Genomic DNA, 56,645 nt, shown 5'->3' on the forward strand with positions numbered 1-56,645 from the left:
GTTCAGCCCTTGTCACGATAAATTTTCTCCTTTGCGAAAAACTTTTTTTTATTTTATCATGCATCGGCTAAATCTTCAGTGCTTATCAGTAATTTTTGTGCGAGAAATTTTCGCCTTTCAGAGCTGGGCGGCGTCATGTTGGGCAGGCGGCGTCAGCAGGTTTTGGCAGGCAGGCGGCGTGAGCAGATAGAGAAAGTTTTCAAAGCAGACGCCCTGGGGCTGCGGAATATGCAGCTCAGAGGATGCCTTGGTGCAGGTGCGGACAAAGGCGGCTGCCTTTTCCACAGAAGCGGGGAAAGGTACGCCGTTTACAGCGTCGGCAGCTATGATGGAAGCAAAAATGTCCCCGGTTCCCGGCCGGGATTCCCCTGCGGCGTGCATCCGGCAGCAGCTGTGAAGGCGGCCGGCCTTTGCGGCATTTTCATCAGCTGTGGCTGAACCGCTGTTGCAGGAGATAAAATTAATGAAATCTTCCTGCTCCTGCATGCCGGTAATCACAATCCGATCCGGTCCCATGGCATGCAGCCTGTCCGCGAGCGCTGTCAGTTCTTCCGCCGTCCAGCCGGATTCCCGGTAAGGGATGTCCGCCAGAAGGCAGGCCTCCGTAATATTGGGGGTGATGATATCCGCCAGGGAAAGAAGCTCCTTCATCTGTGCGCAGTGCTCAGGGGTGACGGTGCGGTAGGCTTTTCCGTGATCACCCATGACGGGATCGAGAATTACTGCGGGCCGGGCCGACAAGGCTTTCGACTCCTGTATTTCTATCTGGGAAACAAGAAAATCCCTGACGATTCCGATTTGCTCCACGCTGCCAAGAAAACCGCAGTAGATCCCGTCAAAGGTCAGCTCCAGCTCCTGCCATTTTTCCAGGTACTGCGGCAGGATAGGGGTGCAGTCGTGCATAAAATGAACCGGAAAGCCGGTATGATTGGAAAAAACTGAGGTGGGAACCGGGCAGACCTGGACTCCCATGGCGCTGATAATGGGCAGGGAGACGGTGGTGGAGCAGCGGCCGTAGCCTGCAATATCGTTGATCATGGCTATTTTTTTCGGAATTCCGCAGCTGATTCGTGCTTGCTCCGTCATGTTTTGAATTGTCATGGAATCATACTTCCTTTTCTGAAAATATTGTTATTATAATGCAGGCAGTGCGGAGGAGAGATATCTTCCGTAAGCTGCCTGCGGCATTACAACTGATCCGCAGGCGGGTGGATTATTGCCTGAACCAGTCTATTATAACAAAAACAACGGCACTCCGGCTACCGGAATGTCGTTGTTTTAAGAAATTATTTTTTAGTTGCAGAAGATTATTTCGCTTCATCTGTTTTCCCGATTTTGAAGAAAAGGCCAGCCTTCTGAAGCGCCGGGCGCAGGGCCATATAAACGGCAACAGCTACGATTGTGGAAAGTACGGCATTGATGGAGGTGGAAGCGATGTTCCAGGCCAGGGTAATGTCCGCCGCGGGTTTTCCAAGGATCAGCAGCTTATAGAAATAGCCCACCAGGGGATCTGCTACCATATTAAAGGCGAGGCCGCCGATTGCGGCAAACAGCGTCCACTGGAAGATTTTCTTTTTATCGCTGATATGTGTGATTTTGCCGCATTTATGTGCGATAAGGCCGGTTATCAGGCCGATGCACAGCTTCAGCAGGAAGGTTTTCGGCGCATATACCACATATACCGGGTCAAAAATATCGCCGATGGTCATTCCCAGAGCGCCGCCGATGCCTCCGTAAAGCCCGCCCAGAATCAGGGCGCCAAGGACGCATACCGCGTTACCAAGATGGATGGATGTGGCATCTGCGCCGGGCAGGGTGATTTTAATCTGCAGAAAGGTGAATACCACATAGGACAAGGCGGCAAATACGCCTGTCATTACCAGCTTCTGTACTTTTTCATTTCTCATAACTGTCTCCTCCTCAAATTAACGGTTTTGGTACTTTTTTATCATATCCAGGAAAAAAGCATGGACGGCAGGGTTGTCCGTAAGCTCCGGGTGAAAGGACATGGCCAGCTGGCTGCCAAAGCGTACGGCGGCGATCTGTTCACCCTCCGGCCTTTGTATGGCGGCCAGAATTTCCGTTTCCGGCGAAGCGCGCAGGATGAGCGGGGCGCGGATAAAGGTCATGGGGACGGGGCCGATTCCTTTAAAGTCCCCTTCGGTACGAAAGCTTCCCAGCTGTCTTCCGTAGGCATTTCTGCGGACAGTGACGGGGAGTGTGCCAAAGCAGACGGGGCCGCCATCCTCTTTTTTGCGGGCAAGAAGAATCAGCCCGGCGCAGGTTGCGAGGACGGGCAGGCCGTTCTCCAGCATTTCCTTAAGCGGTTCATAAAGCTCCAGCTCCAGAAGAAGCTTATGCATAACAGTGCTTTCGCCTCCGGGAAGCACAAGGCCATCCGGCGGTCCGTCCGCCAGGTCTTTTTTCTGCCTGATTTGAAAGCATTGGGCGCCCAGGCTTTTCAGTATGGCCTCATGCTCCAGGAAAGCGCCCTGTACGGAAAGAATTCCTATTCTCATGGCATAAGGCTCCTTTACTTTCCTCTTTCTGCCATCAGGAGCTGAATTTCAGACTCGTTGATGCCGACCATGGCTTCGCCCAAATCCTCGGAAAGGGAGGCAAGAAGCGCCGCATCCTGGTAATTGGTGACGGCTTTGACGATGGCCGCCGCGCGTTTGGCAGGATTGCCGGATTTGAAAATGCCGGAGCCCACGAAAACGCCTTCTGCGCCCAGCTGCATTATCAGGGCCGCGTCGGCAGGGGTGGCGATGCCGCCGGCTGCAAAATTCACCACCGGAAGCCTGCGGTTTTCATGGACATACTGAAGCAGCGTGAAGGGAACCTGAAGCTCCTTTGCGGCTTCAAACAGTTCGTCTGGCCTGAGTGAGGCGATGCGGGCGATCTCACTGTTCATTTTACGCATATGGCGCACTGCCTGAACGATATCGCCGGTGCCGGGCTCTCCCTTGGTGCGGATCATGGATGCGCCCTCGCTGATACGGCGCAGCGCTTCTCCCAAATCCCTGGCGCCGCAGACAAAAGGGACGCGAAACGCCGTTTTATCAATATGATAGACGTCATCTGCCGGGGAGAGGACTTCGCTTTCATCAATATAATCTATTTCTATGGCTTCCAGAATCTGCGCCTCCGCGAAATGGCCGATGCGGCATTTCGCCATGACGGGGATGGATACGGCCTCCTGTATGCCGCGGATCATTTTGGGATCGCTCATACGGGATACGCCGCCGGCAGCCCGGATATCGGCGGGGATACGCTCCAGGGCCATGACGGCGCAGGCGCCTGCCGCTTCTGCGATCCTGGCCTGCTCCGGCGTGGTGACATCCATGATAACGCCGCCTTTGAGCATCTGTGCGAGCTCTTTATTCAGTTCATATCTGTTTTCAGTCATGCGGTTACCTCCTGTTGCAATTGCTTGTATTTTATTATACATAAAAGTGGCATGATAGAAAGTGCCATTTTGCAACTTTTTAACCATGCCAGTTTTGAAAAAGGGAAGGCGTTTAATATTTTTTTTAAGATAAAGTGATTCTTATTGTTCCAAAATGCAGAAAGAGGTATGATGAAAAAAGAATTGACGGAAGGATGTCAGAATTATGCGGAGCAGGTCCTCATGGACAGGGGCGGCCTGCAGAAAGCGGAAAATGAGAACTATGAATTTCACAGGGAATACCGGGGGCTGGTACATGCTTGAAAACTGCCCCGGATCGATGGTGGGAAGGCAGGTGGCAGGAAATGCGGGTTGCGGTGATAGCGGATACTCATGGGCTGCTCAGGCAGGAGACGGTTGATTTGATTGAGGGCTGTGATGCGGTGATCCATGCGGGAGATGTGGATACGCCGGACATTTATGAGAAGCTGAAGGGGCAAAAACCCCTTTATCTGGTACGGGGGAACAATGACGGCGGCTGGGCCGGGCAACTGCCGGAATTGCTGCGGTTTGAACTGGAGGGCGTTCCCATTTTTTTGATCCATAACAGAAAAGATATCCGGGAAACAGGGGAGAATGTGAAGCTTGTGATTTTCGGCCATTCCCATAAATACAGTGAGGAATGGGCGGAAGGAAGATGCTGGCTGAATCCGGGCAGCTGCGGGAAAAGAAGATTCAGGCTTCCGCTTACCATGGCGGCCGTTACCCTGCTGGACGGAAAAATAGGTGCGGTGGAACGGATAGATCTGGAAACCGCAGAATACGGAAAAAACATAAGCCCTGCAGCCGGCTGCAGGGAAAGCATGCCGCCGGAAGCGGATCGCAGAAAAGCGGTCGGCAGGATTCTCAGGGGAATGGACAAAGGGGAAACAATTGCAGAAATGTCCTTAAAATGGAAGCTGCCGCAGGATTTTGTGGAGCAGGTATGCCGGATAAGGGTGACGCATCCGGGTGTGACTGCGGAAGGAATTGTGAATAAAATGGAGGGGAATGAGCTGCGGGGGCGGTGAAGGACGAGGAGTGAAGCGGGGCCCGGGTTACATTAATTACATTGGAAGAAATATACGGCCCGGGTAATCCGCAGGTGATAAACCTGCGGCAATAGTAATGAAACATAAAAAATAACAAGAGCCTTCTCAGCGCGGCCGGCAGGGATGTACACTGCTGGCTGCGCTGAGAAGGCTCTGTTCATTTCCATTTTCTTTTTTGCCGGAATCCCGGCCTCTGATTCCCTGAAAGCTTAGCTCCGGGAACATGATTTCTGAAAGCGAAGTCTGCTATTTAAGCTTTTTCTGAATATCCAGCAGCTGGAAAATCATATTATCAATCATTTTTTTATAGTCATCCCTCAGCAGTGTGTAGCTTTCCAGAATTCCATTGGTAACCTGCGCTGTCGGGGGCATTTCATTGAAAGCACTGTAAATATCGCTGACGCCATACAGCCTGCACAGCTTTAAAAATGTGTATCCGTCAGGCTCAGACTTGCCGACCTCCCAGGAAGCCAGGGTACTTTTATTCTTCAGGCCGAGCAGATCGGCGGCTTGCTGCTGTGTATATCCTCTGGCCTTGCGTAAAGTACGAAGAGTATTGCCAAACTGTTTATTCGCCATATTGTCACCTCACAACTGCATAATACAGGATTGACTGTTACAAGTCAATTTATTAGTTGAAAAATTCGAATTAAATATGTTGACAAGGCGAATAATTCGATTATATAATGGTAAAAGAGCGAAAAAATCGATTTTGAGGGGAGGAAATATGAACAAAAAGCTGATACGGTTTTTAACGGACTGTATGACTATCCACCGTCTCGACAGAAATATGTCTGTTTACATTGAAACATGGCCGGATTTGCCGGATGGCGGGGAAGCCGTGGTAAATACCCTGACGGCGGAGAAGGAATACAGAATTCCGCTGCAGCTTGCTTAAAAGCATTATTGAAATGAGAATAAAACAGGGCGGAGGTTCCGGGAAGGAACCTCTGCCCGCATGTACATTTCTATCCATATTATACATTTAGATATTCATTTCCTGTAGCAGAGGACCGGGAAGGCGAATGCTTCCCGGCTCTCTTTGCTAACCTTTTTGTGTTCTTACCATTATCTGATGTGCTGACTCCAGTTTACAGATCATCCACCAAAGCCGTACTTTTCGCGTAGGCCGTGCTTTTTGCCTCAAAGAAATCGGTCTTGACCATGTTGGCATTGGAATATTGGCTGACCCAGGCCATACTTTCCGGTTCGGCAGTATGCCCGGGGTAGAGCGGTTCATAACCGAGACTGGTCCATCGCAGATTGCCCAGATAATGGATATAGTCTGTTATCATATCCTTTGTCAGTCCGGGTATGGCGTTGCCGATACAATAATGGCCCCAGTCAATTTCCTGACGGACGCCTTCTTGCAGCATTTCTTTCAGGACAGCGATATTTTCCGGCGTAAAAAGTTCAGGCTCTTCCTTCTGCAGTTCCAGAATGATATTGCGGAAAAGCCACAGATGGGTATTCTCGTCCCGGTTAATATAGCGGATTTCCTGGGCGGAACCGGGCATTTTGCCATTGCGGCTCAAATTATAGAAGAACATGAAGCCGCTGTAGAAATAGATGCCCTCCAGAATGAAATTGGCCATCATAACCTTCAGGAGAGTAAAGGAATCCCTGTGCTCCTGGAACTCATTATAGCAGTTCCCGATAAAGGTGTTTCTGCGAAGAAGGTGTTCATCATCCTTCCACTGATAGAGGATGGCATCGCGCTCCGTGGGGTTGCAGATGGTGTCGAGCATATAGCTGTAGCTCTGGCTGTGCACGCATTCCTGGAAGGTCTGGATGGACAGGCAGAGATTCACCTCATTGGCGGTGATATACTCGCCGATATGAGGCAGGTTGGCGGTCTGGATGGAGTCCAGGAAGACGAGGAAGCTCAGGATTTTATCATAGGCTGTCCGTTCCGCAGGGGACAGGCGGGGATAGTCCTTTACATCTGTGGAAAGGTTGATTTCCTCGGGGATCCAGAAATTATTCATGGCCTGGCGGTACCAGTCGCTGACCCAGGGATAACGCATATTATTGAAATCGTTCAGGTTTGTGGTATTGCCGTTAATCATCCGGCGGAGACGCACATCCGTATCTCCTTCCGGGTTAAAAAGGGGTTTTTTCCTTAATTCGTTCATGCTTCTGTCCTTTCTGTCCGGCAGGGATATGGCCGGTTCTGTTTATTTCAGCCGCTTATCAGCCGTCTTGGCCGCCGGGGCCTTTTACTTAGGAGGAGCAGCTTTCACACTCCTCTACCTCCAGAGATTTGCTGCGTACGTAATAAATGGTTTTTACTCCGCATTCCCAGGCCTGCACATAGAGGGAGAGTACCTGGCGGAGGGTATAATCATTGGTGATATATAGGTTCATGCTCTGCGCCTGGTCGATATGGCGCTGCCGCACGCCGCAGGCGCGGACACTCATGCTCTGGTCAATGAAATGGGCATTTTTATAATACCAGTAGGTTTTCATGGACAGCTCGGGAGCGACACGGGGCAGCATAAAGCCTTTTTTCTCTTCCAGGAAAAACCGTTTCATCACCGGATCCAGACCTGCAGTGGTACCTGAAAGGATGCTGGTGCTGCTGGTGGGAGCCACCGCCAGCAGATAGGCGTTCCGTATGCCATGGGCAGCCACGTTTTGCCGTACCTGTTCCCATTCGGGGGAGGTATAGCCTCTCTTATCAAAATAGGCGCCGGTCTGCCAGTCACTTCCTTCAAAGTATTCATAGCTGCCTTTTTCTGCGGCAATGGCAGAGCTGGCAGCGATTGCAGCGCGGTTGATACGTTCAAAGACATCATCCACAAAGGATAGGTGCTGTTCACTTTCCCAGGGAATCTGACGCTTGGCCAGCATATGGTGATAGCCGCTGACGCCCAGGCCAATGCTGCGGTAACGGCGGTTGGTCAGTTTGGCATAGGGCAGAGCATAAAAATTCAGATCGATCACATTGTCCAGGGCGCGCACTGCGGTGGCTACCACATCAGAAAGGCAGGCGTCGTTTTCCACAGGAAGATTACCCAGGGAGAGGCTTGCCAGGTTGCAGACAACAAAATCCCCGGGGCGGGTTGTGGTGACGATGACGGTATCCCCGTTTTCTGATTTGATTTCCGTACTGACAGTCTCGATGGGAGACATGTTCTGCGCTATTTCCGTACACAGATTGGAGCAGTAAATCATGCCCCGGTGGCTGTTGGGGTTGGCGCGGTTTACGATATCCCGGTTGAACGTAAAAGGAGTTCCGGTTTCTACCGCTGATTTCAGAATCAGGCGGACGATTTCCTTCAGGGAAATGACGCGTTTGGAAATACGGGAGTCCTGAATGCATTCCAGATAGCGTTTTTCCCATTCCCCGCCATAATAGTCTTCCAGGGAGTAGCCCCTTACGGTGAGTATCTCATGGGGACACATGAGATACCAGTCCTGATTCAGATCCTCCTTCGCCATTTTCCAGAACAGGTCGGGATAGCAGACCGCGGGAAAAATATCATGGGCTTTCATTCGGTCATCCCCATTATTGGTGCGCAGCTGCAGGAATTCAGGCAGATCCCGGTGCCAGGCGTCCAGATAGACCGCAGCCGCTCCCTGTCTCATGCCCAGCTGATCCACAGCCACAGCGGTGTCGTTTACCAGCTTAATCCAGCGGATGACGCCGCCTGCCGCACCTTCAAAGCCGCGGATGGAGCTTCCGGTGGCGCGCACCTTTCCAAAGTACAGCCCCATACCGCCCCCGAATTTGCTGACCTGGGCAAAATTATCCACACTGCGGTAAATTCCATCCAGGCTGTCAGGCACCGTGTCAATGAAGCAGCTGGAAAGCTGATGGTAAGGCTTACGCGCATTGGAGAGGGTGGGAGTTGCCATAGTCACCTCCATACGGCTGAGGCAGTCATAGAATTTCCTGACCCAGATAAGCCGGTTCTGTTTTTCCTTCATGGCCAGATGGAGCGCGATGCCAAGGAACATTTCCTGGGGCGTTTCCAGAAGAATATGGTGCTTCGTGCGGATGCAGTACCGCTTGAGGAGCAGATCCAGACCTGCGTAGGTGAACAGCTCATCCCGGCTGTCATCCAGAAACAGCGCCGCTTCCTCAATTTCCTCCCGGCTGTACTGTTCTAAAATATAGCTTCCATACAAGCCCTGATCGGTGAGATAGCGCAGCTTTTCATAAAAGCAGGTAATGCGCGCCTCTTCCATGCGTGCATCGATGGCCTGGCGGCTCTGGTAATTGAGAAGCCTGGCGGCAATGAACTCCCAGCGCGGGGCTTCCTGGGTAGTCAGCTCCACGGCAGCTTTTATGAGCGCGGACAGCTTTTCCTCCGGCTTCATGTCAGGTTTGGAAAAAGCGGTGTACTTGGCGGAAAGATGCAGGAGGGAATACTCCTCCTGGGGAAAATCCTTCTGTATTTTTCTGAAAACCTGTTCCAGCTTCCTGTCGGAGGCGGACTGGCTGAGGGCGGCCCTGGCATCCCGGAGAAGGGAACGCTTCTGGCGGTAGAGAATATAATTTTTCGCTTCTGCAAAAAAGCCCTGTTCCATCAGAGTACGCTCCACCTGATCCTGGATGCCTTCCACGCTGGTGATATTCTGTTCGGAAAGCCCTTCCTCTACGGCATGAAGCAGATCCGCCATAACAGAGGGGGCGGGATTACTTCCGGTACTTTCAAATGCCTTTTTCATGGCGGTAATGATTTTATGGCCGTCATAGGTTTCGCTGCGGCCGTTGCGCTTTGTGATTTCCATTTCTGTCTCCTTTAAACGGGACCGCCTGGTAAAAAAATTCCGGCGGCCGGCGGTTTTTTTATGTATGATTGCTTAAAATCATATCTGGTGCGGCAGGCTCCGGCCGCTGATGCAGATAGCGGAATGAGATAGCTGCAGCACTAAAAGTAGTGTTTTCTTTGCCGAATTGAGTCCATTATATACTATATCTAGTTCAAATACAAGAACGATTCCTGATATTGTTTATCACAGGCTGCAGCTATCTGATCTTTCCATGTTATTATTGGAGATATGCTTGACTTTTATTATAGTTATAATTAAAATTATTAACTAGATAACTATTAATTAGTTTAAGGGTTAACACATTAACTTTAACCTTTGCCAGGAGAAACTGGCAGACTAATGGAGAAAAGGAGGGGCCGTGCAGGAGCGGCGGCCGGAAAAAGATGGAAAGAAAGGAATTGGCGCACAATTCAATCAGGATGTTCCGCAGGGTGGATACCATGCTGCGGCGTTATCTGGACAGGAAGGTCTGCCATACGGGGGTGTACCCCACGCAGCACAGGCTTTTAATGGAGCTGTACAGGAATCCCAACTGCTCCCAGGTGGGTTTGGCGGAGAAGTTTGATGTTTCGGCGGCCGCTATAGCAGTGTCTTTGAAGAAGCTGGAAAAGGGAGGCTATATTACCCGGCTGGCGGATGAAGCCGACAATCGGATTAACCAGGTAAGCGTGACGGAAAAGGGGAAGGAGGTCATCCATAAAAGCTTTCTTATTTTCGAGGAGACGGACCGGTGCTTTTTTGATGGCTTTACGGATGAAGAAATGGCGCAGTTTTTGGATTTTATGGAACGGGCTTATAAAAATATGGCAGATGAGAACAGCCGCCTGGACGGGGAGGACAGTAAATGAAACGGTATCTGAAGTACGTGAAGCCCTACTGGTATGCGTTTATTTTAGGGCCGATTCTTATGATTACAGAGGTGGCCGGTGAGGTTATCCTGCCTGCCTATATGGCCAGGATTATCAATGTGGGCGCGGCCAACCGGGATGTGCCCTATATTATCGGAACGGGGCTGACGATGATCGCCATTGCTTTCATTATGATGGGCGGGGGGATCGGCGGGGCCTGGTTTGCTTCCAAGGCATCCATCAGCTTCGGCGCCGATCTGCGGAATGACTGTTTTAAAAAGGTGCAGAAGTTTTCCTTTGCAAATATTGATGCTTTTTCCACCGGTTCCCTTGTGACCAGGCTGACCAATGATATCACGCAGGTACAGAACCTGATTATGATGGGGTTAAGGATGATGCTGCGCGCCCCGGGAATGCTCATAGGAGCCATTATCATGGCTTTTTCCATGAACGCAAGGCTGGCCAGAGTATTTCTGATTATCATGCCGGTCATGATCATTGCCATTACAATCATTATGAGGACGGCTTTCCCAAGGTTTACCATCATGCAGAAGAAGCTGGATAAGGTTAACTCCAATATCCAGGAAACGCTGCAGAATGTGCGGGTTATTAAATCCTTTGTCAGAGGGGAGTATGAAGAAAAGCGTTTTTCCGATTCCAATGAGGATTTAAAGGATTCCAGCCTGCGGGCCTTCAAGGTGGTTATCCTGCAGATGCCCCTCATGGCTTTTTTTATGAACGCAACCACGCTGGCAGTGGTATGGATGGGCGGAAAGCAGGTGCTTGTGGGGGATATGCAGGTAGGAAACCTGACGGCCTTTACTACCTATATCGTGCAGGTCCTCATGTCACTGATGATGCTGGCCATGGTTTTTTTGCAAAGCTCCAGGGCGGTTGCCAGCGCCAGGAGAATCAACGAAATCCTTGATACGGAAATCGATTTGACGGACGAGAATGCAAAACAGACATCAAAAACGGTGCAGGAGGGGCGGATTGAGTTTCAGCAGGTTTCCTTCCGGTATTATAAGGACAGCCAGGAGAAGGTGCTTGACGATGTCAGCCTGACCATAGAGCCTGGCCAGACGGTGGGGATCATCGGTTCCACCGGCTGCGGCAAGACAACGCTTGTTTCCATGATCCTCCGGCTTTATGATGCGGATGAAGGAAGGATATTGGTGGACGGCGTGGATGTGAGAGATTATTCCCTGAAAAACCTGAGAAATGGCGTGGGCATGGTTTTGCAGAAAAATGTGCTTTTTTCAGGAACGATTGAGGAGAATCTGATGTGGGGCGACGAGGAAGCTTCGCAGGAGGCGGTACGTGCGGCTTCGGAAGCGGCGCAGGCGGATGTCTTCCTGCAAACCTTCCCCGATGGCTATCAGACCCAGCTGGGCCAGGGCGGCATCAATGTGTCCGGCGGCCAGAAGCAGCGGTTATGTATCGCAAGGGCTCTTTTAAAGCAGCCGAAAATCCTGATTCTCGACGACAGCACCAGCGCGGTGGACACGGCAACGGAGGCAAAAATCAGGGAAAGCTTTACCGGGACGCTGAAGGATACCACCAAGCTGATCATTGCGCAGCGCATCACCTCCGTTATGAATGCGGATCAGATCGTGGTTATGGATGAAGGAAGGATTGTAGGGCTTGGCAGGCATGAGGAGCTGCTGGCCGGCTGTGAGGCTTATCAGGAAATTTACTATTCCCAGATGGACAGGGAGGTGAGCGCATCATGAACGAGGCCAGAAAAGAAGCGTTGATCAGAAAATATTCCTATGCGGCGCAGCAGGCCGGCGCACAGGGAAGAGGTCCCGGCGGACCCAGGACTGGGGGCCCCGGGCCGGGAAGAGGCCGTGGGCGGATGTCCGGAGGCAAGCCGAAGAATGCGGGAGAAACCATAAAAAGGCTGCTTTCCTATATCCAGGAGGAAAAATACAAGCTTGCGCTGGTTTTTACATGTGTCATAATTAATACCATTGCCATGCTGGCCGGTTCCTATATGCTGCGTCCCATCATAAACAGCCTGACTTCCGAAAATGGGAGCGCGGATAAGCTGCTGCATTCCCTGGTGATTATGGCGTGTATTTATGCGGTGGGAATCGTTGCCCAGTATTTGCAGTCCCGCGTGATGATTGGGATATCCCAGCATGCTATTTTTAAAATAAGAAATGAGCTGTTTGCAAAAATTCAAAAGCTGCCGGTCCGGTTTTATGATACGAACAATCACGGTGATATTATGAGCCGTTTTACCAACGACGTGGATGCAGTGGGGGAAATGCTGAACAATACCGTGGTCCAGATCATTTCCAGTATGATCAATGTTATCGGCACCTTCTGTCTGATGGTGTATACCAATGTCTGGCTGACGCTGATTACCGTGGTTACGGTGCCGCTGATGATGCAGGCGGCGCGTTTTGTCACCATGCGCAGCCGCAGGTTTTACAAGGCGCAGCAGGCGGCGCTGGGAACTCTGAACGGTTATATTGAGGAAACGGTAACGGGACAGAAGGTGGTCAAGGTATTCTGCCATGAAGAGATTGCGGAGGAGGAATTTTCTTATTTAAATTATGATCTGCGGGATAAGCAGATCATGGCGCAGTTTTTCGGAGGTATCATGGGGCCTGTCATGGGAAACCTGGGGCAGGTAGGCTATTCACTGACAGCCTGTATCGGCGGCATCCTCTGTGTGCTCAGGGGCTTTGATATCGGCGGGCTTACCGTTTTTGTGAATTATTCCAGGCAGTTCAGCAGACCTATTAATGAGCTTTCCATGCAGATGAATACCATTTTTTCCGCGCTGGCCGGTGCGGAACGGGTTTTCTCCGTTATGGATGAGAAGCCGGAGCCGGAGGACGGACCGGAGGCGGTGCAGCTGACGAACTGCAGAGGCTATGTGCGGCTGGAGGATGTGACCTTTGGCTACAATCCGGATAAAACGATTCTGAAGGATATTTCCCTGTATGCAAAGCCAGGCCAGAAAATTGCCTTCGTAGGCTCTACGGGGGCCGGAAAAACAACGATTACCAACCTTATCAACCGTTTTTATGACATTGATAAGGGCAAAATCACCATTGACGATGTGGATATCAAAGATATTGCAAGGGATGACCTCCGCCGCAACATTGCCATGGTGCTTCAGGACACCCATCTTTTTACAGGGACGGTCCGTGAAAATATCCGTTACGGCAGGCTGGATGCCACGGATGAGGAGGTGGAGCAGGCGGCCAGGACGGCCAGCGCCCATTCCTTTATCATGAGGCTGGATAAGGGGTACGATACCATGATTGAGGGTGACGGGGCGAATTTAAGCCAGGGCCAGAGGCAGCTTCTGAACATTGCCAGGGCGGCGATTTCCAGGGCTCCCATTCTCATCCTGGATGAAGCGACCAGCTCCGTGGATACCAGGACGGAAAAACATATTGAAAAGGGGATGGACCGTCTGATGGCGGAGCGTACCACCCTGGTCATTGCCCATCGTCTTTCCACGGTCCGCAATGCCGATGCCATTATGGTGCTGGAGCACGGCGAGATCATCGAAAGAGGAAGCCATGACGACCTGCTTACCATGAAGGGCAGATATTACGAGCTGTATACAGGAAAGAGCGAACTGGAATAATGGGAAAAGATGTGATATAATTGCGCCATACGGCAGACCGTGCCGGACAGCGCAGGAAGCGGAAACAAAACCGGCAGCTATCCGGGGCGTAAAGGAGGCTGCCGGTTTTTTTGTCCATACTGTAAAAAGAAACAATGCGGCCGGGGGAAGCGGTACGGCTGCAGAATAAAATGATTGGGTGATTGGAAATGAAGAATAAAAAGAATACCAAGGCCGCAAATGCTTCCAAGGCTGCAACGGCTTCCGAGGATGACGGAAAACGTGGCCCTGCGGGATTTTTCAGGGAGAATGCCCTGTTCTGCCTGCTTTTTTGCGGGATGGGGATTTATTATCTATGGCGTATGTTCTCAATTCCACCCTGGTACGATGAACTTTATACCTATGAAAACTTTATTGACAGAGGGGTAATCTATTCCATGATTCATTGGCCGCTGCCGAATAACCATGTGTTTTTCTCTGCGTTGTCGGCGGTCCTGAACAAGCTGGGAAGCCCTTATATCGGGCTCAGGGGAATTTCCTTCCTGGCCTCTATGGGCAGCTTGCTGCTTTTGTACCGTATTCTGCGCAAGGCTGTTCCAGCCAATCTGGCTGCGGCGGGCGCCGCGCTGTTTGCGGCAATGTATAATGTGGTGCAGCAGGCGGCCCAGGGGAGAGGCTATGCGCTTTCCGGTTTTTTCCTGCTGGCAGCGGTGAATTGCCTTTATGAAATCTGTGTACCTGATGCAGGCGGGAACAGTGGTGCTTTTGCAGGAACAGGGCAGGAATATGAAAAAGGCGGGCAGAAGGATGAAGGCGGGATAAAGGAACTGCAGAAAATAAGCGGTAGGGAAATAAAAGGCAGGAAAATAAAAGGGCGGAAAATAGACCGACGCTTCTGGTATTATGTAGGATTTGCGGCATGCTTAACGGGCGGGCTTTATACTATTGCCAGCAATCTGTACTGGGTGGTTCCAGTGTGCATGGCAGGAGGGCTGTATCTCCTTTTTTCAGGGAAATACAAGACGTTGTTCCGGCTGATAGGGGCTTCTTTGGCAGCGGCATTTGCCACCTTTGGGCTGTATACGATTATCTGGCTTGCTATTGGCTCCAATTTCCTTGTAAAGGAGGAAGCGGGACCATTTTTCGGGAAGGGGCATTTTTATGTGCTGCTTCACGATCCGTTTGCCGCTTTTTCCAGGGGCATGCAGGCGATGCTTTCTGATCCGAATATTCAGAGCATTGACAGAAGCCGTTTTAACAGTGAATTTATCCAATACCTGGAGCGGGTTGCGAATCAGGTGTATCCAAACGGCGGGCGTATTTTACTTGTGCTGACAGCGGCAGGGCTGGTTCTTGCGCTTCTGTTGGGTGTCAGAGCATTTTGGAGGAAGGATATGCCTGTGTTTTTCCTGGCTCTTTATACGGTGGTTCTGACCGTTATGGTGCCGGTTTTTCTGACGGTGCAGTGTGTGTTCCCGTATCTGCGGGTTTTTACCTATATGGGAAGCGTTCTGGCAATGCTGTTTGTGCTGATGGTGTATGCCGCGGCTGATATCGTGCGCAGCCTTGCGGTAAAGGGAAAGGGGACGCAAGTCCCAGCGCGTGTGGGCAAATGGGCGGCCTTTGTGTTTGCGGCGGCTGGTATTTTATTTTCGGTATACAGCTGCAGGCTGCCTGAATATAATGCGGGCTATGACAGCAGGGATAATCATATTTATGCGGCTCTGAAACAGCTTGATGAGCAGGAGGCGGATACGGTTCTTGTAGGCGACGTATACGCCAGGCTGAATCTGTATTTCCATATTCAGAGGTGCAGAGGGAAGGAACTGGTTATGGATTATGAGCAGCCGGATTATGTGCTCATGGATAAGGTGCAGACCGGGCCGGAAGGGGAGGCGCTGGTGTGGCCGTATGAGTTGAATACTCAGGATTTTCCGTGGGAGTGGATAGAGGAGCATATGGAGGTTGTCTTTGAGGACGATTCTTATATTGCATATCAGGTGGTGAAATAGGAATAGCCTGGATCTTCTTGACGGAATCACACATTGAGCAGGTTCAGAAGCAATGTAAATAAATGCGCTTCATTTATCAGGAAGCCGTTGTCTTTATAATGGCGGCTTAAATATGTTTGTTTTTCAAATGCTCATCAAATAAAACCACCTGAATTCAGGTGGTTTTATTTGATGACATGAAAAAAGCCCGTAATCTACGGGCTTTTCATAAGCTGCTGACGGGAATCGGACCCGTGACCTCCGCACTACCAATGCGACGCTCTACCGACTGAGCCACAGCAGCATTCCGGTGTCCTGCGAGGTGTTTCTCGCTGTCACCGAAAGCTAGTATAGCATGACAAAATCTGTTTTGTCAACAATAAATTTCATTTTTTTTTATTTTTTGTTTTTGGAGAGTTATCAAAGGAAAAAGCATATAGTAATCAGAATGAACCCGGGCAAACAGAAAAAATATATATGGCATAAAATTTTGTCAAGTAACATGACATACTGTTGTCGTGTTACTTGTGTTATTCTGTGTGCAGATAGGAGGTATAAAATTATGATTGAATCAAGATGCGGCCTGCTGTGCAGTGAGTGCAAGTACCAGGAACAGATGGGATGTAAAGGATGTGTAAATATAGACAAGCCTTTCTGGGGCGATGCCTGTCCTTTAAAATCATGCTGTGAAGGGAGAAAACAGGAGCATTGCGGCAGCTGCCCGGAGTTCCCCTGCGAAGTGCTTAATCAGTTTGCATATGCCAAGGAAGAGGGAGACAATGGAAAAAGAATTGAGCAGTGCAGGCAATGGCAGATACAACAGCAAGTCGTCAAAGGTTGATGCACCGGTTATAGAAGAGTGCTTCATGAATTTGGAGTGTAAATATTTATGGGAACGGGAAATAACTGAAAACAGCCCCCATGTACATTTGTCGGATATAAGCGATTCCATGTTGACAAGCCCTATCCATTAATGATACCATACAACTAAATATGAATCGTTTCATAACTATTTCAACCACATAAGCAGGCAGTTCGATTTGCCTGCTTTTTTAAGGAGGGAAAGCGTATGTTTTATGGGAGCCTCAGCGGCCTGCCCCTGCTGAAAAAGGGAAAAAGCAGAAGCATTAACTGGGAGAACCGGACGGGAGAAAAAGGAAAGGGCGGGATGGCGGCCAGTGATTTGGGGCCTTCCAGGAAAGGATCGCCCTGTATTCCAGGACTTGAGCCGGGAGAAACCGTGACGCTGGCCGAAATAGACGGTCCCAGCGTGATACAGCATATCTGGATTACGGTGACTGACAGGACAAGCGACAGAAACCGCTATATTCTCCGGGATCTTGTGCTGCGTATGTATTGGGACGGGGAAGAAAGCCCTTCTGTGGAAAGCCCGCTGGGAGATTTTTTCTGCTGCGGCTTCGGCGTGTCCTATCCGGTAAATTCCATGCCCATAGCGGTGAATCCCACCAGAGGCTTTAACAGTTATTTTCCCATGCCTTTCAGGAAAAAGGCTAAAATCACCATTGAAAACCAGTGTGATGAGACAGTAAATGCTTTCTTTTATCAGGTGGATTATTGCCTTCTGGATGAACTTCCGGAAGATACCGGGTATTTTCATGCCAGCTGGAGAAGAGCGCGTCTGACGGAAAAAGGAAAGGATTATGTGATTCTGGACGGCGTTAAGGGACGCGGGCAGTACGTGGGCACCTATATGGCTCTGACAACGCTGGAACGCTACTGGTATGGGGAAGGCGAGGTGAAGTTTTATATCGACGGGGATGAAGAGTATCCCACGATATGCGGAACCGGGACGGAGGATTATTTCGGCGGGGCATGGAGCTTTGCCACGCAGGAGAACGGACGTACGGTGGAGAACACCTATTGTACGCCGTTCCTGGGCTATCCGTACTATTCCCACCATGACACTTTTCTACATAATGATTACCACAACGACGACCAGATGCCCCAGAGAAGCTTTTACCGTTGGCACATCATGGATCCTGTCCTGTTTGAGGAGGACTTGAAGGTGACTGTCCAGCAGATTGGGGTGTATCACGGAGGCCTGTTTGAGAGACAGGACGATGTGGCTTCCGTAGCCTACTGGTATCAGGCCGAGCCTCATCAGCCCTTCGGAAAGCTGATGGAAAGAAAAGAACGGTGGCCAAGATAGCGTAGCAGCCAGAGTACAGGCAGCGGCCAAAATAAAGAACGGTTATCAAGTATTAAGGAGAACGCAGATGAGCAGAGAATTGGATAAAGCAAGAGAATATGAAGCCGGGAAGAAGGAGCAGATACCGTCGGAACAGAAATGTGTATTCCACCTGACACCGCCGGTGGGCTGGATCAACGATCCCAATGGATTTTCCAGGTATCAGGGCGAATATCATTTGTTTTACCAGTACTATCCCTATGGCACTTCCTGGGGCCCCATGCACTGGGGGCATCAGAAAACAAAGGATTTTATCAAATGGGAGCTGGTTCCCTGCGCCCTGGCGCCTGACACGGAATATGACGGGCAGGGCTGTTTTTCAGGGAGCGCGGTGGAGCACGACGGAAAACATATCCTGATGTATACCAGCGTCTATGACAGGCTGCAGGAGGACGGAACACATAAAATAAGGCAGACCCAGAGTATTGCCATAGGCGACGGCGTCAACTACGAAAAGCTGTCCTGCAATCCGGTTATCAAAAGTGACGCCCTGCCTGAGGGAAGCTCTGTGGTGGATTTCCGCGATCCGAGAATCTGGAAGGAAAAAGATACCTTTTATTCCGTAATTGGAAGCCTGGACGCGGATGGAAGCGGGCAGCTGGCCCTGTTTTCTTCGGCGGATGCCGTGAAATGGCAGTTTAAAAGCATTCTTGACGCCAACGGCGGCAGATATGGAAAGATGTGGGAGTGCCCGGATTTCTTCCCGCTGGACGGCAGCCATGTGCTCATTGTGTCGCCGCAGTTTATGAGAGCGGAGGGGCTGGAATTCCATAACGGGCATAATTCCATATATTTTGTGGGAAGCTTTGATGAGGAAAACGGTAAATTCCATAGAGGCAAGGCAAAAAGCCTGGATTTCGGGATGGATTTTTATGCGCCGCAGACGGTGGAAACTGCAGACGGCAGAAGGGTGATGGTCGGCTGGCTGCAAAGCTGGGATAATTATCTTACCCCGGAGGAGTTTGAGTGGTCCGGAATGATGACTGTTCCCAGAGAACTGAAGCTTAAGAGTGGGAAACTGATACAGAATCCTGTCAGGGAACTGGAAAATTACCGCAGGAATGAGGTTGCCTGCAGGGATGTGAGGCTGTGTGAGGCAGACGGCCAGCGCAGGCTTCCCGGAATCAGTGGAAGAGTCCTGGATATGACGCTGGATGTGGACGGGCGCAGGGCCTCGTCCTTTACAGTTCATCTGGCTTCAGACGGAGATTATGTGACTACAGTAAGCTATGATGTGAATCAGGGGACGCTGACCACGGACAGAACCTACAGCGGGCAGCGTAAGGACATGATCTGCAGCCGGACCATGTATGTGGATCAGAAGGATGGCTGTATCCGGCTGAGAGTGCTTCTTGATAAATATGCGCTGGAGCTTTTCGTGAATGATGGGGAACAAGCGATGACCTCTTTGCTGTATACGCCTCTTGAAGCGGATGGAATCGCCTTTTCCTGTACGGGAGAAGCCGTGTTTGACATAACAAAATACGATATTATTGTATAAATCAGGCAGCGGTTTGCATGTGCAGCTGCCGGACAGCAGGATGACAGAGATAAAAAAAGTCCCGGGAGATTGGCGATGGCCGCCATGGAGCTCCCGGGACTTTTTATTTTTCCATACTGTATTTACTGATTTACTGGCCGGGTGTTCCGGCCTGCTGGTCCTGTTGCTGCTGAAGCGCATGGGCATTCTGCAGGGCCATAATCTGAGAATTCAGGTTGTCGATTTCCTGCTGCGCCTGGGTGATTGCGTTCTGCGCCGCCGCCTGGCTGTCAGGATCGGTTGCCGCCGCTGCCTGCTGCTGGGCATTGAGAAGCACTGCCTGCGCGTTCTGCAGGGCTGCCTGCAGGTTTGCCATCTGTGCATCGTAATTGGCCAGCATATGCCTTGCATCCAGCTCCAGCTGCTGCTGGGCGATTATCGCATTGGCATTGGGATCAGCGAAGAATGCGGCATTATGAGGACACTGGTTAGCTGCCGTACCGTCCGCGTTCTGGTTAACATTGCCGCTGAGCGCCGCATCCAGTGCAGGGGTCATGGTTACCGTACCGGGCACGCCGAAAGGACAGAATTCCGTGGCGGGCAGGCCGGAATATTCACATACCATTCCCTGATAGTGTACATCGCAGGTTTCCGTGGGCACCGTTCCCTTGGCAAAATACTCCGTTTTCAGAGTCTCATCACACATACCCGGAATCGGCAGCTTGCCGGACTGGGAACATACGGTGGCGGTAACGATATCCGCAGGTACATTAAAGGCCTTGTTTTCCAGATTCTCATGTATCTTGCTCATAGTGGCGCGCCATAAGGTTTTCGCCAGGTTCCTTTCACCGTTCTTGCCGGAAAGCTTGGCGTTATTGTCATAGCCTGTCCAGGTGGTGCAGGTGTAGTAAGGCGTGTAGCCTGCAAACCATACATCGTTGTAATCGGAGGTCGTACCTGTTTTTCCTGCAATGGACATGCCGCCGAAGTTGACGCTTGTGCCGGTACCGGAGGTAACAACATCCACCATGGCGTCCGTCAGAAGGAAGGCAGTGCTTTCCTTGATAACCTGACGGCTTTCCCCTGCGGTGTTGTCAATCAGGATATTTCCGTCGTGATCCACGATTTTGGTATAAAGCTTGGGCTTAATATAGGTGCCGCCGTTTGCGATAGTAGCATAGGAAGCATTCAGCTCCATGTTGGTAACGCCATGGGTGATGCCGCCCAGGGCAAGTGACTGCTGAATATCGGAAAAAATCTGTCCGTTACGTTCTTCGCTTTCCACCAGGGTGGTAAAGCCGAAATTCTGAAGGTAATCATATCCCAGCTGCGGCTTGATGGAGGTCAGCGTCTTAACCGCTATAATGTTCAGGGAGTCGCGGATACCATCCCGGAGAGAACAGATTCCGCGGTAGCCGGAGCTGTACCAGTTGGATACCGGCTTGCCGTTGGCATAGTTAAACGGCGCGTCCACAAATACATCCGCCAGGGTCAGCCCCGCGCTGTCAAGAGCCGGCGCGTAGGTGGATACGATCTTAAAGGTGGAACCGGGCTGTCTGGTGGTGGAGGTGGCGCGGTTTAACGTACGGTTGGCTTCCTTTGCGCCGCGGCCTCCTACAAGGGCAACAACATTTCCGGTGGACTGATCCTCAATGGTCATGGAAATCTGCGGCTGGGGCGTCATGGAAATTTTCTCCGCAAGCACCTCGTCCCCATCCTGAAGAAGGGATGCTTTATAGTTCTCGGCTGCCGCATAGGCATCGTCCTGGGAGGAGAAAAGCAGAGGATATTTTTTATCGCTTCCGTTCTGCTTCAGATAATCCTCCAGCATTTCCTTGCTGTAGTTATTGGTTTCCCCGTTGGCGTGCTGGATGGTCAGCTGGTAATTCAGATACCAGGTAGTGCCGTCGGGATAGTTCTCCTCATTGGAGCATACTTCGTCGCAGATAGCCTGGATGGTGGGATCCTGCGTGCTGTAAATCTTCAGGCCGCCGCTGTAAAGCAGGGAAAAAGCCTGGGTTTCCGAATAGCCTGCAGCTTCCAGATCCTCCATGACCATTTCCGTTAATGCATCCACAAAATAGGAGTTGATGGCTGTTTCGCCAGTTTCCTCATTTACAATCTGTATGCGGGAATAAACGTCGTCACCCAGCGCTTCGTCGAATTCAGACTGGCTGATGTAGCCCTGCTCCAGCATGTCGCCCAGCACTTTTTCCCGGCGTTCCGCATTTTTCTCAGGATGGGTGATGGGATTATATCTGGAAGGATTCTGGGTAATGGCGGCAATTACAGCGCACTCGGAGAGATTCAGCTCCCATACATTTTTACCGAAATAACGCTTGGAAGCCGCCTGCACACCCAGGGTGTTCTGCCCCAGGTTGATGGTGTTCATGTAGTTTTCCAGGATTTTATCCTTATCCATCTGCTTTTCCAGCATGATGGCAAGGTACTGCTCCTGGATTTTACGCTTTACCTTGACCGCAAAGCCTTTTTCACTTTCACTTGTCCAGCTTGTAAGAACGTTGTTCTTAATCAGCTGCTGGGTGATGGTACTGGCGCCCTCGGAAAAATGTCCCGAAGTCAGGCCGATGAAACCGGCACGGATAATACCTTTGATATCAATTCCGTTATGTTCGTAAAAACGTGCGTCCTCGATTGCCACGAAAGCATGCGCCAGATTCTCAGGAATCTTGTCCATGCTTACAGGAACACGGTTGGAGCCTTCCGCATCCAGCTTGGCAATCTGATTGCCCTCCGCATCATAAACAAAGGTGGAAAAGCCGCTGGGCGACACATCGATATCCGTATCCGGCGCTGACGCCAGAATGCCCTTTACAACTCCCAGACCGCCGCAGATACCGATAATTCCCACGGCCAGAATGAGCAGAAGAATGGCTTTAAAAAAGGTAAGAGCAAATCGCTTGCTCCATTTTTTTGATTTGGAACGCAGTGCCTTTTTTTTCTTTGCGGCACCTCTTTTGCCATAATTCATGAAATTATGCCTCCTTAAGTTAAAACAGGAAGTTTTATGGAACCAGTATCCACAAAAAAACACCTGTAATGTCCCATTTCAGGGCTTTTTTCGACAGATCCAAAATGGCATTACTTATCTGATTATAGCAAATATAGGCAGGTAAATAAAGGTTTTTCTTCCATTTTAAGAATTGTTCACAATAATATACATTTTTAAACATAGGGGTGAGCTGAATCGCTTGCTGATAACAGATGCAGGCGGATGCTTGTTAATATATCCCATGATCTGAAAACGCCCCTCACCGTGGTGTACGGATATGCGGAGATGCTGCTGGCTCCGGAGCAAAACCTTGCGCCTGCCGTCAGGACAAAGGTGGAAAAAATATATGCCAAAACCAGGGATGTGCTGGATATGCTGCTGCTCTTTTTTGATTTGGCAAAATGGAGTCAGGCGAGCTGCAGATGGAGAAGGCGAAAATCGATGTGTGCGAAATCTGCCGAAGCGAGCTGGCGGGGCTCCGTATTTATCAGGACCTGCCCTTTGATGAAATCAGCAGGCTGCTGCTGGTTTCCCTGATTACCTTCGTGGGGTATACGGTGTCTAATCTTGTTTATATTGTATCGGTAACCCTGATTAACAACTGGAAAAACATGGTCCCCCAGCATATTTCCCTGCAGATGGCTGCGGAAGCGGTGCCGGGGATCCTTCTGGAGGGCGTTCTGCTCTGCGGCATCAGCCTTCTTGCCCTGCCCTTCGGTATGCGGAAAAAATCAGTATCCCAGACGATTGTGGCGGCGTCCATAATCAGCATGGTGCTTAACGGAGGCTTTGGGGACAACGTAATTGGAAATTTATCCCTCAGGCGGGGGCGGACTGCTGTCTGCGGAGCGATAGAAGAATGAAAAAATGTCAAGTATCATTACCAATTCTCACCACAGTATGCTATAATTCCAGTAAGAATGTTTAAAGTGAAGGGGCTGGAGTATACATAAGAGGAGAGGGTACGAATTTTGAATAATAAAAACAAGGGACATAAGATTCGGTTCAACCGGGTGGATGTGCAGGTTTTCCTCATGACGGCTGTCATTGTGGTGTTTGCCTGCGGGCTGATTTTCCTGGTTAATTACAGTCTTTCCTACGGCAGTATGATTACCGCGCTGAAGGAACGGGCTGAAAATATACATAAATACCTGGAAAATTATCTGGATGTGAGCATGTTTTATGACCTGAATGTAAAAGAGGACGGGGAGCAGCCGGTTTACGACAGTTCCCACACAATTCTGGAAGCTGCGCGAAAGGCCACGGGGGTACGTTATCTTTATACTGCCAAAGTGACAAAGGACGGTGATTTTATTTATCTGGTGGATGGTCTTTCTGAAGACAGCCCTGATTTCCGTTATGTGGGGGATGCCATAGAGCCTGAGTGCATTGCGGACATGAAACGGGCGATGGCGGGAGAGACCGTGTTCCCCGGCCAGATTAACAAGACGACATGGGGGCCTGTTTTTATTTCCTATTTTCCGATGCATGACGGGGAGCAGGTTATCGGTGTGCTGGGAATCGAATTCGATGCCGGGACGGAATATCAGGCTTTCCGGTTTATGAAAATAGCCACGCCTGTGGTGATTTTGATGTCCTGTATTGTGGCCGCTGTGATTGCGGTGCTTCTGTTCCGGAGGATTTCCAATCCTTCTTACAGGGATATATTCAATTCGGACATGCTTACCGGACTGAAAAACAGGAATGCCTTTGAGGTGGATCTGCACAACCGGGAACAGCAGGGGAAAAAAGAGGGGCTGGTCATACTTTCCTTCGATTTGGACCGGCTGAAGGATGTGAATGATACCTTCGGGCATGGATGCGGGGATGATTATCTGAGAGTCAGCAGCGGTATCATACAGGATGCTATCTATGGCAAATGTGTGCTGTACCGGATCGGCGGAGATGAGTTTATCGCAATGATCCAGGACGTAACGCAGGAAGAGGTAGAGGATATGCTGCGGGAAATCCGCGTTATGGCAGAGCAGGAGAGCCAGAGCAGAAGGTTTGATATCAGTATTTCGGCCGGCTACGCTTTTTATGATGCGGCGCAGGATAAGACGCTTAATGATACCCTTAAACGTTCCGACGCATGTATGTACAGGAATAAAAAGGAGAATGAGGGCATCATTGATCACGAACAGATGCAAAGTTAGGATAAAGGATTCCGGGTCCCGGAGTATGCGGGAGCCGGGATTTGTTCTGTTCATATTGTTTGCCGCACTTAAGTTTTTCTGGAAAAACAGGCAGAGAATATTGTCTTTAAGCCTGGTTGCAGAAGTGGAGCAGCAGGTGGTTGGGCACATTATATGCAGCAAAGCGGTGGTCCGAAAAGAAGAAATAACGCTGCCGGTCCTGAATTTCGGCCCTCTCAGCGTTTTGCCCGAATATCAGCGGAAGGGTGTAGGGAAGGCGCTTATAAACGGGATGCTGGAAAAAGCAAAAGCAGAGGGTCATGGAGCCATTCTATTTTTCGGCCGGCCGGAGTATTATCCGCAGTTTGGATTTAAGGAAGCTTCTGTGTATGGGATTTCGGATTGTGAGGGATATAATTTTTCCGCCTTTATGGCAATGGAGCTGATTCCGGGTTATTTACTTCCGGCAAAGGGCGGGTGATATTATGAATCCGATATCTACAATGATGATCTGCACCGTGAAGAGGTGAAGGAGTTTGACAAGACTTTTTAGGCGGGAAGAGTATTTATAATAGGAAGAAAAGGGGAGCAGCATGTATTATTCAACAACATATCCTTCTCCTGTGGGCTTATTGACCCTGGCCTGTGATTTGACCGGCAGCAAGCTTGTGGGGGTATGGCTGGAGGTGCAGAAATATCATGGGAATACCATTATGGACGGCATGACGGAAAAAAGCGGCATGCCTGTATTCGACAGGACGAAGGATTGGCTGGACCGCTATTTTGATGGGGAAAAGCCCGTGGCAGACGAACTGCCGCTAGCGCCTGTGGGCAGCAAATTCCGTCAGGAGGTATGGCGTATTTTATGTGAAATTCCATATAGTGAGGTGATTACCTATGGGGATATCGCAAAGAAAATGGCTGCAAAGATGGGAAGAACAAGCATGTCGGGCCAGGCAATCGGCGGTGCGGTGGGGCATAACCCTGTTTCCATTATTATTCCATGCCACCGGGTAGTAGGGGCAAATGGCAGCCTGACCGGGTATGCGGGAGGTATTCCTGCCAAAATAAAGCTGCTTGAACTGGAAGGCGTGGATATGTCCCGGTTATTTGTGCCGAAGAGGGGCACGGCGTTATAAGGGCTGTGTCCGTTGAAATAAAAAAGAAAGGAAATTAAAAAATGAAGAAGAAAGCAATTATCAGCAGTATTATCACTGTACTGTGTATCGTAGCAGCAGTGGTTCTGCGGATTGCCAAGAGCAGGTTAGCTTAGGTTTACTGCCTTTATAAGTTCGTTATAAAGCAATAAATACATAGGGAGGAATTAAAAATGGGAGAAGAAAAAAGAACCAATCCCGGAGATTCCAACAGAATCACGAGGGAATATATGGACTCACTGCTGTTGGAAATGCGTCATCTGGACGGAAAGCTGCCGGTGACGGAAATGGAGCTTTACGGGGAAACGTTTGCCACGCCGGTAATGACAGCCGCCCTGTCCCACCTGAATAATGTACATGAGACAGGGATGGCCGGACTGGCGGAAGGCGCGCATCTGGCCGGAACCGTAAACTGGGCCGGCATGGGTGATGAAGAGGAGCTGGAAAGAATCACGGCCACAGGGGCGCGGACAATTAAGATTATCAAGCCCTATGAAGACAACGATTATATTATCAGCCGGATCAGACATGCAGAAAAATGCGGTGTCCTGGCGGTGGGGATGGACATGGATCATGCTTTTTCCTGGAAGGGAACCTATGATAACGTCTGCGGCATGCAGATGAAGGCGAAATCCCTGGAGGAGCTGAAGGAATTCGTAAAGGCGACGAAGCTGCCGTTTATTGTAAAAGGCGTATTGAGTGAGCGGGACGCATATAAATGCCTGGAGGCGGGAGTGCAGGGAATCGTGGTTTCCCATCACCATGGAATTATGGATTACGCAGTGCCTCCGTTTAAAATCCTGCCTTCTATTGCAAAAGTAATACAGAAGCAGATTCCTGTTTTCGTGGACTGCTGCATTGAGAGCGGCGCGGATGTCCTGAAAGCGCTGGCGCTGGGCGCGGATGCGGTCTGTGTGGGAAGAGCGCTCATGGGGCCCCTGGGAGAGAAAGGTCCTGAGGGAGTGCGGGAAAAGATCTAATCCATTACGGAAGAGCTTGCAGGGATGATGGCACATACGGGCTGTGAGGATCTGGCGCATATTGACCCTGAGATCATCTGGAACAGATAAAGAGCATGCATTAAGATCCTGAAAAAGGACAGTATTTGTCGGGATAATCGAAATGTGCAATTCATAATTTGTTCATAAAACAGACATAAAAAATTCATTTGTATTGGAGCCTGCTCCAGGTGATAAAATGAATTACATGTAACAGTTCAGACAGGGCTGTATATCTTTCAATTACATCAGGCCGGGCAGGAAAATATTGACTGCCGGAGGATGCGGATCTATACTTAATAACTGTAGCTGGCAGGAGGGCGGCATTCCAAGAATGCATATAATGTACCGAAGTACAGTTCCCTCATTTCTGCATATACAGGTACAATTCGCTGAACATCTGGGAAGCAGCGGTGCTTCCTGCATTTTTATAATAATTTTAATGATGGAACTATGGATGCCATGAAGGCGTTGGATTCCTTAAGGGAAGCATACTTCACGGCATCCGTTTTTGTTTGGCGCCCGAACGGATGTGTGGATGAAATAGCATGTATAAAATCCGGCGTATGTTTTTCCGGGAAGCTCTTCCGGGAAGAAATATCTGACACAAATGGGAGGACAACGACAAATGAAAAAGAAAACAATAGTAGCATTTATTTTGACTGTGAGCCTTGCTGCAGCCGCGCTGTCCGGCTGCGGCAGCAGTGCGGAAAACGGCAACATGGGAAACGGCAGCAGTGCGGAAAACGGCAGCAGTGTGCAGCAGGACCCGGTACAGTCAGGACAGGCAGCAGAAGCGCAGGGAACGGCGGCTGAGAGCGCCCAGGGGGAATCCGGGCAGGCAAAGGATTCCGTAATTGTAACCATGCCGTCCACCTCGGAGCCGGAGGCGGGCTTTGATCCTGTTTATGGCTGGGGTGCGGGTGAGCATGTGCATGAGCCGCTGATCCAGAGCACATTGACGACTACCACGGCAGATTTAAAAATAGGGAAAGATCTGGCCACGGATTACTCTGTCAGCGAGGATGGGCTTACCTGGACGGTAACAATACGGAACGATGTGAAATTTACGGACGGAGAGCCGCTGACAGCCTCCGATGTGGCTTTTACCTACAACCTTTGTGTACAGAACAGCAGCGTTAATGATTTTACCATGCTGAAGGAAGCTGTGGCTTTGGATGATACTACGGTGGAATTCCACATGAATACGCCTTTTTCCATCTGGCCTTATACCATGGCTATTGTGGGAATTGTGCCGGAGCATGCTTATGATGAGAATTACGGGCAGAACCCTATTGGCTCGGGCCGTTACCTTATGAAGCAGTGGGATAAGGGGCAGCAGGTGATTTTTGAAGCGAACCCGGATTATTATGGCGAGGAAATCAAAATCAAAAAGCTTACCGTTTTGTTCATGGATGAGGATGCGGCGCTGGCAGCAGCTATGGCCGGCCAGGCAGATGTGGCGCATACGGCGGCGTCCTATGCGGATCAGGTGATTGACGGTTATCAGCTGCTCCGGGTGGCCAGCGTGGATAACAGGGGGATTAACCTTCCCACAGTATCACCGCAGGAGCGGGACGGTAAACCCATTGGCAATGCGGTAACCTCCGATGCGGCGGTGCGCCGTGCCATTAATATAGGAATTGACCGTGAAGAAATGATTGACAATGTGCTCAATGGCTATGGTACGCCGGCCTACAGCGTATGTGACAAGATGCCCTGGTATAATCCATCGGCGCAGGTGGCATATGATCCGGACGGTGCGAAGCAGCTGCTTGAGGAAGCCGGCTGGACGCAAGGCAGTGACGGCATCCGGGAAAAAGACGGGGTGAGGGCGGCCTTTTCGGTGATGTATACCCCCGGGGATTCGGTGCGCCAGGCCCTGGCCGAGGATCTGGCAAACCAGTTAAGGGAGCTTGGCATTGAGGTGACAACGGAGGGCGCAGGCTGGGATGTGGCTTATGATAAGGCGCAGGCGCAGCCCCTGGTATGGGGATGGGGGGCGCATACCCCCATGGAGCTTTATAATATTTACCATACCCTTCCGGCCACAGGAAGTGCGGAATATTCTCCTTATTCCAATAAAGCAGTGGATAATTACATGGATGGTGCATTGAAGGCAGGGGATCTGGAATCCACCTATGAGCTGTGGCAGAAGGCACAGTGGGACGGGAAAACCGGAGTTACCCAGGAGGGGGATATCCCCTGGGTATGGCTCTGTAATGTGGATCATCTTTATTATGTAAGGGACGGCCTGCAGGTGGCCGGACAGAAAATCCATCCTCATGGGCATGGATGGTCAATCGTCAATAATGTGGATCAGTGGGAGTGGAAATAAACGTGAAAGAGAACCGTCTTATAAGACGAATCGGGAAAAAATTCATAAGAATGCTTCTGCTTCTGGTCACGGTGAGCATTGTAACCTTTACCCTGGTAAGCATGTCGCCCATTGACCCGCTGCAGGCCAATGTGGGACAGGCGGCGCTGGGCGCCATGAGCCAGGAGCAGAAGGCCCGGCTGGAGGAGTACTGGGGGGTGAACACCCCTCCGGTACGCCGCTATCTGAACTGGGCAAAGGCTTTCCTTTCCGGGGATATGGGAACCTCCCTGCTTTACAGACAGCCGGTTTCCCGGGTGATCGGCGTGAAGCTGGCCAATTCCCTGTTCCTTATGGTGATTGCCTGGCTGATTTCCGGTATCCTGGGACTGCTTTTGGGGATGCTTGCCGGTATCTTCCGGGGAACCTGGATCGACAGGGTGATCAGAGGCTATTCCCTGTTGATTTCCAGTACGCCTGTGTTCTGGCTGGCGCTTCTTCTGCTTCTTGTCTTTGCCGTGTGGCTGAAGGTGCTTCCCATCGGCTTAAGCGTGCCAATCGGCGTGGAGGCGTCGGGGGTGACCTTTTTTGACAGGGTACGCCATGCCGTGCTCCCTGCAATTACCTTAAGCATTACAGGCGTTGCGGGAATTACGCTGCATACCCGGGAAAAAATGATAGATGTCATGGAAAGCGACTATATGCTTTTTGCCCGGGCAAGGGGGGAAAGTACCTGGACCATGGTAAAAAGGCATGGCCTGCGCAACATCCTGCTTCCGGCAATGACGCTCCAGTTCGCTTCCGTCAGTGAAATCATCGGCGGCTCCGTCCTGGTGGAGCAGGTTTTTTCCTATCCGGGCCTGGGGCAGGCGGCGGTTACGGCGGGTATGGGGAGCGACGTGCCGCTGCTGATGGGAATTACGCTGGTGACGGCGGGCATCGTTTTTCTTGGTAATTTTATTGCCGATGTGCTTTACGGTGTGATCGATCCCCGTATGAGGAAGGGAGGGGAGCCTTCATGAACCGGAGAAAAAGAACCCTGCTGGTTTTCGGCCTGGCACTTCTTTTCCTGGCGGCGGTGACGTTGTCCGGAATGCTTTGCCATGATGCAGCGCGAAAGACGGATTTCAGCGTAAAAAACCTGCGTCCCTGCGGATTGTATCTGTTCGGTACGGATTGGCTGGGGCGGGATATGCTGGCCCGCACTCTGACAGGGCTTTCCATGAGCATCCGCATCGGACTGTGCACCGCGGGAATCAGCGCCTGCATCGCTCTGGCGCTGGGTATCATGTCCACCGTGCTGGGGAGCCGGGTGGACGCTGTGATTTCCTTCCTGATTGACACCATTATGGGAATTCCCCATATCCTTCTGCTGATTCTGGTTTCCTTTGCCTTTGGAAAGGGCTTTAAGGGCGTGGTGTTAGGTGTGGCGCTGACGCACTGGCCGTCCCTGGCCAGAGTTATCCGAAGCGAGGTCATGCAGCTTAAGGACAGCGAATACATTCAGGCGGCGGCCCGGCTGGGACAGGGAAAGCTTACCATTGCCGTAAGGCATATGCTGCCCCATCTTTTTCCCCAGTTCGCGGTGGGGCTGATACTGATGTTTCCCCATGCCATCCTGCATGAGGCCAGCATCACCTTCCTTGGCTTCGGCCTTACCTCCGAGCAGCCTGCCATCGGCGTCATTTTGTCGGAAAGCATGAGGTACCTGATTACGGGGAAATGGTGGCTTGCCGTGCTTCCCGGCGTCATGCTGGTATTGACGGTAGAGCTGTTTGACGTGGCGGGGAATGCGCTCAGGAGGCTGCTGGATCCGTCCAGCGTGCAGGAATAGGGAGGCTTAGGCGGTAACTGTGAGGGTAAGCTGCATTTCCAAAAATAACATTTTTAGAAATAACATTTTCAGAAATAAGCGAGGCGGAACATGAGCTGTTCGGAGAAATTTCATATATTGGAAATCAGGGATCTGTCCGTTTCCTTCCGGCAGTATGACAAGGGGACGAGACAGGTGGATCTTCCGGTCATATCAAGGCTGAACGTGGCGGTGCATGAAGGGGAAATCGTAGCGGTGGTAGGCTCCAGCGGCTCAGGGAAAAGCCTTCTTGCCCACGCGGTCATGGGGCTGCTTCCCTCCAATGCACGGTGCGGCGGGGATATTTATTTCCTTCAGGAGCCGCTGACGCCAAAGAGGCTTGCGCATATCAGGGGAAAAGAGATTGCGCTGGTGCCCCAGAGCGTCACTTACCTGGACCCTTTGATGAAGGTGGGAAAGCAGGTGCGTGGAGGAAGGAAGGATCGGGAAGCCGGGAAGCGGCAGCAGGCGCTTTTTTCACAGTATGGCCTGCCGGAGGATACGGCGGAAAAATACCCCTTTGCCTGTTCCGGCGGAATGAGCCGGCGGATTCTCCTGGCAACGGCCCTGATGGAAAATCCAAGGCTGATCATAGCGGACGAGCCGACCCCGGGCATGGAACTGGCGCTGGCAAAAAAAGCGATGGAGGATTTCCGGCGGTTTGCGGATGCGGGAAACGGCGTGCTGCTGATTACCCATGATATCGAACTGGCGCTGGAGGTGGCGGACAGAATCGCCGTTTTTTATGCGGGGACAACGGTGGAGGAAGCGTTGGTGGGAGATTTTGCCTCCCAGGAGCTGCTGCGCCACCCTTATACCAGGGCTTTATGGAGGGCCATGCCCCGGAACGGCTTTACTCCCATTGACGGTGTGCAGCCTTATGTCAAGGATCTGCCGGAAGGCTGTGTATTCGGGCCGAGGTGTCCGGATTTCTCTCCGGAATGTCTGGGGGAGATTCCGGAACGGGTGGTGCGCTGCGGTACGGTGCGCTGCATCAAATGCAGGGAGGATGATTCCCATCACCACCATGGAAAGGGATTGGAATCGGCGGTAAAGGAGGCCAATGGACATGCTGGAAGCTGAAAATATTTTTTTCTCCTATCAAAAGGGAGAACCGCCGGTGCTCAAGGGCGTCAGCCTCAGCGTGGGCCCCGGGGAGCGGGTGGGCGTGCTTGCGCCCAGCGGTTATGGAAAAACGACGCTGATGAAAATACTGGCAGGATATCTGCAGCCGGATGCAGGCCGTGTACTTGTGGATGGGAAACCGCTTCCTGCAAAAGGCTACTGTCCGGTGCAGATGGTCTGGCAGCACCCGGAAAGGGCGGTGAACCCCCGCCTTACACTGCGCAAAACGCTGGCGGAGGGCGACGGCATTGACCGCAGGCTGGAAGAAGGGCTGGGGATTGAAGAAGACTGGAAGGGCCGCTTTCCCCAGGAACTGTCCGGCGGGGAGCTGCAGCGTTTCTGCATTGCCAGGGCGCTGGGAAGGCGTACCAGGTATCTGATTGCGGACGAAATCAGCACCATGCTGGATCTGATTACCCAGGGGCAGATATGGAATTTCCTCATGGAGGAGACGGCACGGCGGCAGATTGGCATGCTGGTGGTCAGCCACAGCCGGGAGCTTCTGGATTACGTATGCACCAGGCAGGTGGAACTGAAAGGGCTGCAGGGAACGGAGTTGTTGAAAACAGGCAGACAGGAGAAGACGAATGGATACACAGGAAATTTTAATGCAGTTTAAAAACGGGGAAATGTCACTGGAGGAAGCGGAGGCTTATCTGAAGCGTCAGCCTTTTGAGGATATGGGATATGCCAAGTTGGATTCCCACAGAAAGCTGCGTTCCGGTTTCGCGGAGGTTATTTTCTGCAGCGGCAAGGCGGATGCCCATCTGAAGGAGATTTTCAGACATTTGTATGAGGAAGAAGGGGAGGTGCTGGGAACGAGGGCGTCGCTTTCTCAGTACGAATTGATTAAGAAGGAATTTCCCCAGGTACAGTATGATGAGATTTCCCACATCCTCAAGATTGAAAAAGAAGGGAAGAAGAGGATTGGCAGGATTGCCGTGTGCACGGCAGGTACGGCGGATATTCCCGTGGCGGAGGAAGCGGCGCAGACGGCGGAATATTTCGGCTCAAATGTAGACCGTATTTATGATGTGGGAGTGAGCGGTATTCACAGGCTGATGTCCCGGCTGGATGTGATACAGAGCGCCAACTGCGTGGTTGCGGTGGCGGGGATGGAAGGGGCGCTGGCCAGCGTCATCGGCGGGCTGGTGAGCAATCCGGTGCTGGCCGTGCCCACCTCGGTAGGCTACGGCGCCAATATGCACGGGCTGTCCGCGCTTCTGACAATGATTAATTCCTGTGCCAACGGGATTGCGGTGCTCAACATCGACAACGGCTACGGCGCAGGTTATATGGCGACGCAGATCAACAGGCTGGCGGTACGGCAGGGTGATGGTGTATAATATACGGCAGAGGACAGAAAAACGGAGCCTGCGGGTGCAGGCGGACAGGAGCATAAATGGACGAAATTTTATATTTGGAATGCCTTTCCGGCATCAGCGGTGATATGACGGTGGCGGCCCTGCTGGATTTGGGGGCTGACGAGGAGGTGCTGCGCAGGGCGCTTTCCAGCCTGCCGCTTAGCGGCTTTTCCGTTGAAATCAAAAGGGTTGTGAAATCAGGGCTGGATGTATGTGATTTTAATGTGGTGCTGGATGAGGCGCATGAGAACCATGATCATGATATGGAGTATCTTTACGGCAACGGAGAACATCACGGACATCACCATCATCATCATGAGCACCGCGGCCTGAAGGAAATCCTTCATATCATAGATCATGCTGAAATTTCAGACCGGGCAAAGGAAACTGCCTGCCGCATTTTCCGGATACTGGCGGAAGCGGAATCAGCCGCCCATGGCGTTCCGGCGGAGGAGGTCCATTTTCATGAGGTGGGCGCGGTGGACTCCATTGTCGATATCGTAGCGGCGGCGGTGTGCCTGGATAATCTGAATATCACCAGGGCTGTGGTGCCCTTGCTCTGCGAAGGCAGCGGCTTTGTCAGATGCCAGCACGGCATGATTCCCGTACCGGTACCCGCGGTTGCAAACATTGCCGGGGCCAACGGGCTGAAGCTGAAGCTGACGGAAATTCAGGGAGAGCTGGTCACACCCACCGGAGCGGCCATTGTGGCTGCGGTGAAGACGGATGATAAGCTTCCGGAAGCCTTTACCATAGTGAAAACAGGAATGGGAGCGGGCAAACGCAGCTACGAACGCCCAAGCATACTGCGGGCGATGTTGATCCACGGTGAGGAGAGCAGAAAGGATACCATCTGCAAGCTGGAAACAAATATCGATGACTGCACCGGCGAGATGCTGGGATATGTCATGGACAGGCTGTTTGAAGAAGGAGCGAGGGATGTGCATTACATTCCCGTGTTCATGAAGAAGAACCGCCCTGCCTACCAGCTGAATGTTATCTGCTCCGAAGAGGATGCGGACAGGCTGGAACGGGTTATTTTTGCGGAAACCACTACCATCGGCATCCGCAGGCTATGTATGGAAAGGACTGTGCTGCCAAGAGAGGTAATACAGGTCGGCACACCTCTGGGCCAGGCATCCGTAAAGGTATGCAGGCTGGAGGGGGAAAACAGATACTATCCGGAATATGCGGATGCCGCCAGGCTGAGCAGGGAACATAAACGCCCCTTTATGGAGGTTTATGAAATGATAAAGTCGGCCTGTCCGGAAAAACAGGACGTGCAGCCTGCGGAATAAATGTCCGGACACGCTCCGTACAGGGGATGCGCAGACATGCCGGCGTATTTGCTGCACGGTTAAAAGGAAGTCTTTTAAAAGGAGTATTCATGGAAGGGACAGAGGAAAAGAGACAGAAACTGACGGAAATGATGGATAAGCTTGCCGGAGAGGATATCATGGTGGCGTTTTCAGGAGGCGTGGACAGCAGCCTCCTGCTGAAGGCCGCCTGTGACAGCGCAGGCCAGACCGGGAAAAAAGTATATGCGGTTACCATACAGACCGCCCTTCACCCGACGGAGGATATTGAGGTGGCAGGACGTGTGGCAAAGGAAATGGGGGCCGTCCATGTGATTCTGTCCGTAGACGAGCTGGCGGAGGCCGGAATTGAAGACAATCCGGTTGACCGCTGCTACCGCTGCAAAAAACTTCTTTTTCAGAAAATGAAGAAGAAGGCGCAGGAGCTGGGCGTCCCGGTGATTGTGGAGGGAACCAATGCAGACGACCTGACGATGTACCGTCCCGGCATCCGGGCGATCCGGGAGCTGGGCATTACCAGCCCGCTGGCCCTTCTTGGCATCGCCAAGGAGGAGGTGCGTAAGTTTGCCGGGGAATATGGGATTTCCGTTTCCAACCGGCCTTCAGCCCCCTGTCTGGCCACCCGTTTCCCCTATGGAACCAGGCTGAATATGGATAAAATGAAACAGGTGGATCAGGGGGAAGCTTATCTGCGCAGCCTGGGACTTTATAACGTGCGCATCCGTGTGCATGGGGAGGTTGCCAGAATCGAAGTTGACGAAAAGGATATGCCGGCGGTACTGGCACACAGAAAAGATCTGGTTTCCAGACTGGAAGCGCTGGGCTTTCTGTATGTTACACTTGACTTGAAGGGATTCCGTTCGGGCAGCATGGATACGGGCCTGGATGCGGAAACGGATGAATACTGATTGTAACAGCCCGGTCCCTGTTTGAACTGTTACGGCTGATTAAGTAAAAAGCAGGATGATAAAATGGACAGAAGTGAAAAAGCGATTTTTACCAATATGTGCATGGTGTACGATGACAACGATTCATTCTACCAGTTTTCCGATACGGTGCTGTTTGATTATGATATCCGGCGTGATATTATCCGGTTTACTCCCAATGCGGACAGGCTTTTCAGAATTCATGGCCTGGTGCAGAAGGATTTCCTGAAAAATATGGGGAACAGATATATTTACGGCGGTGATATTGAGGAAGTCAGCCAGCTGTTTTCCGGTCGGCTGAAGAAGGATAAAAATGAAGTCCGCGTCAGGCTGATGTATCCTGACAGGGATAATTATTTCTGGACGCTGATCCAGTACCGCTATGATTACAAAAAGGGAACCATTTCTTCCGTAGTTGGTAAGATTACGGACATTGAGGAACAAAAAAGGCATGAGGAGTATCTTCTGGAAATGTCGGAGACAGACGGCCTGACCGGTCTGCGCAACAAGCTGGCCACAGAGGTTGAAATCCACTGGCAGGAAAGAAGGCAGAGCTTTTGATGCAGCATCTGAAGCTGGGCATGGAGCAGGGGATACCGCCATTATCCGTGAGCATAGGGATTTCCAGGCGCCCGGAGGACGGAAGACAGTTTGTGGATCTGTTTAATGCGGCGGATCGCGCCATGTATGAGGCGAAAAGGAAAGGGAAAAACTGTTACTGCTTTTCCAGGCCGTATGGAACAAGGACGGATAGGTAAAACGCCGGGAACCCGGCGGCGGGCATAAAGCCCGCGCGCCTTAATCAGTGAAGCATTGTCCTGCCAGGAAGTATTTTATTCCGGGGTAACGGAGGGTAGGGAGCTTAAGTTGTTGTTTTCTGTTTCGTCAGGGATGGATTTCAGATATTCGGTATCCTTTCGGTGGGCGATGCCGACGCCCCTGATTTCTCCGTCCTTTGCCAGGGCAACGCCTTCTTCCCTGGAAACCGTGGAGCCGTCGGAGAGCTGATAGCCGGTGATACGGCCGCTTTCCTTTACAAGACCCACGATATCCTTTGCATCACTTTTGGTCTGCGGAATGCTGTCCAGCGCATTTTTTGCCAGTGCAGAATCCGGTATCTCGTTATTATCCATGGTCAAATGTCCTTTCTTTCCAAAGCGGCCTGCCATATAGGGGCCGCGGTGTTGTTTCTCAGTTGCCGGCAGTTACAATACAGTCCCGGATGAACTGTGACAATTAGTATCCGCAGTGCAAAAAAAGTTATTCAGATAACCGGCGGAATGTGATATGATATTGTTTTCAGGCAATAACTGTAAAGGACAGTTATTTCAGATATTAAAAAATGTGAGGGAGCAGATATGACAAGTGAGTTTGGCATGGCGGTTCATGCGCTTACCTTTTTAAACCATAAGGGGGAAATGGTTTCCAGCGAGGTGCTGGCGGAAAATATATGTACCAATCCGGCCCGTGTGCGCAAGGTTATGGCGAAGCTGAAAAGAGCGGGGCTGGTAACTACCAGGGAAGGGCTGGATGGAGGCTATTTATTCAACGGGCCTGCGGATAAGGTGACGCTTAGCATGATTGCGCAGGCGGTGGAGGCCAGGTTTGTTTCTTCCTCCTGGAAGAGCGGGAACCAGGATATGGACTGCCTTGTGGCTTCGGGGATGGCCGGCCTTCTTGACAGAATTTACGATCAGCTGGATCGCCGCTGCTATGAAAGGCTGGAAAGACTGACAATTGAAGACATAAACGGAAAAATTTTCGGTGCCGGGTGACGAGCCTGGCTTTACCTTGTAAGGAGGGAAGGGGAAATGCGCGTTTCAAAGGCATCGGAGGAAAGAAGGCAGGAGGATGCACTTTTTGACGGGGCGCTGGAAAATTATGCCGGACGGCTGGCTGAGCAGATGGGGGAAGCGATCAGGGACGGTCGGACAACGCTGCGGGAAAAGGTCATGAGTACGCAGTCTTTCATCCATATTGAGGATGACGACAGCTATTATTATAAAATTTTTAACAGCCCGGACAAAAAAAGGCGTCTATCAGAAGCTTTCGCTGAAGGTGGCGGAGCGGCTGGTGCCTCATGTGACGGATGCGATCACGGAGGAGATGAAGCTGGGGCGTCTCACTGCGGTGGAGGATCCGGAAACGGTAGCTTCCTTTTGTGTCTACGGGCAGCTGGGGATATTATTCCGTGAAGATATCAGCGGCCTCCAGAAAGCGGAGAGGATCAGAAAGTTTGTTGCAGGACAGATACGGTAGGAAAAGGTGAGGGGCAATGGATAACAGGGACGGGTTGGAAAATCAGCTCTATAAGGCCGACTGGCTGAAGGAAGTACTGCAGACCGGCCGGATTGGCATGTGGATCGTGGAAGTGGATAATGAGACGGGAGAGTTTCGGATGTATCCGGATGAGCAGAACCGGAATGTCTCCTGCATTTACCAGTGGGCGGACAAGGCTATGGGGTATCATGAGACGGAGCCGTTTTACTTAAGCCGGGAGGATCTGGAGCATATCCTCAGTGTTTACTCGGCAGACGGAACCAGTACGGAAATGCTTATTTTCCATCAGCATATGATGCCCAGCGTGCTGCACGCCGCGTTCTGGAATGAGGGGACGTATGAAGGCGCCTTCTGCTGGGAAAAGAAGGAAGAGGGCTATGAATGGACGGATGAGGAGAAGCGGCTTATCAAGGAACTGGCCCGGATTATCAGCTCCTTTACCATGAAAGCGAGGGCGGATGCCGTCAGCCAGGCCAAGACGGATTTCCTTTCCCGTATGTCCCATGAGATCCATACGCCATGCCGGTCATGGACGGCCTGCAGGCAACAAGGTTTATACGCATGTCGGGAAAGGAAGACAGCGTGAGCATCCCTATTATCGCCATGATCGCCAATGCCTTCAGCGAGGATAATGAGAGGGGTACTGAACAGTTACAACTATTCAAATACGGAGGATTTATGAGTAACGGACAACATAAAAACGGGAATTTTACATCAACGTTAGGCTTTGTGATTGCCTGTGTGGGATCGGCAGTAGGGCTGGGAAATATCTGGATGTTTCCCTACCGCCTGGGACAGTACGGAGGGGCAGCCTTTCTGATTCCCTATCTGCTGTTTATCCTGTTGTTCGGCTGGGTCGGGCTGTCGGCGGAGTTTGCAGTGGGCAGAAAAGCACGGACCGGGACCATAGGGGCTTATGGCTATTGTTTTGCGGCCAGGGACAGGGAAAAGACAGGAAAGGTGCTGGGCTGGTTCCCGCTGCTTGGCTCCCTTGGTATTGCTATCGGCTATTCCATTGTACTGGGCTGGGTGCTGCGTTCCCTTGCAGGGGCGGTAACGGGAAGCCTGTTTGAAACGGATGCTGCGGAGTATTTTGCACAGGCCACGGGGGCCTTCGGAAGCGTTCCCTGGCATTTTATCATTGTGGCGGTGGTTTCCGTGATTCTTCTGACGGGAGTGACCAAAGGGATCGAAAAAGTGAGCAAGGTTATGATGCCCCTGTTTTTTGTATTATTTGTGATACTGGCGGTGAGGGTGGCCTTCCTGCCGGGGGCGGCCAAAGGCTATGAGTTCCTGTTTGTGCCCAGATGGGAGGCGCTTCTGAAGGTGGATACCTGGGTTATGGCCATGGGACAGGCTTTTTTCTCCCTTTCGATTACAGGCTCCGGCATGATTGTATACGGCGCTTATCTGGATGATAAGGTGGATATTCCGGGGGCTTCGGTGCGGACGGCATTGTTTGATACGATGGCGGCGCTGCTTTCGGGGCTGGCTATAATGCCGGCGGTGTTTGCCTTCGGCATCGATGCGGGCAGCGGCCCGTCCCTGATTTTCATCACGCTTCCGGGCGTTTTCCGGCAGATGCCCATGGGAAGACTGTTTGCGGCCTTTTTCTTCCTTTCCGTCAGCTTTGCGGGAATCACGTCCCTTATCAATATGTTTGAGGCGGTTATAGAAAGCTGGCAGACACAGTTCCGGATTTCCAGGTTCCTGTCCACGCTGCTGTGCGGCGGCATTACCTTTCTGGTGGGAGTATTTCTGGAGGAGGAAAGCAGGACAGGAACATGGCTGGATACGGTATCTATCGCCATCGTGCCTCTGGGGGCCGTCCTGGGGGCCGTGTCAGTTTATTATGTGCTGGGCTATCCGAAAATCCGGGAGGAACTGGAAAAGGGACATAAGGGAAAATTATCAGACGCTTTTGGATTTACGGCAAAGTATATTTATGTGCCGCTGACAGTACTGGTATTGATTCTTGGATTTGTATATAAGGGAATTGGATAATATTTGTTAAAAAATAAAGCAAAGTGAGAATTTTACTTTATTATTTTAAAGGAAAAGAAGGTGCGGAGATGGAAATTACGGTATTAACGGAAAATACGGTAAGCCGCCGGGGCCTGCTCGCGGAGCATGGCCTTTCGGTACTGGTGGAAGAGGGAAGGAAACGCATCCTGTTTGACACGGGGCAGAGCGGCGTTTATATACATAATGCAGAACAGCTGGGTATCAGCCTGGAGGGGCTTGACGCCATCGTATTAAGCCACGGGCATTATGATCATACGGGAGGCCTGCCGGAATTTCCCGGAGAGGTCAGCTGTCCGGTCTATCTGAGCGGAAAGGCTCTGGAGGATAAATGGTGTCTGGCAGGGGATGGTAAAGGGAACCGTTGTATCGGCGTGCCCTGGCGGGAGGATGCGCGGGAGCTGGAACGACTGCCTCTGGTATTTACCTGGGAACAGGAGGAGATTTTTCCCGGTATTTATCTGCTGGGACAGATTTCCACCACAGTGCCTTCGGAAATGGGGGAAAAGCCCTTCCGTATCCTGCAGAACGGCAGATATCTGCCGGATACCATGGAAGATGAGCAGCTTCTTGTGATCCGCACGCCTCAGGGGCTGGCCGTTTTTGCCGGCTGCGCCCATCCGGGTATTCTGAGCTGCGTGGAAAAGGTAAAAAGGACCTTTCCCGGAGAAAAGCTTTATCTTTTGCTTGCCGGGATGCATCTGCGCGGCTGTCCGCAGGAACGGGTGGAGGAAACCATTAAGGGTTTAAAGGAAGCGGGCTTTACGTATCTGATACCGCTGCACTGTACCGGGACGCTGGCCATTGCCCGGATGAAAATGGCATTCGGGAAGAGCTGCCTCATGGCGGAGGCGGGAAAGCGTTTTTCTTTGTAAGCGCAGGCAATAAGTATAAATTCCCTATTGACATATTCCTGAAATTGCTATAAGTTAGTTAGTAACAGAAAAGAAAAAACCTGTGAGAAAGAGTAGTAAGCATCCGGAGGAAATATCCCAGAGAGCCGCAGCTGGTGGAAATGCGGTATAGGAACTCATGCTGAATGGACTTTTGAGGCCGGCCTGAACATGGTAATTTACCCAGTAGGCGCCGGCGGGAATCCGGACCCGTTATCAGACCGGCGTGCATAGTTGTGCATGCATATGGCAGGACTGCAGTCCTGGCCGTATGGAAAGAGTGGACGAAGCGTCAATTTGAGTGGTACCGCGATAATAGGATTATTACCGCCTCAAGAATTTCCCTTGTCGGGAGATCCTGAGGCGGTTTTTTGTTTTTACAGGTAATCAGGTCCTGTGAAATCAAGCCCTAGTTCGCGTACAGAACGATACCGTCCCTTTCATTATCAAAAACCCGCCTTAAGAAAAAGGCGCTTTCCCCTGTCAGGTTGTCTGTCTATTTAAGAAAAGGAGATAAAACTATGGCAAACAAAGAAATTCCCTACAAAATCTATCTGGAAGAATCGGAGATGCCCAGGCAGTGGTACAATGTGAGAGCCGACATGAAGAATAAGCCGGCGCCGCTTTTAAATCCCGCAACCCTGCAGCCCATGACCTTTGAGGAGCTGCGTCCTGTATTCTGTGATGAGCTGGTAAAGCAGGAGCTGAATGATACGGATGCCTACATCGACATTCCGGAGGAAATCAGAAAATTTTATAAAATGTACCGTCCGTCACCCCTGGTAAGAGCGTACTGCCTGGAAGAGAAGCTGCAGACGCCTGCCAAGATTTATTATAAATTTGAAGGAAACAATACCAGCGGCAGCCACAAGCTCAATTCCGCCATCGCCCAGGCCTACTATGCAAAGCAGCAGGGACTGAAGGGCGTTACCACGGAAACCGGAGCCGGACAGTGGGGCACTGCGCTTTCCATGGCCTGTTCCTATTTCGGACTGGACTGCCAGGTATATATGGTAAAGGTATCTTATGAGCAGAAGCCCTTCCGCCGTGAAGTAATGCGTACCTATGGGGCAAAGGTTACCCCTTCCCCTTCTGAATTTACCGAAGTGGGAAGAAAGATTCTTATGGAGCATCCCGGAACCTCAGGAAGCCTTGGTTGTGCTATTTCTGAAGCGGTGGAAGCGGCTACCAAGCAGGAAGGCTACCGTTACGTACTGGGAAGCGTGCTCTCCCAGGTACTGCTTCATCAGACGATTATCGGTCTGGAAACCAAGACCGCGCTTGATAAATACGATATCGTGCCGGATATCATCATCGGATGTGCCGGCGGCGGCTCCAACCTGGGCGGCCTGATTTCCCCGTTTGTGGGAGAGGTGCTCAGGGGGGGAAAGGATTATAAATTCATTGCAGTAGAGCCTGCTTCCTGCCCCAGCCTTACCAGAGGAAAATATGTATATGACTTCTGTGATACCGGTAAGGTTTGCCCCCTGGCTAAAATGTATACGCTGGGTAGCGGCTTCATCCCTTCCGCCAACCATGCAGGCGGCCTGCGTTACCACGGCATGAGCTCTATCCTGTCCCAGCTGTACGATGATGGCTATATCGAAGCCCGCAGCGTGGAGCAGACAGCGGTATTCGAAGCGGCTGAGCAGTTCGCAAGAGTGGAAGGCATCCTTCCCGCTCCGGAAAGCAGCCATGCGATCCGCGTAGCTATTGACGAGGCGATGAAGTGCAAGGAAACCGGAGAAGAAAAGACCATCGTATTCGGCCTTACCGGAACCGGCTACTTTGACATGGTGGCCTATGAGAAATTTCATAATGGAGAAATGAAAGATTATATTCCCACCGATGCCGACCTGCAGTCTGGTTTCGACGGAATCCCCAGATTCCCGGGAAATAATATCTGATATAAAAACGGCGTCCCTCATAAATTGACAGCATGTCAATATTGAGGCGGCGCCGTTTTTTTTGTGGCTTATATTCCGGACGGATGGCTTGCAAGGATTTTAGCATAGTGATAAACTGAATACCAAAGACAACCGGAAATGCCGGGAGAATATTATCGCAGTTTGCGGCGGTCCGGCCTTTGGCGCAGCTGTGAGGGGACGGAACCGTTACTTTCTGCCATAAAAAAGGAGGGCAAGTTAATTGAACAGGAAAAAAGCAGGGATGATAGCGGCGGCGGCAGCTCTGCCAGCGGCGGTAATGGCCGGCGGCGTGGCCTTTTTCTTCAATTATTCCGTTGTAAGAATGAAAAAAAAGAAGAAGAAAAAGAAAAAAGTGCCTGAACTTAAGGCCGGGCAGGGCCTGACCTTTGACTGCTTCCGTGATAAGATAGACGAAGGTATAGCCTGGTTTAAGGCTCAGCAGCCGGAAAAAATCACGCTCACAAGTTATGACGGGCTGAGGCTGTCAGCCTATTTGCTTCCGGCACAAACGGATAGCAATAAAGTTCTTTTGCTTATGCACGGCTACCGGGCGGACGGGTATTCCGATTTTGCGGGGCTGTTTAAATTTTACCATGACCAGGGGTATCATCTTCTGGTGCCCCACCAGAGAAGCCATGCGGACAGCGAAGGAAAATATATCTGTTTTGGCGTTAAGGAACGGTTTGACTGTAAGATGTGGGCGGAATACGCTGTGCGCCGTTTTGGAAAGGACTGCAATCTGTATATGTCAGGAATTTCCATGGGCAGCTCAACGGTGCTTATGGCCGTGGGGCTGGGCCTGCCGGAGAATGTGAGGGGCATAATTGCGGACTGCGGCTTTACCAGCCCTTACGATATTTTCAGGCATGTGATGCAGCTTCAGTTTAAGCTGCCGCTGTTTCCGCTGATGAACCTGACCGAGGCGGTGAACCGGAAGAAAGCGGGTTTTGGCTATAAGGATGTTTCCACGCTGGATATTTTGAAAAACTGCAGCATTCCGATTCTGTTTATCCATGGAGAAAAGGATGAGTTCGTGCCCACGCAGATGACGCTGGATAATTATTCTGCCTGCGCAGGGCCGAAGGAACTGCTTATTGTGCCGGAAGCGGCCCATGGAACCTCTAATTTTGTGGAGCCGGTGCGTTATCGTGAAACGGTTCTCAGATTTATGAAGAAATATGAAAAATAAGAGTGTGGTTATATGAGTGCACGACCGATCATTTTCCATATAGATGTTAACAGCGCCTTTTTAAGCTGGAGCGCGGCATACCGGCGTCATGTGCTGGGAGAGGAGCCTGACCTGAGGACGGTGCCGTCCATTGTGGGCGGCGATCAGGAGGCTCGCCATGGTATTGTGCTTGCCAAGAGCACGCCGGCCAAGAAATATGGGATTCAGACAGGGGAGCCGATAGTGGCAGCCCGGAAGAAATGCCCGAATCTGATCATTATCCCTCCGGATTTCCATCTGTATGTGGAAAATTCGAAGGCTCTGATATCGCTGCTGAAAAGCTATTCCGACCATGTGGTCCAGTATAGCATTGATGAAGCCTGGGCGGATTTTACCGGCTATGAGATGCTTTATGGGGATCCGGTGGAATTTGCCTGGAAGCTGAAGGATCAGATCCGGGAGGAACTGGGCTTCACCGTAAACATCGGTGTGTCCAGCAACCGCCTTTTGGCCAAAATGGCCGGGGATTTCAAAAAACCGGATTTGGTACATACCCTGTTCCCGGAGGAAATTGAAGAAAAAATGTGGCCGCTCCCGGTGGAAAGGCTGTTTCTGGTGGGAAAAGCAGCTGCGGACCGGCTGCACAGCCTGGGAATTTATACGATAGGAGATCTGGCCCGTTCGGATGTGGACGCTCTGAAGGCCCACATGAAAAAGCATGGCGAGGTTATCTGGAATTATGCATGGGGACGTGAGGAAGAGGACACACTGGAAGCAAAGGAAGGCAATAAGGCCTACGGAAACAGTATGACCACGCCTGTAAATGTTACGGATGTGAAGTACGCCAGACAGATCCTTTTATCCCTGTGTGAAACCGTGGGCATGCGCCTTCGGGCGGATCATGTGAAAATAAGCTGTGTGAGCATCACGCTTCGTACGTCAAATTTTGAAAACAGAAACAGGCAGATGCAGCTGAGCAGCGCAACGGATGTGACAGAGGAAATCTATGAGGCGGCCTGCCGTCTTTATGACGAGCTGTGGGATGGAAGGCCGCTGCGGCTGATTGGTGTATCCACCTCCCGGGTTTCCCATGAGGAATACCGTCAGTATAATCTGTTCGATATGGAAAAATACGACAAGCTGGAAAAATGTGACCGCGCCATTGACAGCATCCGCGCCAAATTCGGGGAGGATTCCGTCATGAGGGCCAGTTTTCTCAAAAGCAATGTTGCCCACACGGGACGCGGGCTGAATAAGGAGAAACGGGCTGAGGCAATTTCAGGCACGGACTGGGAGAAGGAAGAATGAGCTGTCAGGCAGAAAGGGCGGCAGGAAGCGTCCGGGGAGAAAAAAAGTGATAAGATTTATGAAATCAAAATTCAGGAGAGGAATGCCTCAGGCAGCGGTACTGCTGGCAGTTTTGCTGGCGGTGCTGACGGCGGGCTGTGGGAATAATGCGGCGGCGCCGGAAATGACGGATCGGGGGAATAAGAAGAATCAGTCTGACGCAGAGGTAACGTCTGCTCCTGAAAAAGCAGGGAACAGAAAGCCGGAGCTGAAGGATATCGGCGGAGAGGAAATTATTTCAACCAGGCAGGAGATTCCCGCGGAACCGGCGGCAAAGGAAAGAAATGAAGACAAGCTGCTGCCGGATAAGGAAGAAAAGCCTGCGGAGGAAGCGCCCGGGGATGAGGAAAACGCCGGGAACAGGGAGACGGCAGCTGAAAATGTGCAGGATACGGACAGGGAAGAAGCCGGAAACGGTTCCTGCCCGGAGGGAGACAGGCAGGATTCAGTAAAATCCGCCGCCCTGCAGGTGGAGGAACAGACCATCATTGTCCCCGGACTGAAAGGCGCCTACCGGTATCTGTTCCTTTCGGATACCCATATCATTACGCTGAACGGGGAAGAGACACAGCAGCAGCTGGAAAATGCGCTTCCCAGAAGAGATACGCTGTTTCTGGATGCACAGGGAAGAAAGCCTGAAGAAACCTTTCCGGCCTGGATGGCATATGCCAATGAACAGAAGGTGGACGGCGTGCTGCTCGGCGGGGACATCATTGATTTCCCGTCTCAGTCCAATCTGGACTTTTTGGAAGAAAACCTGGGGAAACTGGAAATGCCCGTGCTCTATGTGCCGGGCAACCATGACTGGACCTATCCCTGGGAATATATGACGGAAAAAGGCAAAAACGAATATCTGACGGCCCTGGCCCCCTTTATGCGGGGCACGCCTGCGGCGCAGGTGCTGGAAAATGAGGAGCTTGTAATTTTAGGAGTGGATGACAGCAGCAACCAGATTGATCCCGCGGCGCTGGAGACGGTCAGAAAAGCGTCGGAGAAGGGCAAGCCGGTGATTATCCTCCAGCATGTGCCTTTTGCCGCGGAGAAGCTGGTGAGGGAGGCTGCCCAGGTATGGAAGAATCCAGTTTCGCTGGGAATGGGGGCGGCGGGAGGCATTTACCCGAATGAAGCATCCCTGGAATATATGAAGCTTGTACTGGGAGACACAAGCCCGGTAAAGGCTGTCCTGGCCGGACATATCCATATGAGGGAGACGGATGTGGTGGCGGAAAACAGCGGAATTGTCCAGTATACGGCGCCGCCGGGGTATCTGGGGCAGGCAATTCTGCTTACGGTTACCGGGGATGCGCCGGAAGCCATTCGGGAACCCGCCGCGCAGGAGGAAACTGCTGCGGATTACCTGCAATGATGCATTGCAAAAATGAGCAAAAGGTCCGGAAGGCCGGCACAGTAAGTGCGCCGCCTGCCGGGCTTTTAAAAAGCAATAAAAAAACCGGAACGAATAACCGTTCCGGCTTTTAAGCAGTGCAGGAAAAGAGACTTGAACTCTCATGGTATTGCTACCACACGGACCTGAACCGTGCGCGTCTGCCAATTCCGCCATTCCTGCGCGACAAAATATATTTTATATGATCTGAGATAAAATGTCAATACATAATTCTTATATTTTTATAGAAAAAATAAAATTTTATAGATTGTCATAAGCTCTTTAACCTGATATAACAAAAGCATACCCTGCCGATTATTTCACTGAAAAGGGGAGAGGGGTAATGCTGTCTGTCATGAAAGGACGGCAGCTGGAAAATTATCAGAGAAAGCAAAGGAGCTTAAAAATGAAGGTCATGCATTCTGAATGGAGCGGCCGGATCCGGCATTGGATAAGGACGCTGAAGGACGATTTTTACGAACCGCTGGGAGAGTTCCGGTGGGAAGGTCACAGGACGATGGAGCACATCAGTCCTGAGCAGGCGCTGGGGCTTGCGTTTGAGCAGGTACAGCCGGGATTCACATGGGGGAATACTTATGAATACTGCTGGTTCAGAAGCCGGATAGAGCTTCCTGGCCGGGCGGAGGGGAAAAGGATTGTAATGAATCTGAAGCCGGGCGGAGAATCCACCCTGTTCGTCAATGGACGTTCCTTCGGCGCCTACAGGGCTGACTGGGTATCCGAACCCCATCATTACATGGAAGACAATACACTGACACGGTCGGGAAAAGCCGGAGAGAGCTACGAGGTGCTCATGGAGACCTATGCGGGGCATTATTATCCCGAATGCCCTGACGGAGGCTGCGCAACCGGCCCCGTGCTTCCTGGTTCCTTTACGGATCCATTGACGGAAGGGGCAAGAAGGACGCTGGGAGTATGCACCTACGGCATCTGGGATGAGGATGCCTACCAGCTGTACATGGACGTGGATACACTTGTCAAGCTGCTGGAAACTCTGGATGAGACCTCCCTGCGTGCGGCAAAAATCGCAAAGGCGCTGGAGCAGTTCACCCTGATTGTGGATTTTGAACAGGACAAGGAAAAAAGAACGGAAAGCTACCGGGCTGCCAGAGAAGCGCTGAAACCGGCGATGGAAGCTGTTAACGGTTCGACCATGCCTGTTTTTTACGCGGTGGGAAACGCCCATCTGGATCTGGCATGGCTGTGGCCCATGGCGGAAACCCACAGGAAAACCGAGCGTACCTTTGCGGCACAGCTCCGTCTTCTGGAGGAATATCCGGAATATAAATTCATCCAGAGCCAGCCGGCCTCCTATGAAATGTGCAGAAAATATTATCCGGAGCTGTTTGAACGGATTAAGGAAGCGATCCGCGCAGGACAGTGGATTGCGGACGGCGCCATGTGGGTGGAGCCGGATACCAACATGACCAGCGGCGAGTCTCTGGTCAGACAGCTGATTCATGGAAAACGTTATTATAAGGAAGAACTGGGTGTGGACAGCCAGGTCCTCTGGCTGCCGGATACCTTTGGCTACACGGCGGCCCTTCCTCAGATTCTGCGCGGCTGCGGCGTAAAATACCTGGTTACCCAGAAGATTTTCTGGTCCTATAATGAAGGGGATCAGTTCCCTTATCACTATTTTACATGGGAAGGCATGGACGGCTCCCGCGTGGATTCCTTCCTGCCCACCAGCTACACCTACCGCACGGACCCGAAAGAAATCAACCAGGTATGGAAAAACAGGACGCAGATCCAGGATCTGGATGCATTCCTCCTGCCCTTCGGCTACGGGGACGGAGGCGGCGGCCCGTCCAGGGATTACGTGGAATATGCACTGCGCCAGAAGGACCTGGAGGGCGGCGTGAAGGTGAAAATGGAAGGCCCCAGGGAATTCTTTGAGGAAATGCAGGAGCAGGGAGGCCCCGCCAACACCTATGTGGGAGAGCTTTATTTCAGCGCCCACCGCGGAACCTATACCTCCCAGGCCATGGTAAAGAAGAACAACAGAAGATGCGAGCTTGCATTGCGTGAAATGGAAATGTGGAGCTGCCTGGCGGCATCCAGGGGCTGGGAATATCCCCTTGAGAAAGCGGATACGCTGTGGAAACAGCTGCTCCTGCATCAGTTCCACGACATCCTTCCCGGCTCCTCCATCGCGAGGGTTTATGTGGAGGCGGAAGAGGCCTTTACAGAGATCCTTAAGGGCGCTGCGGACATTACCCAAAATGCAGCGAAGGCAGTTCTTAACGGCAGCGAAGACGCGGTTACGGTATTCAACTCCCTGAGCTTCGGCAGGAAAGCGCTGGTAACGCTTCCGGAGGCCTTTGCAACGGGTGCAGAAACGGCAGACGGCCGTAAGGTGCCTGTCCAGGTGATGGACGGAACGGTAAAGGCTCTGGTTGAACTTCCTTCCTGCGGCGCTGTTGCCCTGATTCCAGCCACGCAGCCTGCGGAACCGGAATACATAGCGGCTGTAACAGAAGAGAACCCTGCGGCGTCCGTTACAGAAACAGAAGACGGCTTCCTGATGGAAAATACGCAAATCAGGGCCTGCGTAAACAGCCGCGGCGAGGTGATCTCCTTTATCCTTAAGGAATCCGGCAGGGAGTTTGCGGCAGAACCCATGAACCGTTTCCACCTGTATAAGGATGTCCCCCGCCTTTTTGACGCCTGGGATATTGATTCCAACTACCGTGAACAGGAAGTGGAAGCCGCTGTGGACGTGAAGGTGGAAATCCAGTCCCAGGGCCTGGAAGCCATCCTGAAGGTGACCGGCCGTATCAGCGAATCCTCTTATACACAGTATATCCGCCTGGCTGCGAATAGCAGAAGGCTGGTATTCGATACCGAGGTGGACTGGAAGGAGCTTCACCGTCTGTGGAAAACCGCATTCCCCGTACAGGTATATGCGGAAAACGGCATCAATGAAATGCAGTTTGGTTACGTGGAAAGACCTGCCCACCGTTCCAAAGCCTATGACAAGGATCGCTTTGAAGTCTGCAACCACCGCTACAGCGCGCTATGTGACGGCTCCCACGGGGCGGCAGTCCTGAACGACTGCAAGTATGGTATCAGCATGAACGGAAACAGCCTGGAGCTGACGCTGCTGCGTGCGCCTTCCGCGCCGGAAATGCGCGCGGACAACAGAGTACATCAGTTTACCTATGCATTTACCGCCTGGGAAGGCTCCTTTACGGACTGCGATGTGGTGCGCCAGGGTTATGAGCTGAATGTCCCCGCGCTGACCATGCCCGGAGCCTGCGAGAGCTTCAGCCTGGCATCCATCGATAAGGAAAACATTATTCTGGATACCATGAAGCCTGCGGAGGACGGAAGCGGCGATATTATCCTCAGACTTTATGAATCCAAGAAAGCGGCGGTTACGGCAAGAGTTCATGTAGAACTGGAAGGCTGCCGCGCTTACCTGTGCGATATGCTGGAAAATGTGCAGGAAGAGGCTGTGATGGAAAACGGCGACATGCTGATGGATTTCAGGGCCTTTGAGGTGAAGACCGTAAGACTTAAAAGAGCAGGGAAATAAAGTGCTATAGAGAAGAACCGAACGCGGCGGCCAGCTGGACCCCACGCTCGGTTCTTTCTACTGGTGGTTTTTCTGTGCATTCAGAAGTCTGTCCTGTGGGACATTTGGTATCCGGCCCATCCGCTTGACAGCCATGTGGAAAAACTGAAATAGCATGCTTTTCGCTGGCCTAAATGCATAGACAATATGATTATGTTATAACTTCATAGGCAAAGAAATATGAATACTTAATCCATGTGGAATTGTATCTGCAAATTGGATTATTCCCTGATGTGCTTTCACAATTTGCATCACGATTTTAAGCCCCAGCCCATGTTCTGTTTCTCCCGTCTGTTTTTGCGTACTGGAAATATCTTTGCCGCTGTTCAATGCGTTTAATTGCGGCTCACTTATCCCATATCCATTGTCTGCCACAGAAAATGTACACATTGCATCACAACTTCCCACTGACACCTGTATTGTGCATCCATCAGGATTATGAACGATACAGTTTCGTATCAGATTATTCAGCATCCGACTAAGTAAAGCCTGATCCCCGACAATCGAGAGGTTTTTACCGGGATTATCTTCCGACAACTCCAATTCATAAAGTTCTGATATTCCGTCATTCAATATTTCACTCACAACCTGACGGGCTAACTCTACCGGATCAATCTTTTGTTTCTGCAGGGGCTGTATGGAGTATTCCAGTTTTGTTGTCAAATTCAAATCTGCTACCAGGTTTTTTAATTTCTCACTGTACCTTCGGATAATCCCTGCCTGCTTTCTGGTAGCTTCCGGTAAAGATACCGTGTCCTCAATTTCACTTGCATATCCTAAAACAATGGAAAGAGGTGTTCGTATATCATGGGAAATCCCCCGAATCCACTCTGCACGTGTGTTGTCCTTTTTCAGCAGGTAATCCCCGGCTTTATTCAAACTGGCGCTGATTTCTGCCAACTCCCCGCTTTCTTCCAGGCAGACAGGATTTCCGGCGGAGAGATGCCGTATGTCGTTCAAAATCGGCACCATAGCTTTTTCCACCCGATGAGCATTCCGGATAAAAAGATACAGCATTAAAAAAAGTTAATACTGATAGCGGCCAATAGTCCAAACGCTATCGGCCCAACATACTGAGTTTTGATTGAAATGTAGTAATTCACTATGTCTTCCTGTGGAAAACCAACTACCAAAAGGCTATCCTGTCTGTTCCAAATGTTGACCGGATAATCGTTTAGATACCAACGACTGAACATGGCGACGTCCATAGATGAATAATGACGCGGCAGTTCTTCCGGCAGTTTTTCCTCCCAAACGACCATGCCATCCCCGTCTAAAATCATAGCCCAGGCATTTGCCTTATTTAGCATTTCTGTTACCTGTCCATCTCCCACAAATTGCCCATCTTCCAACACAATATGATTTGAAAGATTTTCAATAGGAAAATTTGAGTCTGCTACATTCTCCAAATAAGCAACTGCCAGATACGAACCTACTAAAAGAATATTAACAACCAGAAAAAAGACCACAATACCAATCGCAGAAAAGACATAGCGTCGGAAAAACCGTTCTGATACGTTCAAGTCTGTACCCCCTTTATATTCAGACGATACCCGATTCCTTTGATCGTCACAAGGGCAACTGGCTTTGAGGGATTTTCTTCAATCTTTTCTCTCAAATGCCGGATGTGAGTTGCCAATGTACTTTCATATCCCTGCCAGAAGTCGCCGCAAATGGCCTGACATAATGCGCCGGCAGTAACTATCCGGCCTGCGTTTTCATACAACTTTTCAAAAAGCTGAAACTCTTTGGCAGTCAATGTAATAACTTCCTCATTACGCTGAACTATTGCTTTTTCCAGATCAACAACGGCAGTGTCAAAGAACACCTTACGTTCTTTCTCAGGATAAACCCGATTTAATACGGCCTGCACACGAAGCAGCAATTCTTTAGGCAAGAATGGTTTAAGGAGATAATCGTCAGCACCATTTTCAAAGCCTGTAAATTTGTCCTCTGCTTCACCGTGGGCGGTTAGCATAAGGACAGGGACTTTGCTTACCTTTCGTATTTCCCTCAATGTGGTAAAACCGTCCATCCTCGGCATCATAACATCAAGAATCACCATATCCGGTTGTTTTTCTTTGCATATTTTTAATGCAGCTTCACCAGAGACTGCCGTCAACACCTGTGTAAATCCTGCCCTCTCAAAAATGGACTTCACCATTTCCAATAGCTCGGCTTCATCGTCCGCTATAAGAATCATTCTGTCATTCATAAAGCGCCACCTTTTCTTTACTGCTCTAATTATACCGTAAGATAGGCTGATTGCCTATTCTGGCATAGAAATCTCAAAGTAAACTCAAGGTTGGCTTAAAGTTATCTCAAAGTTGGTGTGCTATGCTGATTGCGAAACCAAAAAGGAGGCGCAAGCTATATGAATGATTACATTATTGAAACGCATAATCTGACGAAAAAATACGAAAATCAGTGGACTTGGCTCTTACCATTATCATTGTGGCGGGCACCCTGCCCATTTACGTCCTAATGGTGTATGTCCATATTCCGGCGCTTCTGCAGCGACATCCTCATCAAGCAAGAACATTCAGAAGACGGCTGTCCAGGATTCTGATGCCGCACTTAGGGCAAAATACAAAAGTGTCACAGATGATTTCAGCAATAAAAAGAAAAGTGGATATTTCAGGAATGATGTGCTGGCTATTATAAATCAATTTATAGCTGCTGATCCAAATGCTGCCGACGCATATATGCTTTCTTTAATGACTTCTGAAGAAAAAACAGATTTATTACCGCTCAATACCCAGGCAAAATCCGATATTTCCGATGGATTGATAGTACTGAGAGCATATGAGGTATTTTTAAATCAGGTGGTTGCACAGGAGCAAGCGCAAGCAACATTACAGCAGCAAACGACGGAAACACCGCCAGCAGCACTGCAACAGGAAAATACCAGCCAAGATGATCTGCTTTATAAATTGGTTTCCCAAACGCAGGCAAAATTAAATGAGCTGGGTTTTTATACAGGCGCAATAGATGGCATATTCGATAATGAAACACAGCAGGCATTAATTAATTTCCAAACGGCTTATGGGCTTATAATCGATGGGACTATTAATGAACAAGTTGTCGCAGCGTTGGGAATACAAATATAGTTAAAATTTAAAGATACAAAGTAGTGTGAAGTTAGAGCGGGGGTGAGAAAATTATACTTTTATAGGTTGGTGTGGTCTGGATGGAGAAACTGTAGGCAAGCTGCACATTTTTTACTCGATTGATAAAGCTTTCAGAAATAAGGGATATGCTACACAATGTGCTGAAAAACTCTTATCGTACGCTTTTGATGTAGCACAGGTGCCCTTTGTCAATGGAGGTTGCGATAAGAATAACATAGCATCATATCGGGTGATGGAAAAAATAGGTATGATTAAAGATTGTTATGATGAGAACGGTGATCCTTTGTTCTTTATTAGCAAAGAAATGTATCAAGAAATTTCAAATAATATAAACTGTCTGTAAATTATACCTCTTTATTATATCTGCTTTCGCTAGAAATAAGTTGTGTATATCTAATGAAAAAACATAAACAAGCTGAAACAAAAAAATGATATGGTCAGTATCCTATTTTTATGTATTAATTATTGGACCTTATAAAAAGGTTAATACTGAGATTAACTATAGCCATAGCCAGGTGCTGTGTTTTCCTGGCCAGGCCTTTAAAAAAGTTATTGTTCAGGAGAAAAAAGAGACAGTGCTTGTGGTCTATGACTTATAAGGCTGTCTCTTTGTATTTTTTTCTGTGTCTGATTGGTGTCCCGGCGACCGCAAAACAGTGGATAAAAACGATGTATGAGTCCTGCAGCAAAATTACTGCGGGCTCTGCCCGGATACCTATAGCTCAAAAGTATAATGCATAATTTCGTCCGCAAGCAACTCCATATAATCCTTCTTTTGCCGTGCTGTGCCGACGCAGAGTATGTCCCTTGAGACTCTGTCGGTAATCATGTAAAGCATTCTGGCCCTGATATAAAAATCCTCCTGTCTATCCGGATACCGCTTTTTTAAGAAATTTTCCATCATGGAGATTAGACATTCTTCTGTTTCAGAAAGGATGGACCGTATCCGTTCACTTTCTTTGGCAATCACTGCAGAATCCTCAAAAAACTTATTTGTGCCATATAAACGTTCCAGAAGCTGTTTTAAATAAGTCAGCAGAAATTCCCTGCAGTACGTATTATGCTGGATAAGTGAAGTTGGCCGGAGATTTCTGATAAATATGGTGTTGTTACCTGTCTTGACGAAAAACAGTTGGATTTATTTCCTGTGATCCGACAAAACGCCCGGACTATGTTAAAAATGGACATAATGGAATACGTATTGATTATAAAGGAAAAGGCTTTGGAAAGAAGCAGCTCCGGGAGTCAGTTAAAGTAAGGTATTCCTCACATACGTATTTGAAAAAATGTGTGGAAGGAATAGACATCGGCCTTCAGGGAAAAATACATGATAATCAATAACTAAAATTAAAGTTCTACCTTTATTGTGACTTATACATAAATATGATAATATATTAGTATAAGTTACAAATAAGGGAGAGAAGGATGGAACAAAGAGATATTATGGAAAAATTATCGCTGACACCAGACAGTATTTTTACAGCAGCACAGGCAAGAGCGGCGGGAATTCATTCAGAATATTTAACAAATATGGTAAAAAGCGGTGAGTTGGAAAAAGTTGCTTATGGTATTTATGCATTCTCGGAGGAGCTGTACGATGAATTATATACTTTACAGAGACGTAAAGATAAGGTTATTTATTCCCACGAGACAGCTTTGTATCTTCATGATTTGACAGATAGAGAACCCTTTGTCCTTAGTGTGACGGTTCCCACAGGTTATCATTCACATACTTTATTCAGAGACAGTATCTGTGTTCATAACATCAGAAAAGACCTGTTGTTCATGGGGATTACAGAGTTAAAAACAACGTGGGGAAATCCTGTAAAAGTCTATGATATGGAACGGACACTTTGTGATATGGTAAAGGATAAGAAAAATCAGGATATTGCGGTTGTAACTGATGCTTTGAAACGTTATGTAAAGAGAAAAGATAAAAATCTGAAAAATCTGATGGAGTATGCAGGAAAGTTAAAAGTTGGAGAACAGATGAGATTTTATATGGAGGTACTTATTTGAAAACATCAACACAATTAAAGGCGAAAGTCCGAAATCTGGCAGTACAAAACGGATTAAAGCCTGAAGTGATACTGCGTAATTTCTTCCTGGAGCGTTTCCTGGAAAGAATTGCAGTATCTCCGTATCGTGACAAATTTATACTGAAAGGTGGCATGCTGATTGGTTCAATTGGATAAAACGAAGCAGACAATAAAAATTGATATTACTACAGGTGATGTGATTACACCGGCAGAGATTGAATACCCATTCCAACTGATGTTTGAGGATAGAAAGATTAATGTTCTGGCTTATAATCTGGAAACAGTGCTTGCAGAAAAACTGGAAACCATTTTGTCTCGGAATGTGGTAAATACACGTATGCGGGATTATTACGACGTATGGCTGCTGTCAAATCTGAAGAAGTCGTGTATTGAAATCCCAGTGCTTAATTTGGCCTTTGCCGGAACTGCCCAAAAAAGGGGTACATATCATGAACTTTTAAAAAATGGTGATAGTTATATGGATGCTGTCTGTAAAGATATCCAATTAAAAGATTTGTGGAATTCCTATAGAAAAAAGAATCCTTATGTTGGAGAGTTAGATTTTGAAGAAGTCATGATAAGTGTGCATTCTTTGTGGACAAAAATTCGACAGATTAGCAGGAACGAGATACATGGTAAAATAATATAAGAATGTATAAGACAATGCATAAGATAAGAAAAACATATACATCAACATTATTTCATAACGGAGTGAATATAAGCATTGTTAAAGATATGTTGGGACATGCCGATGGGGCAATCCACTTGCGTCACTATATTTATAATATTAAAAACGATGAAGAGACAGATGATTTAGTACGGATTGCTCTTTCAGGCAATAAGAACATAGAAACAGGGAACCAAATAAAAATCGAAATATGATTAATGTAATTGTTTTTTTAAATAAAAAAATGAGAAACTTTGATTTTATCAAAGTTTCTCATTGACAACTTTATAGTGCGGAAGATGGGACTTGAACCCACACGAGCGCATTGCCCACAAGATCCTTAGTCTTGCTCGTCTGCCAGTTCCGACACTTCCGCATGCCTGCATCAGAACGTGTTCCGTGCTGCAAGAGATATATTACCATCTTAAGAAGAATACGTCAAGACACTTTTTTCATTTTTTTAAATATTTTTGTAAGACATTTTTTTGAGTGGTATTTTACGGCAGGGCTTCATACATCTTTTATTGTCCACACCCCGCAATTGATGCGGCTTCATCGCAAAGTTTAATTACGATTATAAGGAGCAAAGAAGTATAATAAA

55 protein-coding genes, 3 tRNA genes, 1 pseudogene and 1 other annotated feature are annotated in these 56,645 nt (G+C 50.1%); of the genes and pseudogenes, 43 read left to right on the forward strand and 16 right to left on the reverse strand.

Annotation, left to right across the window (positions count from 1 at the left end; all coding sequences use genetic code 11):
- Nucleotides 1-117: 117 nt before the first annotated feature.
- The 4 genes from FYJ45_RS10780 to pdxS all read right to left on the reverse strand — a co-directional run bounded on the left by FYJ45_RS10780 (nt 118) and on the right by pdxS (nt 3,409).
- Nucleotides 118-1,101 carry a pyridoxamine kinase gene (locus FYJ45_RS10780; RefSeq protein WP_235930755.1) on the reverse strand — a complete coding sequence of 328 codons (984 nt, stop codon included), beginning with the start codon at nt 1,099-1,101 and terminating at the stop codon, nt 118-120.
- Between the two features lie 206 nt (nt 1,102-1,307).
- Nucleotides 1,308-1,907: an ECF transporter S component gene (locus tag FYJ45_RS10785; protein ID WP_154464583.1), complete on the reverse strand. Its 600-nt coding sequence runs from the start codon at nt 1,905-1,907 to the stop codon at nt 1,308-1,310.
- 18 nt (nt 1,908-1,925) lie between these two features.
- Complete coding sequence (gene pdxT, locus FYJ45_RS10790) at nt 1,926-2,519, reverse strand: pyridoxal 5'-phosphate synthase glutaminase subunit PdxT (protein WP_154464584.1); 594 nt, start codon at nt 2,517-2,519, stop codon at nt 1,926-1,928.
- A gap of 14 nt (nt 2,520-2,533) precedes the next feature.
- Nucleotides 2,534-3,409, reverse strand: a complete 876-nt coding sequence (gene pdxS / locus FYJ45_RS10795; protein ID WP_154464585.1) for a pyridoxal 5'-phosphate synthase lyase subunit PdxS — start codon at nt 3,407-3,409, stop codon at nt 2,534-2,536.
- A gap of 168 nt (nt 3,410-3,577) precedes the next feature.
- Between pdxS and FYJ45_RS31435 the strand changes: the two genes are divergently transcribed.
- Nucleotides 3,578-3,712, forward strand: a complete 135-nt coding sequence (locus FYJ45_RS31435) for a hypothetical protein (RefSeq protein WP_268890935.1) — start codon at nt 3,578-3,580, stop codon at nt 3,710-3,712.
- A gap of 41 nt (nt 3,713-3,753) precedes the next feature.
- Nucleotides 3,754-4,458, forward strand: a complete 705-nt coding sequence (locus FYJ45_RS10800; RefSeq protein ID WP_154464586.1) for a metallophosphoesterase family protein — start codon at nt 3,754-3,756, stop codon at nt 4,456-4,458.
- 267 nt (nt 4,459-4,725) lie between these two features.
- Here the strand turns inward: FYJ45_RS10800 and FYJ45_RS10805 are convergent, their stop codons facing one another.
- A complete protein-coding gene (locus FYJ45_RS10805; protein WP_154464587.1) occupies nt 4,726-5,058 on the reverse strand; it encodes a helix-turn-helix transcriptional regulator in 333 nt (110 codons plus the stop codon).
- A gap of 148 nt (nt 5,059-5,206) precedes the next feature.
- Between FYJ45_RS10805 and FYJ45_RS10810 the strand changes: the two genes are divergently transcribed.
- Nucleotides 5,207-5,377, forward strand: coding sequence for a hypothetical protein (locus tag FYJ45_RS10810; RefSeq protein ID WP_154464588.1), 171 nt, complete (start codon nt 5,207-5,209; stop codon nt 5,375-5,377).
- A gap of 193 nt (nt 5,378-5,570) precedes the next feature.
- Here FYJ45_RS10810 and FYJ45_RS10815 read toward each other — a convergent pair whose 3' ends face one another.
- Nucleotides 5,571-6,614: a ribonucleotide-diphosphate reductase subunit beta gene (locus tag FYJ45_RS10815; protein ID WP_154464589.1), complete on the reverse strand. Its 1,044-nt coding sequence runs from the start codon at nt 6,612-6,614 to the stop codon at nt 5,571-5,573.
- A gap of 88 nt (nt 6,615-6,702) precedes the next feature.
- Entirely contained in the window at nt 6,703-9,219 is a 2,517-nt protein-coding gene (locus tag FYJ45_RS10820) for a ribonucleoside-diphosphate reductase subunit alpha (protein WP_154464590.1), read from the reverse strand.
- Between the two features lie 425 nt (nt 9,220-9,644).
- On the opposite strand from FYJ45_RS10820, the gene FYJ45_RS10825 reads away from it, so the two are divergent.
- From FYJ45_RS10825 to FYJ45_RS10840, 4 genes are all read left to right on the forward strand, one after another.
- Entirely contained in the window at nt 9,645-10,109 is a 465-nt protein-coding gene (locus FYJ45_RS10825; protein ID WP_021639735.1) for a MarR family winged helix-turn-helix transcriptional regulator, read from the forward strand.
- Complete coding sequence (locus FYJ45_RS10830) at nt 10,106-11,842, forward strand: ABC transporter ATP-binding protein (protein ID WP_154464591.1); 1,737 nt, start codon at nt 10,106-10,108, stop codon at nt 11,840-11,842. Before FYJ45_RS10825 ends, FYJ45_RS10830 begins: the two co-directional genes overlap by 4 nt.
- Nucleotides 11,839-13,722, forward strand: coding sequence for an ABC transporter ATP-binding protein (locus FYJ45_RS10835; protein ID WP_154464592.1), 1,884 nt, complete (start codon nt 11,839-11,841; stop codon nt 13,720-13,722). Before FYJ45_RS10830 ends, FYJ45_RS10835 begins: the two co-directional genes overlap by 4 nt.
- Nucleotides 13,723-13,910: 188 nt before the next feature.
- Nucleotides 13,911-15,713, forward strand: coding sequence for a hypothetical protein (locus tag FYJ45_RS10840; RefSeq protein WP_154464593.1), 1,803 nt, complete (start codon nt 13,911-13,913; stop codon nt 15,711-15,713).
- A 210-nt stretch (nt 15,714-15,923) separates the two neighbouring features.
- Here the strand turns inward: FYJ45_RS10840 and FYJ45_RS10845 are convergent.
- Nucleotides 15,924-15,996: transfer RNA gene (locus FYJ45_RS10845), tRNA-Thr, on the reverse strand.
- Between the two features lie 258 nt (nt 15,997-16,254).
- Between FYJ45_RS10845 and FYJ45_RS10850 the strand changes: the two genes are divergently transcribed.
- The 3 genes from FYJ45_RS10850 (at nt 16,255) to FYJ45_RS10860 (ending at nt 19,402) form a co-directional block, all read left to right on the forward strand.
- Nucleotides 16,255-16,533 (forward strand): DUF3795 domain-containing protein, encoded by a 279-nt coding sequence (locus FYJ45_RS10850; protein ID WP_154464594.1) that lies wholly within the window; start codon nt 16,255-16,257, stop codon nt 16,531-16,533.
- A 228-nt stretch (nt 16,534-16,761) separates the two neighbouring features.
- The gene (locus FYJ45_RS10855; RefSeq protein WP_154464595.1) at nt 16,762-17,862 is read left to right on the forward strand and encodes a glycoside hydrolase family 172 protein; all 1,101 of its coding nucleotides are present in this window, start codon (nt 16,762-16,764) and stop codon (nt 17,860-17,862) included.
- Nucleotides 17,863-17,929: 67 nt separating this feature from the next.
- Complete coding sequence (locus FYJ45_RS10860) at nt 17,930-19,402, forward strand: glycoside hydrolase family 32 protein (RefSeq protein ID WP_154464596.1); 1,473 nt, start codon at nt 17,930-17,932, stop codon at nt 19,400-19,402.
- Between the two features lie 130 nt (nt 19,403-19,532).
- Here the strand turns inward: FYJ45_RS10860 and FYJ45_RS10865 are convergent, their stop codons facing one another.
- Nucleotides 19,533-22,373 (reverse strand): transglycosylase domain-containing protein, encoded by a 2,841-nt coding sequence (locus FYJ45_RS10865; RefSeq protein WP_154464597.1) that lies wholly within the window; start codon nt 22,371-22,373, stop codon nt 19,533-19,535.
- Nucleotides 22,374-22,616: 243 nt separating this feature from the next.
- On the opposite strand from FYJ45_RS10865, the gene FYJ45_RS33125 reads away from it, so the two are divergent.
- The 16 genes from FYJ45_RS33125 to FYJ45_RS10950 all read left to right on the forward strand — a co-directional run bounded on the left by FYJ45_RS33125 (nt 22,617) and on the right by FYJ45_RS10950 (nt 36,342).
- Entirely contained in the window at nt 22,617-22,931 is a 315-nt protein-coding gene (locus FYJ45_RS33125; RefSeq protein WP_154464598.1) for a histidine kinase dimerization/phospho-acceptor domain-containing protein, read from the forward strand.
- Nucleotides 22,817-23,257, forward strand: a complete 441-nt coding sequence (locus tag FYJ45_RS10875; RefSeq protein ID WP_154464599.1) for a hypothetical protein — start codon at nt 22,817-22,819, stop codon at nt 23,255-23,257. The genes FYJ45_RS33125 and FYJ45_RS10875 overlap by 115 nt, the downstream gene beginning before the upstream one ends.
- A 108-nt stretch (nt 23,258-23,365) precedes the next feature.
- Nucleotides 23,366-24,550, forward strand: a complete 1,185-nt coding sequence (locus FYJ45_RS10880) for a GGDEF domain-containing protein (RefSeq protein ID WP_154464600.1) — start codon at nt 23,366-23,368, stop codon at nt 24,548-24,550.
- A 100-nt stretch (nt 24,551-24,650) separates the two neighbouring features.
- Complete coding sequence (locus tag FYJ45_RS29570) at nt 24,651-25,010, forward strand: GNAT family N-acetyltransferase (RefSeq protein ID WP_195841777.1); 360 nt, start codon at nt 24,651-24,653, stop codon at nt 25,008-25,010.
- A 112-nt stretch (nt 25,011-25,122) separates the two neighbouring features.
- Nucleotides 25,123-25,668, forward strand: a complete 546-nt coding sequence (locus FYJ45_RS10890; protein WP_154464602.1) for a methylated-DNA--[protein]-cysteine S-methyltransferase — start codon at nt 25,123-25,125, stop codon at nt 25,666-25,668.
- A 191-nt stretch (nt 25,669-25,859) separates the two neighbouring features.
- Nucleotides 25,860-26,666, forward strand: a complete 807-nt coding sequence (locus tag FYJ45_RS10900; RefSeq protein ID WP_321170218.1) for an alpha-hydroxy acid oxidase — start codon at nt 25,860-25,862, stop codon at nt 26,664-26,666.
- A gap of 646 nt (nt 26,667-27,312) precedes the next feature.
- On the forward strand, nt 27,313-29,022 hold the full coding sequence (locus FYJ45_RS10905) for an ABC transporter substrate-binding protein (protein WP_195841778.1): 1,710 nt from the start codon (nt 27,313-27,315) through the stop codon (nt 29,020-29,022).
- Between the two features lie 50 nt (nt 29,023-29,072).
- On the forward strand, nt 29,073-30,023 hold the full coding sequence (locus FYJ45_RS10910; protein ID WP_154464666.1) for an ABC transporter permease: 951 nt from the start codon (nt 29,073-29,075) through the stop codon (nt 30,021-30,023).
- The gene (locus tag FYJ45_RS10915; RefSeq protein WP_154464603.1) at nt 30,020-30,835 is read left to right on the forward strand and encodes an ABC transporter permease; all 816 of its coding nucleotides are present in this window, start codon (nt 30,020-30,022) and stop codon (nt 30,833-30,835) included. Before FYJ45_RS10910 ends, FYJ45_RS10915 begins: the two co-directional genes overlap by 4 nt.
- Before the next feature lie 90 nt (nt 30,836-30,925).
- Nucleotides 30,926-31,936, forward strand: coding sequence for an ABC transporter ATP-binding protein (locus FYJ45_RS10920; protein ID WP_025491331.1), 1,011 nt, complete (start codon nt 30,926-30,928; stop codon nt 31,934-31,936).
- Nucleotides 31,923-32,597, forward strand: coding sequence for an ABC transporter ATP-binding protein (locus tag FYJ45_RS10925; protein WP_117544704.1), 675 nt, complete (start codon nt 31,923-31,925; stop codon nt 32,595-32,597). The genes FYJ45_RS10920 and FYJ45_RS10925 overlap by 14 nt, the downstream gene beginning before the upstream one ends.
- Nucleotides 32,566-33,324 (forward strand): nickel pincer cofactor biosynthesis protein LarB, encoded by a 759-nt coding sequence (larB, locus tag FYJ45_RS10930; protein ID WP_117544703.1) that lies wholly within the window; start codon nt 32,566-32,568, stop codon nt 33,322-33,324. Before FYJ45_RS10925 ends, larB begins: the two co-directional genes overlap by 32 nt.
- A 56-nt stretch (nt 33,325-33,380) precedes the next feature.
- Nucleotides 33,381-34,640 carry a nickel pincer cofactor biosynthesis protein LarC gene (gene larC, locus FYJ45_RS10935; RefSeq protein WP_154464604.1) on the forward strand — a complete coding sequence of 420 codons (1,260 nt, stop codon included), beginning with the start codon at nt 33,381-33,383 and terminating at the stop codon, nt 34,638-34,640.
- A gap of 89 nt (nt 34,641-34,729) precedes the next feature.
- Nucleotides 34,730-35,566, forward strand: a complete 837-nt coding sequence (larE, locus tag FYJ45_RS10940) for an ATP-dependent sacrificial sulfur transferase LarE (RefSeq protein WP_154464605.1) — start codon at nt 34,730-34,732, stop codon at nt 35,564-35,566.
- 63 nt (nt 35,567-35,629) lie between these two features.
- A complete protein-coding gene (locus FYJ45_RS10945; RefSeq protein ID WP_154464606.1) occupies nt 35,630-36,145 on the forward strand; it encodes a hypothetical protein in 516 nt (171 codons plus the stop codon).
- Nucleotides 36,145-36,342 carry a diguanylate cyclase domain-containing protein gene (locus tag FYJ45_RS10950; RefSeq protein ID WP_235930764.1) on the forward strand — a complete coding sequence of 66 codons (198 nt, stop codon included), beginning with the start codon at nt 36,145-36,147 and terminating at the stop codon, nt 36,340-36,342. Before FYJ45_RS10945 ends, FYJ45_RS10950 begins: the two co-directional genes overlap by 1 nt.
- A gap of 75 nt (nt 36,343-36,417) precedes the next feature.
- Here FYJ45_RS10950 and FYJ45_RS10955 read toward each other — a convergent pair whose 3' ends face one another.
- Nucleotides 36,418-36,717, reverse strand: coding sequence for a DUF3892 domain-containing protein (locus tag FYJ45_RS10955; RefSeq protein WP_154464608.1), 300 nt, complete (start codon nt 36,715-36,717; stop codon nt 36,418-36,420).
- 225 nt (nt 36,718-36,942) lie between these two features.
- Between FYJ45_RS10955 and FYJ45_RS10960 the strand changes: the two genes are divergently transcribed.
- The 9 genes from FYJ45_RS10960 (at nt 36,943) to FYJ45_RS11000 (ending at nt 46,588) form a co-directional block, all read left to right on the forward strand.
- Nucleotides 36,943-37,359, forward strand: coding sequence for an RrF2 family transcriptional regulator (locus FYJ45_RS10960; RefSeq protein WP_154464609.1), 417 nt, complete (start codon nt 36,943-36,945; stop codon nt 37,357-37,359).
- Nucleotides 37,360-37,567: 208 nt separating this feature from the next.
- Nucleotides 37,568-37,843: a hypothetical protein gene (locus FYJ45_RS10965; protein WP_154464610.1), complete on the forward strand. Its 276-nt coding sequence runs from the start codon at nt 37,568-37,570 to the stop codon at nt 37,841-37,843.
- Between the two features lie 16 nt (nt 37,844-37,859).
- Complete coding sequence (locus tag FYJ45_RS10970) at nt 37,860-38,450, forward strand: hypothetical protein (protein WP_154464611.1); 591 nt, start codon at nt 37,860-37,862, stop codon at nt 38,448-38,450.
- Nucleotides 38,451-38,542: 92 nt separating this feature from the next.
- A complete protein-coding gene (locus tag FYJ45_RS10975) occupies nt 38,543-39,868 on the forward strand; it encodes a sodium-dependent transporter (protein WP_154464612.1) in 1,326 nt (441 codons plus the stop codon).
- 68 nt (nt 39,869-39,936) lie between these two features.
- Complete coding sequence (locus FYJ45_RS10980) at nt 39,937-40,761, forward strand: MBL fold metallo-hydrolase (RefSeq protein WP_154464613.1); 825 nt, start codon at nt 39,937-39,939, stop codon at nt 40,759-40,761.
- A gap of 73 nt (nt 40,762-40,834) precedes the next feature.
- Nucleotides 40,835-41,117: a binding site (T-box leader), on the forward strand.
- A 183-nt stretch (nt 41,118-41,300) separates the two neighbouring features.
- On the forward strand, nt 41,301-42,686 hold the full coding sequence (locus FYJ45_RS10985; protein ID WP_154464614.1) for a TrpB-like pyridoxal phosphate-dependent enzyme: 1,386 nt from the start codon (nt 41,301-41,303) through the stop codon (nt 42,684-42,686).
- Nucleotides 42,687-42,927: 241 nt separating this feature from the next.
- The gene (locus tag FYJ45_RS10990) at nt 42,928-43,896 is read left to right on the forward strand and encodes an alpha/beta hydrolase (protein WP_154464615.1); all 969 of its coding nucleotides are present in this window, start codon (nt 42,928-42,930) and stop codon (nt 43,894-43,896) included.
- 12 nt (nt 43,897-43,908) lie between these two features.
- Nucleotides 43,909-45,183 (forward strand): DNA polymerase Y family protein, encoded by a 1,275-nt coding sequence (locus FYJ45_RS10995; protein WP_117544695.1) that lies wholly within the window; start codon nt 43,909-43,911, stop codon nt 45,181-45,183.
- A 46-nt stretch (nt 45,184-45,229) separates the two neighbouring features.
- Entirely contained in the window at nt 45,230-46,588 is a 1,359-nt protein-coding gene (locus FYJ45_RS11000; protein WP_154464616.1) for a metallophosphoesterase family protein, read from the forward strand.
- A gap of 117 nt (nt 46,589-46,705) precedes the next feature.
- Here the strand turns inward: FYJ45_RS11000 and FYJ45_RS11005 are convergent.
- Nucleotides 46,706-46,789, reverse strand: a tRNA-Leu gene (locus FYJ45_RS11005).
- Nucleotides 46,790-47,012: 223 nt separating this feature from the next.
- On the opposite strand from FYJ45_RS11005, the gene FYJ45_RS11010 reads away from it, so the two are divergent.
- Nucleotides 47,013-50,168 carry an alpha-mannosidase gene (locus FYJ45_RS11010; RefSeq protein WP_154464617.1) on the forward strand — a complete coding sequence of 1,052 codons (3,156 nt, stop codon included), beginning with the start codon at nt 47,013-47,015 and terminating at the stop codon, nt 50,166-50,168.
- A gap of 195 nt (nt 50,169-50,363) precedes the next feature.
- Here FYJ45_RS11010 and FYJ45_RS30605 read toward each other — a convergent pair whose 3' ends face one another.
- From FYJ45_RS30605 to FYJ45_RS11020, 3 genes are read right to left on the reverse strand one after another with little or no spacing between them, the layout of a single operon-like run.
- Complete coding sequence (locus FYJ45_RS30605; protein WP_276891921.1) at nt 50,364-51,191, reverse strand: sensor histidine kinase; 828 nt, start codon at nt 51,189-51,191, stop codon at nt 50,364-50,366.
- Nucleotides 51,192-51,223: 32 nt separating this feature from the next.
- Nucleotides 51,224-51,730 (reverse strand): hypothetical protein, encoded by a 507-nt coding sequence (locus FYJ45_RS30610; RefSeq protein WP_235930756.1) that lies wholly within the window; start codon nt 51,728-51,730, stop codon nt 51,224-51,226.
- Nucleotides 51,727-52,422: a response regulator transcription factor gene (locus FYJ45_RS11020; protein ID WP_154464618.1), complete on the reverse strand. Its 696-nt coding sequence runs from the start codon at nt 52,420-52,422 to the stop codon at nt 51,727-51,729. Before FYJ45_RS11020 ends, FYJ45_RS30610 begins: the two co-directional genes overlap by 4 nt.
- A 193-nt stretch (nt 52,423-52,615) precedes the next feature.
- Here FYJ45_RS11020 and FYJ45_RS33130 point away from each other — a divergent pair.
- The 3 genes and pseudogenes from FYJ45_RS33130 to FYJ45_RS33135 form a co-directional block, all read left to right on the forward strand.
- Nucleotides 52,616-52,715 (forward strand): annotated as a pseudogene (locus FYJ45_RS33130) (YHYH domain-containing protein); the annotation flags it as partial.
- Between the two features lie 140 nt (nt 52,716-52,855).
- Nucleotides 52,856-53,317, forward strand: a complete 462-nt coding sequence (locus tag FYJ45_RS11025) for a peptidoglycan-binding domain-containing protein (protein WP_154464619.1) — start codon at nt 52,856-52,858, stop codon at nt 53,315-53,317.
- 61 nt (nt 53,318-53,378) lie between these two features.
- Complete coding sequence (locus tag FYJ45_RS33135) at nt 53,379-53,681, forward strand: GNAT family N-acetyltransferase (protein ID WP_408609492.1); 303 nt, start codon at nt 53,379-53,381, stop codon at nt 53,679-53,681.
- A gap of 372 nt (nt 53,682-54,053) precedes the next feature.
- On the opposite strand, the gene FYJ45_RS11035 is transcribed toward FYJ45_RS33135, so the two are convergent.
- Nucleotides 54,054-54,308 (reverse strand): hypothetical protein, encoded by a 255-nt coding sequence (locus FYJ45_RS11035; protein WP_154464620.1) that lies wholly within the window; start codon nt 54,306-54,308, stop codon nt 54,054-54,056.
- Between the two features lie 455 nt (nt 54,309-54,763).
- On the opposite strand from FYJ45_RS11035, the gene FYJ45_RS11040 reads away from it, so the two are divergent.
- Genes FYJ45_RS11040 through FYJ45_RS11050 form a run of 4 tightly spaced genes read left to right on the forward strand, consistent with a single transcriptional unit; the run spans nt 54,764 to nt 56,259 of the window.
- The gene (locus FYJ45_RS11040; protein WP_154464621.1) at nt 54,764-55,357 is read left to right on the forward strand and encodes a type IV toxin-antitoxin system AbiEi family antitoxin domain-containing protein; all 594 of its coding nucleotides are present in this window, start codon (nt 54,764-54,766) and stop codon (nt 55,355-55,357) included.
- Nucleotides 55,354-55,533, forward strand: coding sequence for a nucleotidyl transferase AbiEii/AbiGii toxin family protein (locus FYJ45_RS30615; protein WP_235930757.1), 180 nt, complete (start codon nt 55,354-55,356; stop codon nt 55,531-55,533). Before FYJ45_RS11040 ends, FYJ45_RS30615 begins: the two co-directional genes overlap by 4 nt.
- Nucleotides 55,517-56,026: a nucleotidyl transferase AbiEii/AbiGii toxin family protein gene (locus tag FYJ45_RS11045; protein WP_235930758.1), complete on the forward strand. Its 510-nt coding sequence runs from the start codon at nt 55,517-55,519 to the stop codon at nt 56,024-56,026. Before FYJ45_RS30615 ends, FYJ45_RS11045 begins: the two co-directional genes overlap by 17 nt.
- A 14-nt stretch (nt 56,027-56,040) precedes the next feature.
- Complete coding sequence (locus tag FYJ45_RS11050) at nt 56,041-56,259, forward strand: site-specific integrase (protein ID WP_207708416.1); 219 nt, start codon at nt 56,041-56,043, stop codon at nt 56,257-56,259.
- A gap of 76 nt (nt 56,260-56,335) precedes the next feature.
- On the opposite strand, the gene FYJ45_RS11055 is transcribed toward FYJ45_RS11050, so the two are convergent.
- Nucleotides 56,336-56,420: transfer RNA gene (locus FYJ45_RS11055), tRNA-Leu, on the reverse strand.
- Between the last annotated feature and the right edge of the window lie 225 nt (nt 56,421-56,645).

The sequence above is a fragment of the Eisenbergiella porci genome (assembly GCF_009696275.1).
Classification (GTDB): Bacteria; Bacillota; Clostridia; order Lachnospirales; family Lachnospiraceae; genus Eisenbergiella; species Eisenbergiella porci.

What these genes read in the sequence shown, in the direction of transcription:
- FYJ45_RS10900 (WP_321170218.1), top strand. Translation starts at nt 25,860, where the DNA reads ATGGGAGAAGAAAAAAGAACCAATCCCGGAGATTCCAACAGAATCACG.
- FYJ45_RS10950 (WP_235930764.1), top strand. Translation starts at nt 36,145, where the DNA reads ATGCAGCATCTGAAGCTGGGCATGGAGCAGGGGATACCGCCATTATCC.
- FYJ45_RS10905 (WP_195841778.1), top strand. Translation starts at nt 27,313, where the DNA reads ATGAAAAAGAAAACAATAGTAGCATTTATTTTGACTGTGAGCCTTGCT.
- pdxS (WP_154464585.1), bottom strand. Translation starts at nt 3,409, where the DNA reads ATGACTGAAAACAGATATGAACTGAATAAAGAGCTCGCACAGATGCTC.
- FYJ45_RS10780 (WP_235930755.1), bottom strand. Translation starts at nt 1,101, where the DNA reads ATGACAATTCAAAACATGACGGAGCAAGCACGAATCAGCTGCGGAATT.
- FYJ45_RS10825 (WP_021639735.1), top strand. Translation starts at nt 9,645, where the DNA reads ATGGAAAGAAAGGAATTGGCGCACAATTCAATCAGGATGTTCCGCAGG.
- FYJ45_RS10815 (WP_154464589.1), bottom strand. Translation starts at nt 6,614, where the DNA reads ATGAACGAATTAAGGAAAAAACCCCTTTTTAACCCGGAAGGAGATACG.
- FYJ45_RS11040 (WP_154464621.1), top strand. Translation starts at nt 54,764, where the DNA reads ATGGAACAAAGAGATATTATGGAAAAATTATCGCTGACACCAGACAGT.
- FYJ45_RS10980 (WP_154464613.1), top strand. Translation starts at nt 39,937, where the DNA reads ATGGAAATTACGGTATTAACGGAAAATACGGTAAGCCGCCGGGGCCTG.
- FYJ45_RS10925 (WP_117544704.1), top strand. Translation starts at nt 31,923, where the DNA reads ATGCTGGAAGCTGAAAATATTTTTTTCTCCTATCAAAAGGGAGAACCG.
- FYJ45_RS10910 (WP_154464666.1), top strand. Translation starts at nt 29,073, where the DNA reads ATGCTTCTGCTTCTGGTCACGGTGAGCATTGTAACCTTTACCCTGGTA.
- FYJ45_RS10920 (WP_025491331.1), top strand. Translation starts at nt 30,926, where the DNA reads ATGAGCTGTTCGGAGAAATTTCATATATTGGAAATCAGGGATCTGTCC.
- FYJ45_RS10965 (WP_154464610.1), top strand. Translation starts at nt 37,568, where the DNA reads ATGACGACAGCTATTATTATAAAATTTTTAACAGCCCGGACAAAAAAA.
- FYJ45_RS10820 (WP_154464590.1), bottom strand. Translation starts at nt 9,219, where the DNA reads ATGGAAATCACAAAGCGCAACGGCCGCAGCGAAACCTATGACGGCCAT.
- FYJ45_RS11020 (WP_154464618.1), bottom strand. Translation starts at nt 52,422, where the DNA reads ATGAATGACAGAATGATTCTTATAGCGGACGATGAAGCCGAGCTATTG.
- FYJ45_RS10805 (WP_154464587.1), bottom strand. Translation starts at nt 5,058, where the DNA reads ATGGCGAATAAACAGTTTGGCAATACTCTTCGTACTTTACGCAAGGCC.
- FYJ45_RS31435 (WP_268890935.1), top strand. Translation starts at nt 3,578, where the DNA reads ATGATGAAAAAAGAATTGACGGAAGGATGTCAGAATTATGCGGAGCAG.
- FYJ45_RS10850 (WP_154464594.1), top strand. Translation starts at nt 16,255, where the DNA reads ATGATTGAATCAAGATGCGGCCTGCTGTGCAGTGAGTGCAAGTACCAG.
- FYJ45_RS10915 (WP_154464603.1), top strand. Translation starts at nt 30,020, where the DNA reads ATGAACCGGAGAAAAAGAACCCTGCTGGTTTTCGGCCTGGCACTTCTT.
- pdxT (WP_154464584.1), bottom strand. Translation starts at nt 2,519, where the DNA reads ATGAGAATAGGAATTCTTTCCGTACAGGGCGCTTTCCTGGAGCATGAG.
- FYJ45_RS10890 (WP_154464602.1), top strand. Translation starts at nt 25,123, where the DNA reads ATGTATTATTCAACAACATATCCTTCTCCTGTGGGCTTATTGACCCTG.
- FYJ45_RS10995 (WP_117544695.1), top strand. Translation starts at nt 43,909, where the DNA reads ATGAGTGCACGACCGATCATTTTCCATATAGATGTTAACAGCGCCTTT.
- FYJ45_RS10970 (WP_154464611.1), top strand. Translation starts at nt 37,860, where the DNA reads ATGGATAACAGGGACGGGTTGGAAAATCAGCTCTATAAGGCCGACTGG.
- FYJ45_RS10865 (WP_154464597.1), bottom strand. Translation starts at nt 22,373, where the DNA reads ATGAATTATGGCAAAAGAGGTGCCGCAAAGAAAAAAAAGGCACTGCGT.
- FYJ45_RS10975 (WP_154464612.1), top strand. Translation starts at nt 38,543, where the DNA reads ATGAGTAACGGACAACATAAAAACGGGAATTTTACATCAACGTTAGGC.
- larE (WP_154464605.1), top strand. Translation starts at nt 34,730, where the DNA reads ATGGAAGGGACAGAGGAAAAGAGACAGAAACTGACGGAAATGATGGAT.
- FYJ45_RS10960 (WP_154464609.1), top strand. Translation starts at nt 36,943, where the DNA reads ATGACAAGTGAGTTTGGCATGGCGGTTCATGCGCTTACCTTTTTAAAC.
- FYJ45_RS11050 (WP_207708416.1), top strand. Translation starts at nt 56,041, where the DNA reads ATGCATAAGATAAGAAAAACATATACATCAACATTATTTCATAACGGA.
- FYJ45_RS10860 (WP_154464596.1), top strand. Translation starts at nt 17,930, where the DNA reads ATGAGCAGAGAATTGGATAAAGCAAGAGAATATGAAGCCGGGAAGAAG.
- larC (WP_154464604.1), top strand. Translation starts at nt 33,381, where the DNA reads ATGGACGAAATTTTATATTTGGAATGCCTTTCCGGCATCAGCGGTGAT.
- FYJ45_RS10875 (WP_154464599.1), top strand. Translation starts at nt 22,817, where the DNA reads ATGGAGAAGGCGAAAATCGATGTGTGCGAAATCTGCCGAAGCGAGCTG.
- FYJ45_RS10835 (WP_154464592.1), top strand. Translation starts at nt 11,839, where the DNA reads ATGAACGAGGCCAGAAAAGAAGCGTTGATCAGAAAATATTCCTATGCG.
- FYJ45_RS10785 (WP_154464583.1), bottom strand. Translation starts at nt 1,907, where the DNA reads ATGAGAAATGAAAAAGTACAGAAGCTGGTAATGACAGGCGTATTTGCC.
- FYJ45_RS10855 (WP_154464595.1), top strand. Translation starts at nt 16,762, where the DNA reads ATGTTTTATGGGAGCCTCAGCGGCCTGCCCCTGCTGAAAAAGGGAAAA.
- FYJ45_RS10810 (WP_154464588.1), top strand. Translation starts at nt 5,207, where the DNA reads ATGAACAAAAAGCTGATACGGTTTTTAACGGACTGTATGACTATCCAC.
- FYJ45_RS10840 (WP_154464593.1), top strand. Translation starts at nt 13,911, where the DNA reads ATGAAGAATAAAAAGAATACCAAGGCCGCAAATGCTTCCAAGGCTGCA.
- FYJ45_RS11010 (WP_154464617.1), top strand. Translation starts at nt 47,013, where the DNA reads ATGAAGGTCATGCATTCTGAATGGAGCGGCCGGATCCGGCATTGGATA.
- FYJ45_RS33125 (WP_154464598.1), top strand. Translation starts at nt 22,617, where the DNA reads ATGCTTGTTAATATATCCCATGATCTGAAAACGCCCCTCACCGTGGTG.
- FYJ45_RS10800 (WP_154464586.1), top strand. Translation starts at nt 3,754, where the DNA reads ATGCGGGTTGCGGTGATAGCGGATACTCATGGGCTGCTCAGGCAGGAG.
- larB (WP_117544703.1), top strand. Translation starts at nt 32,566, where the DNA reads ATGGATACACAGGAAATTTTAATGCAGTTTAAAAACGGGGAAATGTCA.
- FYJ45_RS10955 (WP_154464608.1), bottom strand. Translation starts at nt 36,717, where the DNA reads ATGGATAATAACGAGATACCGGATTCTGCACTGGCAAAAAATGCGCTG.
- FYJ45_RS10985 (WP_154464614.1), top strand. Translation starts at nt 41,301, where the DNA reads ATGGCAAACAAAGAAATTCCCTACAAAATCTATCTGGAAGAATCGGAG.
- FYJ45_RS10945 (WP_154464606.1), top strand. Translation starts at nt 35,630, where the DNA reads ATGGACAGAAGTGAAAAAGCGATTTTTACCAATATGTGCATGGTGTAC.
- FYJ45_RS10830 (WP_154464591.1), top strand. Translation starts at nt 10,106, where the DNA reads ATGAAACGGTATCTGAAGTACGTGAAGCCCTACTGGTATGCGTTTATT.